58 protein-coding genes and 3 pseudogenes (1 of these 61 running past the window's edge) are annotated in these 52,560 nt (G+C 45.0%); 16 read left to right on the forward strand and 45 right to left on the reverse strand.

Going from position 1 to position 52,560, the window contains the following annotated elements:
- The 16 genes and pseudogenes from DXA13_RS05140 to DXA13_RS05215 all read right to left on the reverse strand — a co-directional run.
- Positions 1 to 816, reverse strand: the beginning of a protein-coding gene (locus DXA13_RS05140; RefSeq protein ID WP_118242223.1) for a diguanylate cyclase. Its footprint begins 1,257 nt before the window's first position; only the first 816 of its 2,073 coding nucleotides appear in the window; the start codon lies at positions 814 to 816; its stop codon lies off the left edge, out of view.
- Between the two features lie 27 nt (positions 817 to 843).
- Positions 844 to 1,197 carry an Hpt domain-containing protein gene (locus tag DXA13_RS05145; protein WP_181995539.1) on the reverse strand — a complete coding sequence of 118 codons (354 nt, stop codon included), beginning with the start codon at positions 1,195 to 1,197 and terminating at the stop codon, positions 844 to 846.
- Positions 1,198 to 1,376: 179 nt separating this feature from the next.
- Positions 1,377 to 3,440, reverse strand: coding sequence for an ATP-binding domain-containing protein (locus tag DXA13_RS05150; protein WP_347559710.1), 2,064 nt, complete (start codon positions 3,438 to 3,440; stop codon positions 1,377 to 1,379).
- Positions 3,409 to 4,278, reverse strand: coding sequence for an AraC family transcriptional regulator (locus DXA13_RS05155; protein ID WP_118242225.1), 870 nt, complete (start codon positions 4,276 to 4,278; stop codon positions 3,409 to 3,411). The genes DXA13_RS05150 and DXA13_RS05155 overlap by 32 nt, the downstream gene beginning before the upstream one ends.
- Positions 4,279 to 4,413: 135 nt before the next feature.
- Positions 4,414 to 5,775: a glycosyltransferase gene (locus tag DXA13_RS05160; RefSeq protein ID WP_118242226.1), complete on the reverse strand. Its 1,362-nt coding sequence runs from the start codon at positions 5,773 to 5,775 to the stop codon at positions 4,414 to 4,416.
- Positions 5,772 to 6,524, reverse strand: coding sequence for a glycerophosphodiester phosphodiesterase family protein (locus DXA13_RS05165; protein ID WP_118242227.1), 753 nt, complete (start codon positions 6,522 to 6,524; stop codon positions 5,772 to 5,774). Before DXA13_RS05165 ends, DXA13_RS05160 begins: the two co-directional genes overlap by 4 nt.
- Positions 6,525 to 6,624: 100 nt before the next feature.
- Complete coding sequence (locus DXA13_RS05170) at positions 6,625 to 7,587, reverse strand: glycerophosphoryl diester phosphodiesterase membrane domain-containing protein (RefSeq protein WP_118242228.1); 963 nt, start codon at positions 7,585 to 7,587, stop codon at positions 6,625 to 6,627.
- Positions 7,588 to 7,864: 277 nt separating this feature from the next.
- Positions 7,865 to 9,378: pseudogene (gene rny / locus DXA13_RS05175) on the reverse strand (ribonuclease Y).
- Positions 9,379 to 9,536: 158 nt separating this feature from the next.
- The gene (locus DXA13_RS05180; protein WP_243008986.1) at positions 9,537 to 10,127 is read right to left on the reverse strand and encodes a regulatory protein RecX; all 591 of its coding nucleotides are present in this window, start codon (positions 10,125 to 10,127) and stop codon (positions 9,537 to 9,539) included.
- A gap of 81 nt (positions 10,128 to 10,208) precedes the next feature.
- Entirely contained in the window at positions 10,209 to 11,282 is a 1,074-nt protein-coding gene (recA, locus tag DXA13_RS05185; protein ID WP_118242229.1) for a recombinase RecA, read from the reverse strand.
- Positions 11,283 to 11,478: 196 nt separating this feature from the next.
- Positions 11,479 to 12,408, reverse strand: coding sequence for a DMT family transporter (locus tag DXA13_RS05190; RefSeq protein WP_118242230.1), 930 nt, complete (start codon positions 12,406 to 12,408; stop codon positions 11,479 to 11,481).
- A gap of 198 nt (positions 12,409 to 12,606) precedes the next feature.
- A complete protein-coding gene (locus tag DXA13_RS05195; RefSeq protein ID WP_118242277.1) occupies positions 12,607 to 13,497 on the reverse strand; it encodes a S8 family peptidase in 891 nt (296 codons plus the stop codon).
- A gap of 74 nt (positions 13,498 to 13,571) precedes the next feature.
- Positions 13,572 to 14,791 (reverse strand): annotated as a pseudogene (gene hydF, locus DXA13_RS05200) ([FeFe] hydrogenase H-cluster maturation GTPase HydF).
- Between the two features lie 52 nt (positions 14,792 to 14,843).
- The gene (gene hydG, locus DXA13_RS05205) at positions 14,844 to 16,268 is read right to left on the reverse strand and encodes a [FeFe] hydrogenase H-cluster radical SAM maturase HydG (protein WP_118242231.1); all 1,425 of its coding nucleotides are present in this window, start codon (positions 16,266 to 16,268) and stop codon (positions 14,844 to 14,846) included.
- A 59-nt stretch (positions 16,269 to 16,327) separates the two neighbouring features.
- A pseudogene (hydE, locus tag DXA13_RS05210) lies at positions 16,328 to 17,424 on the reverse strand ([FeFe] hydrogenase H-cluster radical SAM maturase HydE).
- Positions 17,425 to 17,498: 74 nt separating this feature from the next.
- The gene (locus DXA13_RS05215) at positions 17,499 to 17,747 is read right to left on the reverse strand and encodes a TM1266 family iron-only hydrogenase system putative regulator (protein WP_118242232.1); all 249 of its coding nucleotides are present in this window, start codon (positions 17,745 to 17,747) and stop codon (positions 17,499 to 17,501) included.
- A gap of 594 nt (positions 17,748 to 18,341) precedes the next feature.
- Here DXA13_RS05215 and pdaA point away from each other — a divergent pair.
- On the forward strand, positions 18,342 to 19,235 hold the full coding sequence (gene pdaA / locus DXA13_RS05220; RefSeq protein ID WP_118242233.1) for a delta-lactam-biosynthetic de-N-acetylase: 894 nt from the start codon (positions 18,342 to 18,344) through the stop codon (positions 19,233 to 19,235).
- 86 nt (positions 19,236 to 19,321) lie between these two features.
- Here the strand turns inward: pdaA and DXA13_RS05225 are convergent, their stop codons facing one another.
- The 6 genes from DXA13_RS05225 to DXA13_RS05245 all read right to left on the reverse strand — a co-directional run bounded on the left by DXA13_RS05225 (position 19,322) and on the right by DXA13_RS05245 (position 24,477).
- Positions 19,322 to 20,254 carry a DUF1848 domain-containing protein gene (locus DXA13_RS05225; RefSeq protein WP_118242234.1) on the reverse strand — a complete coding sequence of 311 codons (933 nt, stop codon included), beginning with the start codon at positions 20,252 to 20,254 and terminating at the stop codon, positions 19,322 to 19,324.
- Positions 20,255 to 20,313: 59 nt separating this feature from the next.
- The gene (locus DXA13_RS05230) at positions 20,314 to 21,513 is read right to left on the reverse strand and encodes a Na/Pi symporter (RefSeq protein ID WP_347559711.1); all 1,200 of its coding nucleotides are present in this window, start codon (positions 21,511 to 21,513) and stop codon (positions 20,314 to 20,316) included.
- On the reverse strand, positions 21,510 to 21,968 hold the full coding sequence (locus DXA13_RS22815) for a Na/Pi symporter (RefSeq protein WP_347559712.1): 459 nt from the start codon (positions 21,966 to 21,968) through the stop codon (positions 21,510 to 21,512). Before DXA13_RS22815 ends, DXA13_RS05230 begins: the two co-directional genes overlap by 4 nt.
- Before the next feature lie 525 nt (positions 21,969 to 22,493).
- Positions 22,494 to 22,925, reverse strand: a complete 432-nt coding sequence (locus DXA13_RS05235; RefSeq protein ID WP_118242278.1) for a DUF3788 domain-containing protein — start codon at positions 22,923 to 22,925, stop codon at positions 22,494 to 22,496.
- Positions 22,926 to 23,084: 159 nt separating this feature from the next.
- Positions 23,085 to 23,585, reverse strand: coding sequence for an O-acetyl-ADP-ribose deacetylase (locus DXA13_RS05240; RefSeq protein ID WP_118242235.1), 501 nt, complete (start codon positions 23,583 to 23,585; stop codon positions 23,085 to 23,087).
- Between the two features lie 199 nt (positions 23,586 to 23,784).
- A complete protein-coding gene (locus DXA13_RS05245) occupies positions 23,785 to 24,477 on the reverse strand; it encodes an XRE family transcriptional regulator (protein WP_118242236.1) in 693 nt (230 codons plus the stop codon).
- A 242-nt stretch (positions 24,478 to 24,719) separates the two neighbouring features.
- On the opposite strand from DXA13_RS05245, the gene DXA13_RS05250 reads away from it, so the two are divergent.
- Entirely contained in the window at positions 24,720 to 25,184 is a 465-nt protein-coding gene (locus DXA13_RS05250) for a helix-turn-helix transcriptional regulator (protein ID WP_243008987.1), read from the forward strand.
- A gap of 70 nt (positions 25,185 to 25,254) precedes the next feature.
- Here the strand turns inward: DXA13_RS05250 and DXA13_RS05255 are convergent, their stop codons facing one another.
- The 10 genes from DXA13_RS05255 to DXA13_RS05300 all read right to left on the reverse strand — a co-directional run bounded on the left by DXA13_RS05255 (position 25,255) and on the right by DXA13_RS05300 (position 32,226).
- A complete protein-coding gene (locus tag DXA13_RS05255) occupies positions 25,255 to 25,701 on the reverse strand; it encodes a hypothetical protein (RefSeq protein WP_147347989.1) in 447 nt (148 codons plus the stop codon).
- Positions 25,682 to 25,897 carry a helix-turn-helix transcriptional regulator gene (locus DXA13_RS05260; protein ID WP_118242238.1) on the reverse strand — a complete coding sequence of 72 codons (216 nt, stop codon included), beginning with the start codon at positions 25,895 to 25,897 and terminating at the stop codon, positions 25,682 to 25,684. The genes DXA13_RS05255 and DXA13_RS05260 overlap by 20 nt, the downstream gene beginning before the upstream one ends.
- 210 nt (positions 25,898 to 26,107) lie before the next feature.
- Positions 26,108 to 27,400, reverse strand: a complete 1,293-nt coding sequence (gene guaA, locus DXA13_RS05265) for a glutamine-hydrolyzing GMP synthase (protein WP_118242239.1) — start codon at positions 27,398 to 27,400, stop codon at positions 26,108 to 26,110.
- 227 nt (positions 27,401 to 27,627) lie between these two features.
- A complete protein-coding gene (locus tag DXA13_RS05270; RefSeq protein ID WP_118242240.1) occupies positions 27,628 to 28,188 on the reverse strand; it encodes a DUF6323 family protein in 561 nt (186 codons plus the stop codon).
- A gap of 82 nt (positions 28,189 to 28,270) precedes the next feature.
- Positions 28,271 to 29,149 carry a DUF6179 domain-containing protein gene (locus tag DXA13_RS05275; protein ID WP_147347990.1) on the reverse strand — a complete coding sequence of 293 codons (879 nt, stop codon included), beginning with the start codon at positions 29,147 to 29,149 and terminating at the stop codon, positions 28,271 to 28,273.
- A gap of 266 nt (positions 29,150 to 29,415) precedes the next feature.
- Positions 29,416 to 29,997, reverse strand: coding sequence for a helix-turn-helix domain-containing protein (locus DXA13_RS05280; protein ID WP_118242242.1), 582 nt, complete (start codon positions 29,995 to 29,997; stop codon positions 29,416 to 29,418).
- Between the two features lie 110 nt (positions 29,998 to 30,107).
- Positions 30,108 to 30,674, reverse strand: coding sequence for a GrpB family protein (locus tag DXA13_RS05285; RefSeq protein ID WP_118242243.1), 567 nt, complete (start codon positions 30,672 to 30,674; stop codon positions 30,108 to 30,110).
- A gap of 52 nt (positions 30,675 to 30,726) precedes the next feature.
- Positions 30,727 to 31,374, reverse strand: a complete 648-nt coding sequence (locus DXA13_RS05290) for a flavin reductase (RefSeq protein WP_118242244.1) — start codon at positions 31,372 to 31,374, stop codon at positions 30,727 to 30,729.
- A gap of 57 nt (positions 31,375 to 31,431) precedes the next feature.
- Positions 31,432 to 31,812, reverse strand: a complete 381-nt coding sequence (locus DXA13_RS05295) for a hypothetical protein (protein ID WP_118242245.1) — start codon at positions 31,810 to 31,812, stop codon at positions 31,432 to 31,434.
- A gap of 165 nt (positions 31,813 to 31,977) precedes the next feature.
- Positions 31,978 to 32,226 (reverse strand): hypothetical protein, encoded by a 249-nt coding sequence (locus tag DXA13_RS05300; RefSeq protein WP_118242246.1) that lies wholly within the window; start codon positions 32,224 to 32,226, stop codon positions 31,978 to 31,980.
- 187 nt (positions 32,227 to 32,413) lie between these two features.
- Here DXA13_RS05300 and DXA13_RS05305 point away from each other — a divergent pair, with 187 nt between their 5' ends.
- Complete coding sequence (locus tag DXA13_RS05305) at positions 32,414 to 33,280, forward strand: MerR family transcriptional regulator (protein ID WP_118242247.1); 867 nt, start codon at positions 32,414 to 32,416, stop codon at positions 33,278 to 33,280.
- 132 nt (positions 33,281 to 33,412) lie between these two features.
- On the opposite strand, the gene DXA13_RS05310 is transcribed toward DXA13_RS05305, so the two are convergent.
- The gene (locus tag DXA13_RS05310; RefSeq protein ID WP_118242248.1) at positions 33,413 to 34,408 is read right to left on the reverse strand and encodes a spore photoproduct lyase family protein; all 996 of its coding nucleotides are present in this window, start codon (positions 34,406 to 34,408) and stop codon (positions 33,413 to 33,415) included.
- A gap of 102 nt (positions 34,409 to 34,510) precedes the next feature.
- Positions 34,511 to 35,215: a helix-turn-helix transcriptional regulator gene (locus DXA13_RS05315; RefSeq protein WP_118242249.1), complete on the reverse strand. Its 705-nt coding sequence runs from the start codon at positions 35,213 to 35,215 to the stop codon at positions 34,511 to 34,513.
- Between the two features lie 242 nt (positions 35,216 to 35,457).
- Between DXA13_RS05315 and DXA13_RS05320 the strand changes: the two genes are divergently transcribed.
- The 9 genes from DXA13_RS05320 to DXA13_RS05355 all read left to right on the forward strand — a co-directional run bounded on the left by DXA13_RS05320 (position 35,458) and on the right by DXA13_RS05355 (position 41,928).
- Positions 35,458 to 35,751: a hypothetical protein gene (locus tag DXA13_RS05320; protein ID WP_118242250.1), complete on the forward strand. Its 294-nt coding sequence runs from the start codon at positions 35,458 to 35,460 to the stop codon at positions 35,749 to 35,751.
- 102 nt (positions 35,752 to 35,853) lie between these two features.
- Positions 35,854 to 36,798 carry an L-serine ammonia-lyase, iron-sulfur-dependent, subunit alpha gene (locus DXA13_RS05325; RefSeq protein ID WP_118242251.1) on the forward strand — a complete coding sequence of 315 codons (945 nt, stop codon included), beginning with the start codon at positions 35,854 to 35,856 and terminating at the stop codon, positions 36,796 to 36,798.
- A gap of 17 nt (positions 36,799 to 36,815) precedes the next feature.
- On the forward strand, positions 36,816 to 37,199 hold the full coding sequence (locus DXA13_RS05330) for a RidA family protein (RefSeq protein WP_118242252.1): 384 nt from the start codon (positions 36,816 to 36,818) through the stop codon (positions 37,197 to 37,199).
- A gap of 30 nt (positions 37,200 to 37,229) precedes the next feature.
- Entirely contained in the window at positions 37,230 to 38,297 is a 1,068-nt protein-coding gene (gene dctP / locus DXA13_RS05335) for a TRAP transporter substrate-binding protein DctP (protein ID WP_118242253.1), read from the forward strand.
- Between the two features lie 111 nt (positions 38,298 to 38,408).
- A complete protein-coding gene (locus tag DXA13_RS05340; protein WP_118242254.1) occupies positions 38,409 to 38,930 on the forward strand; it encodes a TRAP transporter small permease subunit in 522 nt (173 codons plus the stop codon).
- Entirely contained in the window at positions 38,927 to 39,157 is a 231-nt protein-coding gene (locus DXA13_RS21245) for a hypothetical protein (protein ID WP_207662146.1), read from the forward strand. The genes DXA13_RS05340 and DXA13_RS21245 overlap by 4 nt, the downstream gene beginning before the upstream one ends.
- A complete protein-coding gene (locus DXA13_RS05345; protein WP_243008990.1) occupies positions 39,157 to 40,266 on the forward strand; it encodes a TRAP transporter large permease in 1,110 nt (369 codons plus the stop codon). The genes DXA13_RS21245 and DXA13_RS05345 overlap by 1 nt, the downstream gene beginning before the upstream one ends.
- A 10-nt stretch (positions 40,267 to 40,276) precedes the next feature.
- Positions 40,277 to 40,993: a hypothetical protein gene (locus tag DXA13_RS05350; protein ID WP_118242255.1), complete on the forward strand. Its 717-nt coding sequence runs from the start codon at positions 40,277 to 40,279 to the stop codon at positions 40,991 to 40,993.
- 11 nt (positions 40,994 to 41,004) lie between these two features.
- Positions 41,005 to 41,928, forward strand: a complete 924-nt coding sequence (locus tag DXA13_RS05355) for an L-serine ammonia-lyase, iron-sulfur-dependent, subunit alpha (RefSeq protein WP_118242256.1) — start codon at positions 41,005 to 41,007, stop codon at positions 41,926 to 41,928.
- Between the two features lie 195 nt (positions 41,929 to 42,123).
- Here DXA13_RS05355 and DXA13_RS05360 read toward each other — a convergent pair whose 3' ends face one another.
- Entirely contained in the window at positions 42,124 to 42,744 is a 621-nt protein-coding gene (locus tag DXA13_RS05360; RefSeq protein ID WP_118242257.1) for a hypothetical protein, read from the reverse strand.
- A gap of 511 nt (positions 42,745 to 43,255) precedes the next feature.
- Between DXA13_RS05360 and DXA13_RS05365 the strand changes: the two genes are divergently transcribed.
- Positions 43,256 to 43,441 (forward strand): hypothetical protein, encoded by a 186-nt coding sequence (locus tag DXA13_RS05365; RefSeq protein WP_118242258.1) that lies wholly within the window; start codon positions 43,256 to 43,258, stop codon positions 43,439 to 43,441.
- Positions 43,442 to 43,452: 11 nt separating this feature from the next.
- Complete coding sequence (locus DXA13_RS05370; RefSeq protein WP_118242259.1) at positions 43,453 to 44,217, forward strand: nucleoside phosphorylase; 765 nt, start codon at positions 43,453 to 43,455, stop codon at positions 44,215 to 44,217.
- Between the two features lie 336 nt (positions 44,218 to 44,553).
- Here DXA13_RS05370 and DXA13_RS05375 read toward each other — a convergent pair whose 3' ends face one another.
- From DXA13_RS05375 to DXA13_RS05385, 3 genes are all read right to left on the reverse strand, one after another.
- Entirely contained in the window at positions 44,554 to 45,024 is a 471-nt protein-coding gene (locus DXA13_RS05375) for a hypothetical protein (RefSeq protein WP_118242260.1), read from the reverse strand.
- Between the two features lie 262 nt (positions 45,025 to 45,286).
- Complete coding sequence (locus tag DXA13_RS05380; protein WP_118242261.1) at positions 45,287 to 45,517, reverse strand: helix-turn-helix transcriptional regulator; 231 nt, start codon at positions 45,515 to 45,517, stop codon at positions 45,287 to 45,289.
- Between the two features lie 111 nt (positions 45,518 to 45,628).
- Positions 45,629 to 45,859 (reverse strand): helix-turn-helix transcriptional regulator, encoded by a 231-nt coding sequence (locus DXA13_RS05385; protein WP_118242262.1) that lies wholly within the window; start codon positions 45,857 to 45,859, stop codon positions 45,629 to 45,631.
- Positions 45,860 to 45,972: 113 nt separating this feature from the next.
- Between DXA13_RS05385 and DXA13_RS05390 the strand changes: the two genes are divergently transcribed.
- Positions 45,973 to 46,263, forward strand: a complete 291-nt coding sequence (locus DXA13_RS05390) for a DUF6809 family protein (RefSeq protein ID WP_118242263.1) — start codon at positions 45,973 to 45,975, stop codon at positions 46,261 to 46,263.
- 45 nt (positions 46,264 to 46,308) lie between these two features.
- Here DXA13_RS05390 and DXA13_RS05395 read toward each other — a convergent pair whose 3' ends face one another.
- The 7 genes from DXA13_RS05395 to DXA13_RS05425 all read right to left on the reverse strand — a co-directional run bounded on the left by DXA13_RS05395 (position 46,309) and on the right by DXA13_RS05425 (position 51,263).
- Entirely contained in the window at positions 46,309 to 46,620 is a 312-nt protein-coding gene (locus DXA13_RS05395; protein ID WP_118242264.1) for a hypothetical protein, read from the reverse strand.
- 2 nt (positions 46,621 to 46,622) lie between these two features.
- Positions 46,623 to 47,912, reverse strand: a complete 1,290-nt coding sequence (locus DXA13_RS05400) for a MobA/MobL family protein (RefSeq protein ID WP_347559714.1) — start codon at positions 47,910 to 47,912, stop codon at positions 46,623 to 46,625.
- Positions 47,913 to 48,194: 282 nt separating this feature from the next.
- A complete protein-coding gene (locus DXA13_RS05405; protein ID WP_002590767.1) occupies positions 48,195 to 48,398 on the reverse strand; it encodes a hypothetical protein in 204 nt (67 codons plus the stop codon).
- Positions 48,399 to 48,518: 120 nt separating this feature from the next.
- Positions 48,519 to 49,493 carry an AAA family ATPase gene (locus DXA13_RS05410; protein WP_118242265.1) on the reverse strand — a complete coding sequence of 325 codons (975 nt, stop codon included), beginning with the start codon at positions 49,491 to 49,493 and terminating at the stop codon, positions 48,519 to 48,521.
- Between the two features lie 114 nt (positions 49,494 to 49,607).
- Complete coding sequence (locus DXA13_RS05415; protein ID WP_118242266.1) at positions 49,608 to 49,976, reverse strand: hypothetical protein; 369 nt, start codon at positions 49,974 to 49,976, stop codon at positions 49,608 to 49,610.
- Positions 49,973 to 51,058: a site-specific integrase gene (locus DXA13_RS05420; RefSeq protein WP_118242267.1), complete on the reverse strand. Its 1,086-nt coding sequence runs from the start codon at positions 51,056 to 51,058 to the stop codon at positions 49,973 to 49,975. The genes DXA13_RS05415 and DXA13_RS05420 overlap by 4 nt, the downstream gene beginning before the upstream one ends.
- 16 nt (positions 51,059 to 51,074) lie before the next feature.
- A complete protein-coding gene (locus DXA13_RS05425; protein WP_054353940.1) occupies positions 51,075 to 51,263 on the reverse strand; it encodes a hypothetical protein in 189 nt (62 codons plus the stop codon).
- 344 nt (positions 51,264 to 51,607) lie between these two features.
- Between DXA13_RS05425 and DXA13_RS05430 the strand changes: the two genes are divergently transcribed.
- Positions 51,608 to 52,162 carry a helix-turn-helix transcriptional regulator gene (locus DXA13_RS05430; RefSeq protein WP_118242268.1) on the forward strand — a complete coding sequence of 185 codons (555 nt, stop codon included), beginning with the start codon at positions 51,608 to 51,610 and terminating at the stop codon, positions 52,160 to 52,162.
- Positions 52,163 to 52,560 lie beyond the last annotated feature (398 nt).

A 52,560-nucleotide genomic window follows, 5' to 3' on the forward strand; every position in this document is an offset into this window, starting at 1 on the left:
TCCGTCATACCGCTCGTGATGCCAGCGGCATATGTCGTGAGCTATGTGCACGAGTTCTTCCTTCTGCCTGTATGGAGCATTCTCCAGAATCTGCGCCCCGATCGCGCTGTGTGTTTTCATTATTTCAAACTCTTCCGGAGTCAGCCTGCCCGGCTTATTCAGAATATTCTCCGGAATCGATATCTTTCCAATATCATGAAGAGCCGATGCGTTGACGATAAGAGCAATCTGCGAGGCCGTCAAAGGATACTTGTCAGTCATCCGAACGAGATGTCTGAGCAGCAGCTCCGTAATGGTGCGGATATGAAGCACGTGAAGGCCGCTTTCGCCATTACGGAACTCCACAATATTCGACAGAATCTCAACCATCAGGAAGTTATTCCGTTCTTTTTCCAATATCTGCTCCGTCACCATGCCTTCCAGCATCTTCTGTTTGGCGTAGAGCATAATCGTATTTTTTACACGGCGCTGCACTGTCTTTTCATCAAACGGCCTGCTGATAAAATCCGTGGCTCCCAGATCGTAGGCCCGGTCAATATAGGAAGACGACGTTTCGGCTGAGATCATAATTACGGGCACACTGCCCAACCACTCACTTTTGCCCATAATAGACAGCACTTCAAAACCATTCATCTCCGGCATCATGATATCCAGTAAGACGAGCGAAATTTTGGAGTGCTGCTTTTCTAAAATTGATATTGCCTCCACACCGTTGGATGCTTCCAGAATCGAATACTGATCCGTCAGCATATCCGCCAGCATGGAACGGTTTATTTCTGCATCATCCACGATGAGAATCTGATATTTCTGTTCCATTCCACACCTCCCATTCGGTTCCGGTCTTTACTTCAAGTGCTCCCGAATGGCCGCGGTCGTTTTCAGATAATTCCTTTTTGTCTCTTCATAAAGAAATTCTGTATTGTCATCTGGGGAACCGGATCGCAGGCTCTCTGTCAGCCTGGAACATGCATTCAGCAGGCCGTTAAGGCTGAAATTCATGCATATCCCCTTCATCGTATGAGCTGCACGGAATGCCTCTTCATAACTGCCTTCCGCCATGGCTCTGCAAAGCATGTCGTATGTGGGGTCGTTCAGAAACATCTTTAAAAATTTATCGACGCGCTCTTCTTTCCCAAACCGGCGGATCACGTCATCATAATCCGCTCCGGCAGCCTCATAACATTCTCTCAGATTCATATTTACCGCCTCCCTGATCACATCATATACTGGTTCTATTATATCTGAATACAGGAAATTAAACAACTTGTTTTTGGCAAAAAGCGACAGCGGTATCCTGAAGCTTACGCGAAAAAATAACCGTTCTTCCCCTTCCATATGGTATTCTCCATATGTCCGTTTCCGAACGGTTATTTTGATTACCGGCGTCTATCGATCAATGTTGTAAGTATACCGGAATATAAAATTGTTAATTTGTGCATGGCGCGCGTACATGCAATATAAAGCAGGCTTCGGTCGTATTCCGTCGCGTAAGTCAGGCTGTCTGCATGAGGAATCATCACTTCATCGAATTCCAGCCCCTTTGCCATTCGAATGGAGGTGACCGTCACTCCGTTTCTGAATTCCGTGCTTTTCGGCGTGATCAGATTTACGCTGTATTCTTTGGAGAGGATGGCGTACATCACCTTTGCCTCCCGATCGGTTTTCAAAATTATTCCAAGAGAAACATTTCCTCCTGTTTCAAATGTAGATATTGCCTCTTTCATTCGGTGTATTTCATCGGTTTCATCTGTGCAGGCTATGATTTGCGGCTTTTCTCCATGGCGTTTCACCGCCTCCAGCGTCACTGCATTCTGTATGCGGTCTGCAAACGTAATAATTTCAAATGTAGATCGGTAGCTTTTATTCAGTTGCACGAACTCTGCCCCCTGATAGATCCGTTTTATATCATCCAGCGTGCAGCGGTGATTTGGGCTGATGATCTGTCCGAAATCCCCCAGGATCGTCTTGGGACAGGGAAATATCAGATTGAACACCATATATTGCACAGGCGTATAGTCCTGCATTTCATCAATAACGAGCAGTTTTGTGATTTTACTCTGTTTGAGCCCCTCGTAAGCATGGAGAACATAAAGGAAGGGATAGACGTCTTCCCATTCCAGGGTTTTTCCGGCAGGCATACGGAACATTTCGATCACCCCGTTTTTTACATAAAAATCTTTATAAAGGGCCAGCGGCGTCTTCACCGTAAGCATTGCAGCCAGGCTTTTCCTTATAAAAGCCATGCCGGGCAGTTCCTCATCCATAATATTTTCAGCCTCAAAACGGTCATAGATATCGTCTGCAATCATTGCCAGCCTGCGCCTTACCGGGTATTTTTCGAGGGCCTGGTACCGCTGCCATATCCACTCTTTTCCGGCATTTAAACGGCCGCAAGAAATGTCTTCCGGCTGAAATATTTCATCTGGCATCCGTCTGATATATTCATTCAGAAGTGCTGCAAATTTCATAGAGGATTTAAAACAGACGCGTTTTGCCCATGTTTCATCGGCACTTTCCAGAGGATCCTTCTCTCTCTCAAACTCCGCCGTACCCTCCAGCTGGATCTTAGCAATGTCTGCTGCGCTCAGTTCATATATTGGCTCCTCACCCAGCTCGGGGATGACATTGGATATGTAGCTTCCGAACACTTTATTCGGAGACAGGATCGCTACATTTCCTGCGCTCAGCCTGTTTTTAAAGCGGTAGAGCAGGTAGGCGATTCTATGCAGCGCAACAGACGTTTTTCCTGATCCTGCAACTCCCTGAATAATCATGGTTTCCGCCTTTTCATTTCTGATAATCCGATTCTGCTCTTTCTGTATCGTAGAAATAATGGATTTCATCTTTTCATCTGACGTATGGCTCAGTTCCCTCTGCAGCACATCGTCCTGTATGTTAGAAGTGCTTTCCAGAGCATATTCCATCACCCCGTCTCTGATCTTAAACTGCCTCTTTTTCGTGAGTTCGCCATCGATTCTGCCGCAAGGAGCTTCAAAACCGGCTGGTCCCGGTTCAAAATCATAAAACATTCCTGCTACGGGGGCCCTCCAGTCGAAAATCAGCAGCTCATTTTTATGTCTGAATGAAAATGGGCCGATATAATAGGATTCCGCCTCCTCACTGTCATTTTCCCGGAAATCAATCCTGGCAAAGTAGGGAGATTCCTTCATCCTTGCAATCCTGTCTCTGATTTCTGTGGAGATCGCTCCTGTTCTGTCCGTCTGTTTCAGGAGAAGTTCATTCTGAAACATCTCATGGGGATCGATTTCACCGCGGTATTCCGCCATATATCTTTTCGAATCCATATATTCCTTATTGATCTTTTGGACGTCCTCTTTTGCTTTCTTCAGGGCCTCTTCCAGCAACATGCCGATAGCCGCCAGATGTTCGGCTTCCTCAGAAAACAGATTATCCCGGGTATTCTGATCTTCTTTCATCATCACATTCCTCCTGACGCAGAATAAATCTCTGGGTAGGATATCCATACTCTGTCAGCAGCTCTTCTTCGGCAAATCCCAGGCCTTTGATTTCTCTGCGCTGCCCGGTGTCTGCCTTATCGCCTTCCCTGTATGTAGTAATTGTAATATCCTTTCCCTTCAGCAGCTCTCTCATCACCTTGTTCAGAAAAGCTCTTGGAATCCCCATTTTTCTGTAAAGCGGATGGCAGCCCATAAAGTCAATACTTCCCTGGTCATATGAAAAGAGCAGAATTCCTACAGCCGTCTGACCATCTTTTAAAATTAATGCTTGTTTCGTGTTCATCTTCTGCTTCAGAACAGCGATATACTCTTCTTCATATAAATGAGGAAATCCGTCGATCACAAGCCGGACCAATTCCATCCAGCATGGAATGTCCTCTTCGTTCGCAAACCTGATCTCCCATAGAATCTCATCCTTACCATTCAGCATATCATAGCTCCCTTCCAGATTAAATTTCAGCTGAAGAGGGTAAAATTTTTCACTTTCTCTGTATTTGCTCGGCGACAGTTTATACATTGCAGTAAAAACATTCGTAAATGCCTGCTGACTTTCATAACCTGACAACAGGGCGATGTCGATAATCGGCCTGGAAGAAAAGACCAGCAGCTTTGCCGCTTCCGTCAGCTGCCTGCGCTGTATATATTCATGCATGGTCATCCCCACCGTACTGGAAAACACGCGGTGAAGATGATATTTGGAATAATGGACGGCTGTTGAAACCATATCCAGATCCAGTTTCTTCTCAAGATTCGCCTCTATAAATTCAATTGCCGAAGATACTTCATCAATATAGCGCATGCGAATACCACCTCCTTTTGCTAAGTCATTATTATATCTGTCAGGAAACCATTTGTTTTAATCAATCTTGCTGAACTGAGGAAGACGCCTCGTTTCCATACAGATTCATGGCTGCAGGAACGGGACGTCTCTTTCTCAGATGATATTATTCAGTTTTTCCCATATCCCATCTGCAAAACGGCCCAGATGGGATTTCTGCCACACATACATGGCATGCAGCTCCTCTTTCGATAATTCCCGTATTTCACGTAGGCGTTCCACTCCCTCTATCATATTTGAGGCAGTGTGAAGCAGGCTGTCAGACAGACGCCTCTGATGATCCAGTTCTCCCGAAGCCGCCCTTTCCAGGATGATCTCATACCGTTCTGCCGCTCGGGACACGCTTTCTTCCCATGACAGATAAAGCTGATTCATGGCATGGATTCCCGCCTGTTTCACAGCAGGCCGCCTTTCCCACAAACTGCTGATCAATGCTGCCAGAGCCTCGTCATGTTCTTCGCACAGAAAGCCATTGACACCGTCTTTCACGCCTTCCGCCGCGCAGCTGCCCGCTATCAGAACGCTGGCAAGTCCGCATGCTGCTGCTTCGCGGACCACCAGACCATTCGTATCATAGCTGGATGGAAATAAAAACAAATCAGCGCGGCAGTACCATGCACGAAGCAGTTCTCTGTCTCTGATCTCCCCCAGAAATAAGCATTTGGCTGACAGGCCGCATTCTGCCGCATATGCTTCCATATCAGGTCGGTCCGATCCGTCGCCGATCAAAACCATCCGAAAGTCTTTCCCTTCTTCGAGGACACGATGAAGACTGTCAAAAATAAGTTTCAGCCCTTTATACCACATCATGCGTCCTATAAAAAGATAAACGGGAAGTTGTTCCGGCAGGTCAAACTGATGCACGGCAGCCTGAACGGTCTCTTCCGGTACTCTCCCTCTTGGAAAATCCACCCCATTTTCCATAATGATATAATCTCCATCATATCCCATTGAACGCAGGTTTTCTCCCGCCCCTCTGCTGACCGCCCATACCTCGTCGCATGCTTTTATGTTATTTACCACCATCTTTACCGCCTGTTCCTGCAGCGTCCTGGAAGGAACCGTCTTGGCAATATCGATATCGAACTTCGTATGGTAGGTGAAAACGATAGGGGCTCCATTTAACTCCCGTAGTGTGCGCGCCAGGAATGTGGACATAAACGGGCAGTGGCTGTGTATCAAATCCGGATCTTTTGCCTTCAGCTGTTTTATCGCCTCTACAGAAAATGGATATCCGGCCCTGTACCTTACAAGGCGCGTCGTATCATAGCTCCTGTATCGGATAACAGGAAACGGAAATGCCTCATCCACGGCATCCGGATGATATGGAACAGCTGCAACTGCACTGCCAAAATTCTTCTGATAGTATATGCAATAGTTTACCACGGCATTTGCCACTCCGTCTATAATCGGCGGAAACGAATCGTTCATCAAACAAACAGTATTCTTTTCCTTCATCCCTGTCCAACTCCCATCTGCGAATTATATTTTCCATAGAACAGCTCTGTAATCTCCTCAATCAAAAGGCTTTTTCCATATTGATCTGCATAATAACGCGCCAGCAGCTGATTATCGGTGATAAGTCCATCCGCCCCGCAGCGTAAAATCTTTTTAATGGAATAACCGGAATTTGCGGTCCAGCCATATATTTTCTTTCCCTGAAAATGAGCCTGAAGAGCCATTCCTGCGGACAGGGATGTGGTCTCCACGCTGTATCCGTCCACAAAATCCAGGTCGTACCTGTCTGTGATCAGAAGCGCTGAAATATACACGGTTTCCATTTCAGGAGCGATCATTTTCACCCGCCTCAAAATATCCAGGTCCATGGAAGCAATCATACATTGTTTTTCCATGCCGTACCGGCGGATGGAATGGACGACTGCCTGTTCCAGTTCGCTTTCATGGTCATTCGCTTTCAGTTCTATCATCAGCCTGATTTTTCCGTCTGCTTCCTGCAACATATCTTCCAGAACAGGAACCGGTTCTTCCAGTATGCCCTGTTTGAAATAATAAGCTGCATTCATCCCCGTAATCGCTTGCTTATCTGCCTCCCAGACATCCATGTCCACACCGGCCGTCCGTTTAAAGTTTGTATCATGCATAACGACCAGCGTCCCGTCTCCCAGCTGCTGGACATCAATTTCCGCCGCATCTGCTCCGTCAGCCACAGCATTTACCAAAGCCATCCTTGTATTTTCGGGGGCCATGGCTGCTCCGCCCGATGAGCGATAATCATTGGGACAGTAATTTGCTCAGGGAAAATTCTTCCTCCCATCTCCGTCTCGCTGAAAATCCCCAACAGAATGATCAGGCAAATACGCTCATAAGCTGAAGGCATGCTCTGACCATGCCTCTTCTCTTTCTGTTTTTCTGCGTTTTTTCCCGGATATCCCCCCTGTAACAGTGGTAGATTACGACAATCAATGCGCATAAAAAAGCTGCCGTCATAGTACTGCCTATAACTTCCGCAATCCTCAGTCCGCCGGTAAGTTGCAGCTGGAACGCCCGAACACCCGCGATCCCGTCATAATGCAGTTTTATATAGATCCCCAGTCCCCAAACAGAAAGGGCGGTCACTAATAAATAGAGCAGAATAAACGCTGCAACCTGCAGCACCACACAAACGGCAGTCCGCAGCCTTCTTCCGTGAAGCAGGCTGACGCTGTCATGCCAGGAACGTTTAAAGGAGCGGCCGGAAAACAGCATGGCCGGAAGACCGAATATATACAGAAGCAGCAACATGTGAAATAACACAATGAGCAGAAGATATATGCCGTACAGAACGGTATTTTCCTTTATATACTCCAGTATAAACTCCGGAAAGCGTATGGTTCTTAAATACCTGCTGACAGGTGAAAACACGGAAAACATCAGAATCGGAATCATGAGGAAGACCCCAATTCCTGCTGGTCTGATAAGCTTTACCGTCATAAGGGCTGCCTGCCATCCCAGTTGAAACAGGGAAATCCGTTCATTGTGCCACCCTTTTGCGGCGAGCAGAAGAAATGCGGCAATTTCGTAGACCACATACAAAGCTGCCAGGATCAGAATTCCTGTTCCCAGCAGCACAGCCATCGGAGTTTTCAATACCGCGTCTATATTTTCCTGTCCAATATAATCTACACCTGCCAAGCCAGGCAAAAGGCTCAGCAAATATTGGGCACATGCAAATACAACCGTATATCCGAATATTTTATATATCATTTCAAAATATAGCAGAGTGACCCAATTTTTGCAGATCAGCATGAGACTCATCCAAAACTTTTTCATATTTCTTCATCCAACAGCGGTTATTTTTCTATAGAATGCCCTTATTATGTGCAGAGAAGAACGGTTTCATTCTATGTTCCAATATTCCAAATGCCAGAGCCGGCCAAGTTTTTTCTTCATGCGTTTTACGCACAAAAATCCCTATCGTAGTGGTCATGGAAACATGTTCAGATAATCTTCAATTTGTAAGAAGTCGCAAGAAATTAAAAAATGCCCCAAAACCGTAATAATTCAATATTCATACGGTTTTAGGGCATTTCGTTTTCACTTCGAACAATTATTTCGCGTAATCCGTCACTCTCGATTCGCGGATCACGTTGACCTTGATCTGGCCAGGGTACTCCAGCTCTGTTTCAATCTTCTTTGAAACATCTCTTGCCAGAAGCACCATACCATCGTCTGTTATCTGTTCCGGCACTACCATAATTCTAACTTCTCTGCCTGCCTGGATGGCAAAAGACTTGTCTACTCCCTTAAAGGAATTCGTAATATCTTCTAATTGTTTTAATCTGTTTGTATATGTTTCCAGAGTCTCTCTTCTTGCACCTGTCTTGCAGCTGAGATCGTATCGGCTGCCTGGACAATACATGCAATCAGGCTCTGTGGCTCAACATCGCCGTGATGGGATTCTACAGCGTTAATTACTGTTGCAGACTCTTTATACTTTCTACACAGTTCAACGCCCAGCTGAATATGAGAACCTTCCATCTCATGGTCGATGGACTTACCAATGTCATGTAATAAACCGGCACGTTTGGCCATACGGACGTCTACACCGATTTCAGCAGCCAGAAGACCTGACAGCTGAGCAACTTCGATGGAATGTTTCAATGCATTCTGCCCGTAGCTCGTTCTGAATTTCATCTTGCCTAGAAGTTTGACTAATTCCGGATGGATTCCATGGACTCCGACCTCCAAGGTCGCCGCCTCTCCTTCTTCCCTCATGTTCGTCTCAACTTCTTTTTGTGCTTTTTCTACCATCTCTTCGATTCTGGCCGGATGAATACGACCGTCCACAATCAAACGCTCTAATGCGATTCTTGCAACTTCTCTTCGAATCGGATCAAATCCTGACAGTACTACTGCTTCCGGAGTGTCGTCGATAATCAACTCAACGCCGGTCATTGTCTCCAATGTACGGATATTGCGTCCCTCTCTTCCAATGATTCGACCCTTCATCTCATCATTCGGGAGCTGGACAACGGAAACGGTTGTCTCCGCAACATGATCAGCGGCACATCTCTGAATCGCTGTCACCACATAATCTTTTGCTTTCTTGTCAGCTTCTTCTTTGGCTTTGCTTTCGAGTTCCTTAATTAACTTTGCGGTGTCATGTTTGACATCTTCTTCTACAGATTTTAAAAGATATTCTTTTGCCTGTTCGGAGGTAAGGCCGGAAATTTTCTCCAGTTCCTGTATCCCTTTCTCATACAGCGCTTCTACTTCTGCATTCTTCTTAGATAGGGTTTCCTCCCGGGCTGCCAGGCTGGCTTCCCGTTTTTCCATTGCTTCGGACTTCTTGTCCAAGTTTTCTTCCTTGCTCAATACACGTCGTTCATAACGCTGAAGTTCTGCTCTTCTTTCTTTCGTTTCCTTTTCAAGCTCATTCTTAGTCTTTAAAGACTCTTCCTTCGCTTCAAGGAGAGCTTCTCGCTTCTTCGTCTCTGCAGTTTTCAATGCTTCATCTATTATTTCCCTGGATTTTTCCTCCGCACTGCCGATTTTGCTTTCATACGTCTTCTTGCGGTAAGCAACTGCGAATGTCCAGGTAATAGGAGCTACGATAATCATTGTAATCAATGCAGTTATTATTATTGATGACACAGGAGCACCTCCTTATTTAGTTTTCATTGTACGGTAATACAACATTTTAATTTTAAACTTTTTTATGCATGCTGTCAAGTATATTGCCGGGATTCAATCGCTTCTTGGTTAAATTTTCTTAAATTTCAGTAAAATTCGCCTGAATCTTCACTTATTTCCCCCATCACCCTGCGGATTACCTCCCAGGAAAATCCTTTTCTGCAGAGATATGCCGCCGTCTTCTGAAATTCTTTTCTGGCTTCCAGTCCATTTTTACCGCCGTTTCTTCCGGTACTGTCTTTTCCTCCAAAGCCTCTCTTCTTCAATATTTCTGCAATCTGACTTTCTTCGTCAATTCCCGTACCCTCGAGCACCTGTGAAATCACTTCTCCGTCGATTCCCTTCTGGCGCAGGTCATAAGCGATCTGTTTCCGGCTCTTCCTTCCGGCAGCACACTCCGCATACCGTTTTGCATACTCCCTGTCATCTATATAGTGATGCTCTTTCACAAACGATACCGCGTATTCTACGGCCTCCTGGGGATACCCTCCGTCTTTCAGCTTTCTCCTGATCTGCTGCTCCGTCTTATCCGCATTCTTCAGCAGATTCAGCACACGTTCTCTGGCCCGTTTACAGAGCACGTCCCTGATGATCTCCTGAACACATTCTTCCGAAATATCTCCCTGTTCCTCGATCCCGTATTTTTTTAATCTCTCCCCTGTATAAAATAAGTGCAAAGCCCTCTTCCAGCAGGACTTTGCACCTTCTTTTATCGACGGGGGTTATTGAAACCACTGTCATATAATACCTCTCTCAATTCATTCTTTCTCTGCCTGCTGTTCATCTGAACCGGCGGCTTTCTTCTCAGGAGCAGCCGTCGTTCCCGCTGCTTCTGTACCAGGCAGACCGTATTTTGCTCTGACTTTCTGTTCTACCTCATCACAAATCTCCGGATGTTCTCTGAGATAGATCTTGGCATTCTCACGGCCCTGGCCGATCTTGGCTCCCTGGTATGCATACCATGCACCGCTTTTCTCGATGATATCTTCCTTAGCAGCCAGATCGAGGATATCCCCTTCTTTGGAAATCCCCTTTCCGAACATGATGTCGAATTCCGCTTCTTTAAATGGCGGTGCTATCTTGTTCTTAACAACCTTAACGCGCACATGGTTGCCGATCATCTCTCCGCCCTGCTTCAAAGTCTCTGTCCGGCGTACGTCCATACGGACAGAGGCATAAAACTTCAGAGCTCGTCCGCCTGTTGTCGTCTCCGGATTACCAAACATAACACCGACCTTCTCACGAAGCTGGTTGATAAAAATAACGATACAGTTGGACCTGCTGATCGCCGCAGTCAATTTTCTGAGTGCCTGTGACATCAGCCTAGCGTGAAGGCCAACGTGTGAATCTCCCATGTCGCCGTCGATTTCCGCTTTCGGAACCAGGGCTGCAACGGAGTCAACGATAATGATGTCCACCGCCCCGGAACGAACCATGGTCTCCGTAATCTCCAGAGCCTGTTCACCGTTATCCGGCTGTGATATATATAAGTTGTCGATGTCTACACCGATATTTCTTGCGTATACTGGGTCAAGGGCATGCTCTGCATCGATGAAGCCTGCAATGCCGCCTCTCTTCTGCGCTTCTGCCACCATATGGAGGGCAACCGTCGTCTTACCACTGGATTCCGGGCCGTAGACCTCAACAATCCTGCCCTTCGGAACGCCGCCAAGACCAAGAGCGATATCCAGGCTCAGGGAACCGGTAGGAATCGTCTCAATGTTCATATCCTTACTGGCATCGCCCAGTTTCATAACGGAGCCTTTGCCAAAATCCTTCTCAATCTTTGTAAGTGCGGCATCCAATGCCTTTAATTTATCATCCTTATTCATCTTATCCTCCACGCGAACAAATGTTCTTTATTTATAATAATATAGGCGCCGGAAAAAGTCAATAGATTAATCGAAAATCTGTTCTGTTTTTACCTTCCGGGACTGGGGCATAACTTCTGTCCGGCAGGTCATAGGGTAAGAGCCGGATACCTGTATTATATCAGCGCAGGAAATCGTTGTAAATCCATTTCTCCCGTTAAACTGTTTTCCTTTTATTTACAATAAATATGCCTGAGCATACGAGAATCAGGGCACAAATGGTTTTGATGCCGAACGCCTGGTCATTTTCTCCCAGCAGGAGGGCGGACAGGATGACACCGAAGACCGGATTCATAAATCCGAACACCGTCACTCGAGAAACCGTGTTGTGCTTGAGCAGAACGGCCCACAGGGAATAGGCCACAGCGGACACGACGCCCAGATAGAACAGCATAGCCATGCCAGAAGCCGTTACAACCGTAAGGCGGCCGCCCAGAGCAAATCCACAGACTGCCATGATCACGCCGCCGGCCATAAACTGATATCCACTGAGTACCATGGGATTTTCTTTCGCAGAATAATCCTTAATCAGAACAGATGACATTGCATAAGAAACGGCCGCCAGGAAAATAAAGCCTTCTCCGTTCCACCTCATTCCGCTCCCCATCGCTCCCGGATTCCAGTTCACCAGAACGACGCCGGAAAATCCCAGGATACAGCCGGCCAGCTTTTTCCCCGTCATCTTTTCCTGGCGGAATATAAAGCAGGCAATCAATATGGACAAGAAGACATTTGACCCTGTAATAATTGATGATTTTACACCGGAAGCATGAGCCAGTCCGATATAGAAAAACAGATATTGAATCACTGTCTGAAACGCACAGAGGGTAAAGACCATCCCCCATGAACTCTTTTTCGGAACGACGATCTTTTTGTTCATGGCACTTGCAATCAAAACGGTCAGCAGACCAGCCAGCGCAAATCTCAGCCCTGCAAAAAGGATCTGAGCCGCCACATCTTCTCCGGCAATCTCAAACAGCTGATATCCAATTTTTATACACGGAAATGCGCTTCCCCAAAAAGCACAGCAGATCATGGCAAGAAATGCCACCCGTGCCGTACTGTCCATCCCATTTTCTTTTCCCATATGCTTCTTCCGCCTTTCGTCCGTACCTGCTCATTTATTTCTGTTCTTTATCCACTTAAAAGAAAGGGGAGCGCCTCAAGCCAGATTGTCAGCAAAAGCTCCCCTCTCTTCCTTTCCGCCCAGCTGTTCCGTACGTTCGGAACAGCTGCGTTTCTGCAATATTTAATATATCTTTTATCGTTCTGGAAATCAACCTTTTTATTCCAGGAGACGGGCCGTATCGAGCAGGCCCCACCCCTGCTGTGTATGCGGAAGGCCCATATCTACGGCCCGCTCTCTGATCAGCAGTTTCACATCCTTATTCGTCATTTCCGGATATTTTTCCAGCAGCAGAGCCAGCGCGCCGGATACGAGAGGCGTAGACATCGAAGTTCCGCTCTTCATCTGATAACGCCCCGGCCTGTTGGAACAGCTTACAATAGCAGAACCGGGAGCCACAATGTCAGGCTTCAGGACGCAGGACCCTGTAGGCCCTCTCCCTGAATAATCCACCATGCGGCTCCCCATTACATTTACTTCTTTATAATCATCAGAGCATCCCACTGTAATGACCTTTCTGCTGATTCCCGGAGTCGTAATCGTCATGCTGCCAGGCCCGTTGTTCCCTGCTGCCACAACCACCACAAGCCCGTCGTCCCACGCTGCATTCACTCCCTTTACCAGGGCCGAATTTTCTCCCATCCACTTTCTCGTATAGGAACCAACAGAAATATTTACAATCCTGATTCCGTACATCTCTTTGTGGCTGCGGATCCACCGCAGTCCGGCCAGCACATCTGACGCGTAGCCGTTTCCTCTGGAATCAAGAACCTTTACGGAAATGATATTGCAGCCTGGCGCGACGCCGCAGTAGCGTCCTTCCGAGTCGCAGCCATTTCCTCCGATTATCGCCGATATATGTGTTCCATGTCCATTGTCATCATAAGGCATTGCCCGTTTCTGTACAAAATCTGCAAATGCAATAATTCTATTATCAAAATCTCTGTGAGAGAAAATACCGGTATCGAGGATGGCAACGCCCACATTCTTTCCGGTATACCCCATTTTCCAGGCTTCCTCACAACGAATAATCTTTCTTGCCTGATTCACGAAAATCCCTTTACCCTTTTTTATTAAGGTATTCACAGGACATTCGAAATGCTCAAATGATTTCCCGACCCTTTTCAACTGTTTTTTGAAAATGTCAGCGGCTTCAGGCTCCGTTCCAGAATTCCATTCATGTACGCAATGGCAATTCCATAATTCGTTATCGGAACTTTCTGGTCTGCGGCCATGCCAAGGCGGTACTTCATCTCCCTCTCTGTCAGCATACAGCCGCCGCAATGGATAATAAGAGAAAATCCCCTCACATCTTCCGGAAACTCTGTTCCGGAAGTAAAAGAGAACTCCGGTTCCTTTCCCGTATATCTCCTTATCAGGCAGGCAGTTTGTATGTACCGATATCTCCACACTGCCGATGATGGGTACAACCCTCCGAGATCAGTATTTGATCGCCGTCCTCTATGGCTTCCAGGGCTTTCGCTCCCTCTACAGTCTGCCACAAATCTCCTTTATATCTGGCAAACAGGACGGAAAACGATGTCATGAGGATATCCGGAGGCGTCATCCTGTCTACCTGCTGGAACACCTGGCTGTCCGTGATCACAAGCTTCGGCTTCTTTTTCATTAATTCCAGCGTGTTCCCCAATTCATCTTCCTTACAGACAATCGCTACCGCCTGACTGTCCAGAATATCGCGTATCGTCTGCTGCTGCGGAAGGATCAGACGGCCCTTCGGTGCCGCCTTATCCACTGGAACGACCAGAATCACCGTATCCGACGGCTGAAGCAGATCTGCCACAAGGTGGCGGTCATTCTCCCTTTCTCTCAGCCTTCCTATGGCCTCCTTCAGTTCCTGGATTCCTTCTCCTGTCGCCGCGCTCACCCAAAGGGCCTTATCGTCATCACGGCTGCACGGCCTGCCGTACTGACAGCCGCCAAAACCGCCGCATAGGTCTTTCTTATTGTACACGGTTAGAAAGGGGATTTTCTTTCTGCGGAATACTTCCATCAGTTTCTCTTCCTGACGTCCTTTCCCTTCTCTTCCGTCCGCAACAATAATCCCGATATCCGTTTTATTGATGACCTGCCGTGTCTTTCCGATTCTCAATTGTCCCAGTTCCCCTTCGTCATCCAGCCCCGGCGTATCGATGATCATAACCGGTCCCAGAGGAAGCAGTTCCATGGATTTGTATACGGGATCTGTCGTCGTTCCCTTTACCTCCGAAACAATCGCCAGATTCTGGCCTGTGACTGCATTTACAATGCTGGACTTGCCCGCATTTCTTTTGCCGAAAAATCCGATATGAAGCCGTTCTCCTGAAGGTGTCTGATTCATTCCCATTTCTGATACCTCCTTGTACTCTGTCTGTTTTGACTCCTCTGTTTATCATGAATCAGAATCGGAAATCCCTGTTGCCTTTTTCGATCTCTGTCAGATTTTTTAGGACAATCTCTCTCACCTTTTCCTTCGGTATATTTTCTATCTCCTTCATAATCATCTCTTCCCCCATCGCTCTCGTTTCCGGAGAGGCGTAATCCATCAGATATTCCTTCAGAGTCATCAGCGCATTCGGGTGGCAGCAGTTCTGAATCTGACCGCTCTTGCAAAGGCTCATGAACCGGTCTCCTGTCCTGCCTTCCCTGTAGCAGGCCGTGCAGAAGCTTGGAATATATCCAAGGTCCATCAGCCAGCGCACTACTTCATCAAGCGTCCTGTTGTCGCTGACGTCAAACTGTGCGGAATTGTCCTCTTCCGGCTCCTGTTCTGCATATCCGCCTACGCTTGTCCTAGAGGCGCCGCTGATCTGGGACACTCCCAGATGAAGGACCTTCTCCCTGCACTTCTGGCTCTCTCTTGTGGAAATAATCATTCCTGTGTATGGGACGGATACCCGGATACAGGCTACCAGTTTGGCAAATATGTCGTCGTCGATCCCATTGTCAAATGTGGATGGGTCGATATCGTCCGCCCGTTTGATTCTGGGTACGCTGATCGTATGGGGGCCGACTCCAAACACGGCCTCCAGGTGCTCTGCGTGCATAAGAAGACCCGCAAATTCGTACCGGTACATCTCCAGCCCGAACAGCACGCCGATTCCCACATCGTCGATTCCACCCATCTGAGCTCTGTCCATCGCTTCCGTATGATATGCATAATCATGTTTTGGCCCTGTCGGATGAAGTTTTTCATAGCTTTCTTTATGATACGTCTCCTGGAACAGGATATATGTACCGATGCCGGCATCCTTTAATTTTTTATAGTTTTCCACGGTTGTTGCTGCGATGTTCACATTTACCCGGCGGATTGCGCCGTTTTTATGCTTGATTCCATAGATGGTATTGATACATTCCAGGACATATTCAATCGGATTGTTGACCGGGTCTTCCCCTGTCTCCAGGGCCAGCCGTTTATGCCCCATATCCTGAAGGGCGATTACTTCTCTTCTGACCTCTTCCTGTGTGAGTTTCTTCCTGGCAATGTGCTTGTTTTTCAGATGATACGGACAGTATACGCAGCCGTTTATACAGTAATTGGACAGATACAGCGGTGCAAACATAACAATTCTGTTACCATAAAAATCTTTTTTGATCTGCTCTGCCAGGGAATAGATCTCCTCATTCTTTTCTTTGAGATCACAGGCCAGCAATACGGAGGCTTCTCTGTGGGTAAGCCCTTTCCTCAATCTTGCCTTTTCCAGTATTTCATCGATCAGTTCCTCATTATGCCTGTTCTCCTGGGCATATTCCAGAGTTTCGAGGATTTCCTCATGGTTGATAAATTCCTCCGCTTTTGATGATGATGGGTCGTACTTGTACATAATTTTCTCCTTTCTGCTTGGGGTCAGGCTTTCCCTTTCCCTTCAGATCTTTGTTTGTTTTATTTGATATATGGTGAATCTCCACGGCCGACTGCAATCTCATATCCGATCGCTCTCATACGTTTTCTGAGCGAGTCCAGCGCCTCGGCAGCTTCGTCTCCCGTGCAGATTTTGTTATCGTACAGCAGATATTTTTCCCTCACTCCCGCCGGTGACAGGTTGGGCATTACCACGTTTGCTCCACTTAAAATACCAAGTTCCCGGCCATCAGGATGGATTGTGCCCAAAGCCGTTGTGGACGGCAGGAGGACCTTGGGCAGCATGAGGCGAATCAGGGCCAGCAGAAACAGCGTATCCTCCAGTGTTCCCTGTTTTTCCTCTGCAAACGGCGTTGCATGCTGCGGAATAAACGGCCCGATACCCACCATTTCCGGATTCAGCCTCTTCATAAAAACCATATCTTCTGCGAGGCAGTCGGCTGTCTGCCCCGGTGATCCCACCATTATGCCGCAGCCTGTCTGATATCCGATCTTTTTAAGATTCTCCAGACATTCCCTGCGCTTGCTCAGGCTTAGCTGTTCCGGATGAAGAATCCTGTAATGATCTGCATCCGCCGTTTCGTGTCGCAGCAGATACCTGTCGGCTCCCGCTTCAAACCACGCCTGATACGTCTGAAAGTCACGCTCCCCAACCGACAGAGTAATGGCACAGTCCGGAAACTCTCTCCTGATTCTCCCGATCACATCGCTGAGCCTGGCCTTTGTAAAATAGGCGTCCTCTCCTCCCTGCAGGACAAAGGTACGGAATCCAAGGCGATACCCTATTCTGCAGCAGTCCAGAATCGTTTTCTGTCCAGCCTGTACCGCTCTGCCTCATGGTTGCTCTTTCTGAGCCCGCAGTAATAGCAGTCATTTCTGCAGTAGCTGGTGAATTCAATGAGTCCGCGGATATATACCTTCTTGCCGAAGACATCGTCACAAACCTTCCTGGCCCTGGACGAAGCAAAATCCAAAACCTTATGGCCCCGCTTCTCATTCCAATATTCAAACAGTTCTTTCCACTCCGTCTGTGTCAGCTCACCGCCCCCCTCCAGACGGCTGATCCTGTCTATTGCCTGTATTTCTGTCATGTGTTCAACCTTTCTAAATGTTTCCATGTCTTGAATTACTGTAGATGTTTCTTCCCCAATGCCGTTCGGTTATCCGGTCAGACTTATTTATGTAAATTCTGTCAGGTGAGCTTGGAATAAACGGCTTTCGAGCTCACCCCGTCCAACATCCCCAGTTTCCCCGAAAGGGCGCTGATTACATCGGAAGGTGCATCCACCGCTATGCTGATAATATTTATGTTTCTCTTCGGATACGGAATACCCATTCTGCCTATAATATATTTTCCATACTCATGAAGAATCTTATTCAAAGCTTCCACCGACCCTTCCTTTTCCACTACAATTCCAATCAAAGCAACTCTCGAATCCATAACGTACCTCCTCGTCTGTTAAATAAAGTTACGAATAAGTCCGCAGCACCGAGGCAAACTCCCGCGCCGAGCGCCGCCTCTGCACCAATAATAAATAAGTTGACTTGGCCACCGCCTCTAACCACACCTGGGCGTTTTATTAGTCATGTAAGAGTCATCTGGCAGCTGCACCGATAACAGATGGAGTGACTTGGCCACCGCCTGGAACGGAATCTGTTATCGGTGCAGCCGCCCTTTTGCAGACTCCAATAAAAAAGCACCCTGGAAAAGGGTGCACCAAATACATCCGGCCATGCCCCTTCCACTTCAGATCTTTCATCTTTGTGTCAGCGTCATATTTCCTGATCGTTAAACTGCCAAACCGTCCGGCTTCGGAAAACGGCAGAACTGCCGCGGGCCTGTACGGTACTGCTTATATATTTCCTTTGCTGAAAGATGTCGGTCTCGCAGCTGGGGAAAAGCGGGACATAGCTGTCCTCTGTCTTCTGTTATTACAGCATATCATACTATTTTAAAATCTTCCACTATTTCAATCATAAGTTTCATTTTCTCCTATATATTTCTAATAAACAGGATCAGAAACGGACTCTTTCTATGAAACTGAAATTAAAGAAGATTAAAATCAACACGCAGCTTTTGCAGCGGGCAGCTTCCTGTGCCAGACGCCTCCCATATAAAAGAATTCTGAGGACAGGCGCCGTTTTTGCACTTGCTTTCTGCTGTGGCAACGTTGCGGCCCGCTTCGTAGACAGCCGGACCGTAAACTCCCTTACCGTATCTGCCTCTGCGGACGGCAACTGGGGATTGAGTTTTCCCGTAGAAGGTCAGCCGCCTGTAGGCAACGCCACATCCGATTATCTGAAACAGTATAATGCCCATTATGTTCAAAACACTCAGGATAAGGTCATTTATCTCACCTTTGACGCAGGATATGAAAATGGAAATACGGCTGCAATTCTGGATGCCTTAAAAAAGCACAGCGTCCCGGCCACTTTTTTCCTGGTTGGCAATTATCTGGAAACCAGTCCGGACCTGGTAAAGCGTATGGCCGCAGAAGGGCACATCGTTGCCAATCATACATACCATCATCCCGATATGTCGAAAATATCAACTCGGGAAGCTTTTGAAAAAGAGCTGAACGACCTGGAAGCGCTCTATCAGCAGACGACGGGGCAAACGATGAAAAAATACTATCGTCCGCCGCAGGGCAAGTACAGCGAAGAAAACCTGAAAATGGCCAACGATATGGGGTATCATACGTTTTTCTGGAGCCTGGCATATGTAGACTGGTATAAAGACAAACAGCCCACGAAGGAAGAAGCATTTAAAAAGCTTCTGGGGCGAATCCATCCAGGCGCCGTCGTTCTCCTTCACAGCACGTCCTCTACCAATGCACAGATTCTCGATGAACTGCTGACGAAATGGGAAGAAATGGGCTATCATTTCGCCTCGCTGGATGATCTTGTAAATGCTTCCGCTCAGCAGTAATTCTATGCCTGAATCTCTCTTCTTTCTCCGCAGGGCTGCACTTCCAGCCCTGCCTCATTTTTCCAGGAAATCATCGTTTCCTAATGTCATAGCGGCAGAGACAGCTGCCCATCCAGCCATGATTCCTGTTTCGCCTCCCTGACCTCGTCCTCTATCCTCGCTCTGCCGATTAAAAAAGCAGAATTTTTATCATGAAGTTTTCTGTTCCTTTTTACCGTCTCCTGGTCGTAGTTGGCATAGCAGTAAATACAGCCGTTTGTGCACGTGTTATACGCCCCGATATCGCCTCCCAGAAGGCAGCTGCATCCTTCTCTGGCCGGTTTCCCTTTTTTCGGTACGGACAGCTGTTCTCCGATAGCCCTTTCTATCACCTCTTTTGTCATGCATCCGGTGCAGTTCACGCCAAATTGTTCCAGTTCCGTTCCCTCACAGCAGGAATAGATGGTCATTCCATGCTTTTTTCCAATACGGGCAAATGCTTCTCCCATCTTCATTCGGTCTTCTTTCCCAACCTCCCGCACTCCTGAAAAATTCTTTTTAGTCTTCTCATATAAATCGATAAAACTGATGACACAGCCATTCGTATATCCATGGAGACGTTCCGCCATTTTTTCAAATTGTTCCAGATGAAAGGCTGTAGAATATTGATCCGTAACAAAAACAGGGTCATACCTCCACCTGACGGCTTTCTTTCCCACCACTTCTGAAAGGCGGCAGAATGATTCCATCACCTGGTTCTTGTCCGGTACATTTGGTTCGATTTCCTTTCCATAGGGCGTAATTGTCACAAACCACAGCTGCCTGTAATGGTTCAGTTCTTCCAGTCTGGAGATCATCGGCTCCGGATTTTTCGTACAGAAAATGAGACAGTCTACCACGTCTGGAGACAGCCTGTATTTCGTTACCTGCTGAGGATAATATGGATTCCTCACCATCACCGTTCCTTCCCTGATTCTGTTATAAAACCACTCGCTGTAGCAGGCCGGTATATCCGTCCTGCTTCCTGTATTAATAATCATTTCATCACCTGCACTTCCGCCGCAGATCCAGAAAACAGAAGGCAGACGCTCACCGCCTGTCAGACTGCCGTCACTGCAGCTTTGTTTTCGCCTTCCATTCCGGCATATGCGGCCGCAATATTCAGAATATGGTCGCCGATTCTCTCATAATCCGTCAGGATTTCAGAGTAAAGAATGGAAGCTTCCACATCACAGTCACCGGCCCCCATCCTCCTGATCTGGTTCTGGCGGTACGCAACCGTCGTGTTGTCAATTTCCTGTTCGATTTCTCCTGCATACTCGATGAGAACAGCAGGAGCGATATGTTCTGCGTTATTCAGTAAGCGTATGGCTGTCATACAGCGTTTTCTCATCTGTCCCGTCTCCACCTTTGCTTTCTCTGAAAGTTCCAGACCCTTTTCCTTCAAAAGCTGGGCATAGTCGGACAGATTCATGGCATGGTCACTGATTCGTTCCACATTTCCCACGATCGAAAGCATATGGTACAGCGCATTTACCTCTGACGGAGAATTTTCCACTGCCAGAACCTTGGAAATCTTCCGCGAAATGCCGGCATTCATTAAGTCAATCTCATCTTCCTGTCTTCTCAGCCGCTCTATTTCTGAAAGATTTCCTGCTTCCAGGGCAAGAAATCCCTGTTCCACATTATCCGCTGCCAGCCTCGCCATCTGTGCGATTTCCTCTTTCAGCTGTTTTCTTGCAATAACTGAGATTCCAAGGACATGATCTGAAGACAGAAGTTCGTCAAACCACTTCTGTTCATCTGCTGCCTTAACCGGTCTGTCCGGAAGAATTTTCACAGCAGCCTCTGCCAGCTGTGTTCCGAACGGAAGCAGAAGCAACGTTGTTGTAATATTGAAAATTGTATGCACATTTGCAATCTGCGCCGCCGGATTATCAGGAATCCAGCTCACAATCCAATCTGTAAACGGAGTTACCAGGCAGACTGCAACAAAAACAGTCGTACCGATAATGTTAAACATCAAGTGAATTAGTGTGGCTCTTTTCGCACTTCTATTCGTTCCCACGGAAGCCAGTACGGCCGTTATGCACGTTCCGATATTCTGCCCGAACAACACGAAAACGGCACTGTCCAGACCGATCAGCCCGCTTACGGCCAGAGCCTGCAGAATGCCGACTGAGGCGGAGGAGGACTGGATAATTGCAGTAAAAACAGCGCCTGCTGCAATGCCAAGAAGCGGGTTCGTAAACCTGGTCATCAGATTGACAAATCCCTGAGAATACCGTAAAGGCATCATGCATCACTCATCATTCCCATACCGATAAATAAGATACCAAGACCGGCTATGATACCGCCGGCGAATTGAACGTTTTTCTTTTTGATAAAAGAAATCATGATCACGCCTATAAATGTGATCAGCGGCGCCAGCGTATCGATGTCCATGGCGATCAGCTGACCTGTCACCGTAGTTCCGATATTGGCGCCCATGATAATCCATACAGCCTGCTTTAATGCCATGAGGCCGGAATTTACAAATCCAACCACCATAACGGTCGTCGCAGATGACGACTGTATGACCGCAGTAATTCCCGCGCCTACCAAAATCCCAAGAAAACGGTTGGATGTGAGTTTTTCCAAAATCTGCTTCATCCTGTTTCCGGCTGCTGCTTCCAGATTACTGCTCATCATCTGCATCCCGTAAAGGAATAACGCCAGGCCTCCCATCAGCCTAAAAAATAATCCTACACTCATCGTTGTGCTCCTCTGTCATAGATTAGTACAATTTTTCAAACAGCTTACGCCGCACACTTCATCCGCACCATTTTGTCCTGCCGCAGCTCGGTGCCAGGCAAAGCATGCGCGTTGCAGTAGCATCATTCCTTACCGCCGAAGTGACTTCGCTGCGTGTAGGGCTGCAGTTTTCTCATTTCATAGGAGGCATTATCCTATGAAGTAAGAAAAAGACACAGCCTGCCCTCTCTATGCGAGCGCAGGTTATGTCTTCTTAAAAATTCCATCTTAAATTGCTCTGGTTCTTGTCAGCTTCATTGCCGGCGTCGTCCATGGCCTTAAGAGTTTCCCTTCTGTCTGAAATAATTGTACGATACGTAGGAATTATATTGGATGATGTCCGTAATTGTCAATCCGCTCTGTCAATTCTTAGCGGAATCTTTATTTCTCTGCCATACCGGCGCCTTACACACCGGGCATTCATTCCAGCCATAACATCCCCCTGTTCGATTTTGTTTTCCTGCTCTCATCTGCTGCAAACGGTTCTCACGAACCGGATGCGTAATTTTTTTTATTAGGCTTTCTCTTTACGGCAAGCAGGCTCATGAAAGATTCCATAAGATGCGTGTCTTCCACCTGAAACATCATCCACTTTCCATCGTGATACGTCTCCGACTGATCGTAAACATCCGTGATTTCCTCAGGAAAATTCATACGCTGTGCTTCGAATTTTTCCCGTTCCGCCCCTCCGAAAATAATCATGAAACCAAAGCATTCCTTTTTCGCATACAGGCAGCATAATGTTTTTCCGCCTCTTCTGTATTTATACTCATAATCCCACTTCTTTCCCGCCCTGTTCCAGATCTTGTCCATCTCATAGCGGCTTTCCACTGCGGCGCATACTGCCTTCCACACGTCATATTTTCCTTTTCCCAGCAATAATTCCATCTCTTCCTCTGTCGGAATATGTTCCAGCATCCCATACCTCCTTTTATTCTCCGGATCACCGTATCTGCCGCACAGATATGGTTCCTCTGCGTTTTCATTTTCTGTCGATATCAGTATAGGATACAGAACATGACATCTGCCTGTCATCATTGCAGAACGATCCATGGTTTCCCGGAACATCTATCTGGCTCAGGCCAGCAGGTCCTCATATATTTTCAGGCTGTCTCTGTCAAACAGTACGAAGATGATTTCATCAAATGCATCTGGATTTTGTTCCATAAATTCCCTCACCGTTCCTATTGCTGTCTGAGCCGCTTCTTTTTTAGGATAACCGTATATTCCCGTAGATATGGCAGGAAATGCAATGGTTCTGATTCCATTCTCCTTTGCCAGAAAAAGAGAATTTTCATAGCAGGATTTGAGCAGTTCCGGTTCCTTGCTCATACCGCCGTGCCACACCGGCCCGACTGTATGTATCACATATTTGCATGGCAGGCGGTATCCTTTTGTTATTTTCGCCTCTCCCGTTCTGCATCCGTTCAGCTTTCTGCATTCCTCCAGAAGCTCCCGCCCTGCCGCCCAGTGGATTGCGCCGTCAACGCCTCCGCCTCCCAGCAGCGAAGAATTTGCCGCATTTACAATCGCCTCAACATCCTTCAGTTTTGTAATATCACCCATAATCGCCTTCATACGTCTCTTCTCCTTTCTCTGTCCGGAAAGTCAATTCGAAATTTTTTCCTTTGGATGTTCCTTAAAATAAGGTCTTCATAGAGCTTCAGCGCCATGCGCAGGCCTTCCTCTGCTGGATGAGACCTATAAAATGTTTGGACCTCCTGCCGGATCAGCTTAAAGCTTTCCTTCCGTCAGTTTTGCAAGATGCCGGGCATGCTCATTGATTATGCGCCCTTTCCTCCTTCGTCTCTAAATCCGCTTTTTTATAAATCGCTCGGTAAGCTTTTGCCATCTGCTCATATTCCGTTCTGTCAAATATCCATCCCGATTCCAGAAACCAATCAATATTTTCATCCTTCTGCATGTATGGTTTCGTGTAATTTCTCCTTCTTCTGATCAATTCTTCATCCCAATGTTCCGACACCCATTCCCAGTATTCATTACTGTCAAATTTTACACAAGCGATATTGTCCCCGTATTTAGCCCAGTCTTCGTCTGTATACGCCTCCAGGCAAAGAATTCCTGATTTTTTCTCCAGATCAAAATTCTCGTTTTCTCTTTTCAGCAGCCCCAATTTATCCCAGTACACGAATCTGCCTGTTTTTCTTATTTTAGCCAGAATTACGATACAGCTTAAATCGCAGTCATCTTCACAGACCAATATGGGAATATTCAGCGTTTCCGGTGCATCGATCATTTCCCATACGAACTGGTTGTCCGCCTTCCACTCCAGTTCCCCGGTCCAGGCCGGCATGAGTCCGAGAAGCGAGCCAAAGGCCTTCAGTCCGGGACATCTGCCCTCCATTACGGCTTCATCTACATATTGGACGACAGGCCTGCCGTCAATCACCCAGTAGTGTTCCCCATAGGAATAGACCGTCTTTACTAATTCCATATTTATTCGATTCATCATTGCCCTCCTGAAGAAAACGACATGCGCATATATCATAAACGCTTTTCGTTCATTATACCATATTCTTTCATATATGGCACAGATTATACCATATCAGATCTTTGTTCATCACAAATAGATGACGTCTTTCACCCGTTCCAAACTGTGATTCGCGGTCTGTGGGGAATACAAATATAGGCTGTTATGGTATGATTGAAGCAGAAAATCAAATTCCCATGCAGCAAGAAGGAGGTAAAATCTTGAATCAGGAAAAAGTCGGGCAGTTTATAGCTGAGCTGCGCAAAGAAAAAGGGATGACACAAGTAGAGTTAGGCGAACGAATAGGAGTTACCAATAAAACCATCTCCCGTTGGGAAACCGGCAGCTATATGCCGGATCTTTCCACGCTGGAATGTCTGTGCAGAGAACTGGATATTAATATCAATGAATTGCTGATCGGAGAACGGCTGAACGATCAGGATTTCCGTCGGGAAGCAGATTTGAATATCGTTTCTTCCTTAAATCGTGAAAAATCAATATGGAAGAGGAAAAAAATGATCGATTTTCTGGAGGGAGGCGGAACCGGCATTCTTATTTCCGCCCTATATTCCCCCGATTCCGCCAGAAGAACGTTCGCTGTCATTATGGGAATTGTCATGATTTTTATCGGCTGGTACGGCAGAGAAAACTACGAAAAGTATATTATCAGTAAAATCGGACCATAACATCAATGTGCAAAAACGTAATACCCTTTCCCGCCTTCCTCTGCCGGATCATCCTGATCTCAAACGTATCTTAATATTTTTTATTTAACCTTTTGTAGATATAGCTGGACAGAACTAATTCTGAGAAAAACAAAAAGCCCAGATAAATAATAAAAATTTTGCTGTCCTCAATGGTGATCAGCTTATCCAGTATCTGAAAAACCATTATTGATATTCCAACAATTACCAATGTATATGCATACATATAGCGTGCGGTCTTTCCACGAAGGGCTTCCTTTCTCTCATCATGCATTTCAATCGCTTCCTCGTTTAGCTTTTCATCATACCTCTCTTTATTTTTCGGCTGGGACCAATAGATATATTTGGAAATCATCATAATACCAGGGCCCAGTCCAGCGCCACCAAATCCGCAGAGCAGGCTTTGGAAAGGCGTATCAAAACCAGCCATTATAAAAAAAGCAATGCCTGCTACTGCAAATATAATACCTGCTGCCAAATTACTTTTTTTCATGATCACTTCCCCTTTCATAAATGAATATTTCCTCTATCCGCTTTTGAAAAAAGTCTGCTATAGCAAAAGCCAGTTCCAATGACGGATTGTATTTTCCTGTTTCAATCGAACTGACGGTCTGTCTTGAAACCCGGATCGCCTTTGCGAATTCCTCCTGGTTTAATCCCATTTCTTTGCGAAATGCTTCAACATTGTTTTTCACTCATCCCACCTCTTTTTGACAAGTTTCCTTTACATATAAATCGTACCACTTTTTCAGCGTTCTGTCAAGGTTCCTTTACAATCCCCTTCCAGTCATGCTATCATATCTTTTCCCGACCATATGCAAAAAACCTTATCGGATCTCAGTTCATTTCTGAAAACCGATAAGGTTTTTTCTTTGCCTGGCACACGACCAGGCTTATTTTTTTGATTATTCGAATTCAATCGTAGCCGGAGGCTTCGGTGACATATCATAGCATACGCGGTTTACATTCTCCACCTCTGCCAGAATTCTGTCCGTAATAACCTGGAGAACATCCCAGTCTACCCGTTCAATCGTAGCGCTCATCGCATCAATTGTGTTAATCGCGCGGATAATTACCATATACTCAAAGCTTCTGGCATTATGTCTCACTCCTACCGATTTAAAATCAGGCACAACGGTAAAATACTGCCATACTTTTTTATCCAGACCTGCCTTTTCGAACTCTTCTCTTAGAATGGCGTCAGACTCGCGAACAGCTTCAAGACGATCCCGCGTGATTGCTCCGAGGCAGCGTACCCCTAATCCTGGGCCTGGGAACGGCTGACGGTATACCATAGAAGCCGGGAGTCCCAACTCCAGTCCACATGATCGTACTTCATCTTTAAACAGCTGTTTTAACGGCTCAACCAGCTCAAATTTCAGATCTTCCGGCAGACCGCCTACGTTATGGTGAGATTTTACCATTTTTGCAGTTTTCGTACCGCTCTCAATGATATCTGGATAAATCGTACCCTGACCGAGGAAATCGATTCCTTCCAATTTTCTGGCCTCTTCTTCAAATACTCTGATGAACTCGCCGCCGATAATCTTACGCTTCTGTTCCGGATCAGATACACCATCCAGTTTGCCCAGGAAGCGTTCCGTTGCATCTACATAAATAAGGTTGGCATGGAGCTGGTTACGGAATACCTCTACGACGCCTTCCGATTCATTCTTGCGCATAAGGCCGTGATTCACATGAACGCATACAAGCTGTTTTCCGATTGCCTTAATCAGCAGGGCCGCCACAACAGAAGAATCCACTCCGCCGGACAGTGCGAGCAGCACCTTTCTGTCACCGACCTGTTTACGGATCAGTTCTACCTGATCTTCTATGAAATTTTTCATATTCCAGTTGGGCTGTGCCTTGCATTCCTCAAAAATGAACGACTTCAGCACATCTTCGTTCGGAAGCTCCGTATATTTTTTATCACATCTGGAAGACGGATAATCGATTGAAATAATCGGATATCCGCAATCATACAGTTCTGAAAGCACCTCCACTTCCTTGCCGTTTACTACTCTGTTTTCCCCTCCATTGAGGATAATTCCCTTTACATTATCCAGCGCATTTAATTCGCCGACAGTAATATCGTGGGGATGAATCTCACTATAAACTCCCAAATCACGGATTTGTCTCGCCAAAACCGTATTTTCTGTACTGCCCAGATCCAGAATTACTATCATATCCTGCTTCATTGCCATCTTCTCCTTCTCTTTCGTTTCGTGCTATGGGATAAAATTCACTCTGCGGACATTATGTCATGGCTGCTGCGCAGCCGTGACAGCCTCCGGCGGATTTTTAGCGCACGGCTTTCTGCGGCAAGCGCAGAATCCGTTCATGCGCAGATATAATGTCCACTCTGCGGACATTATATCATAACTTCCCATTGCTTTGTTGTATTTTTTCTTATCTTATTTATCTCTTATTCATCGTCTGTAAAATATTTTCCGTACAGGTTATCATCCCATCCCGGCTCCTCGGAGAACTGGCTGTATTCGTTGTCCTGTTGCCTCAGAGAATACTCATCCCGCTCCTGCTTCCAGGTTCTGCCCCGCCACCCAAAACGCACTGCCCGAGTCAGGCGCTTCAGGCATGTGTTCCTGAGATGATCCAAATCGCCGGCACATACTTCTTCAAACTGCTGTCTCATAAAATCCAGCAGCTCCTGATCGGTCATCTCGTCTTCCGACTCATTTTTCGCTTCATAGAACATGTCCTGGAGTTCGTCTAGCGTTTCCACATAGTTGTCCTGGCTGATATACGAAGAATCACAGAATGTATCAATCAATGCCGGAAGAACTCCCCCGCTGAATTCTACGCGCCCTCGTTCCTTCAGGATTTCTTGCCGAGCCGCCATCAGCCCGCCTGCATCCTTATGTGATAAGGAAAGCCCGAACTGCTCTGTTTTCTGATTACACTCTATAACCTTTTGAATCTGCCTCTCCTGCTGGGCTGCCATCATCAATTCAAATATGCGATCCATCTGCGCCTCGTCCTTTCTTGCACTTTTATCTTTCTTCCCATAATGAAACAGATGTAAAAACCAATCATTTCCTCTTTTTTATCTACACCATATTCTGAAGACAGTTATGAGCAGCCCCATTTATCAGTTCTGCTGCGATGTTTGGAATCGCCTGTTCCAGATAGCGTTCCATTTTTTCGATTTCTGTGCATTCGAAATGTGTTGCTGCCGTTATCAGCCTGAGCTTTGTAATGAAAAGGCCCTCTAAAGAACTTTGATCTGTCTGCTGTATCATCTCTTCCAGCCGGAGATATTCTGCACGTTCAAAAGGCTCCGCTTTCGGCCTCACTTCCAACATAAAGGAACATAAGACTTTTTTTAACAGTTCCGCGCAAATGTTCACAAACAGTTCTTTATATTCCATATTATTTGTAACCAGTATTCTTCTGACCGTCTCTTCTGAAAAACAGTTCAGAAATTCCTGTTCCAGCCATATACATTCCAGATACCTGCATATCCGGTCGGCTCCTCTCAAATGTTCCAACCGCTCCAAAACGGGATAATCCAGAGTTAATATGGAATCCTGGGGACAAAAACGGGGATCGTATCTGAGAAAAAATTCGGGCATTCCCTTTACAACTGTATCGTAATATGCGCGGTTCCCATAGCTCTGAAACAGACCGATCTTCTCATTATACAGCCGCTTCGCGCCCTCTACCTTTTGAATCAGCTTATAATACCCGATTTCATAAACCTTTTCTGCACTGCTGAACGGATTTTTCTCCCTCAGCTCCCCCCTTTCAAATTCACTCCCTCTTGCTGCCTCCTGTCCATTCTCTTCCCAGGCCTCGTTTAGACAGTAGAGAACCGCTCCCATCAGCTGCTGTGCCCGTTCATACGTAATAGAAGAACTGGCCTTTGATGTATACCGTTCCGTCAGTTTCTGTACGACCGGCAGCAATTCTTCTAATCTGTAATTCATTCTCATCCGCACCTTCTCCTCTCCGGCCCCTTTGACTACCTTTTCCGTCTCAGGCCCTTTGTGTGAGTTTAGATTTTACTATGACATGAAACATATTACAAGTCTGGAAAAGTATCGTTTTTTGTGGTATAATGAATAGCAGAAAGAGATGGGAAAATACTTCATTCCCATCTCTTTCTGCCATTCATTATTCTCTCTTATTTCTTTTTTAACAGCTTCTTAATCACCGCTTCGTTCCTGAAATTCAACTTTATTTCCGATCTGTTTCAGACCTGGATTCTGTACAGGCCGTGCTTATTACAGTATATATAAATAAAACCATGGCCTTTTTTTGTAAAGCGCACCTGGGCTTCCTGTTCGGGATACAGCTTAGCAAATTCCGTATGGCCGGATGTGACGTATACCGCAAATGATATATAATGCTTTTTATTCATATCATGCTCTATTGAAATACAGTATTCATGGTCGATTACTTCCAGATTAATCTCATGTTCTTCATCCATTTCCTCAGGTTCCAGCTGTGGAAGCAGGATTCCGCAGCAGCTGTATGATCCCTTTCCCACCGCCTGTATAACATTCTGACAGACAGGGCATACATAAAATGAAACTTTTCTCATATTGGCGCAGCGGTTCTCATTTTCCGTATATTCCCCGGTCAGCAGCTCGGCTAATGAAACTTTTAAGGCTCCTGCCAGATCCGCTATGACCGCTCCGTCTGGAAGTCCTCTTCCGGTTTCCCATTTTGAAATCGTTTTATCACTGACACAGAGTCGTTCCGCCAGCTGCTTCTGAGTCATCTTGTTTTTCTCTCTCAGCTCTTTTATCACCTTTCCCGTTACATAATTCATGTTCTTACCTCTTTTCTTTTTACTAAGATAAGAATATCCCACTGATGTCTGAAATACAACCTACGCAGCGTAGAGTCTCCCCTTAGCCTTCTGACCTGCCCGTTCTATTTTTATTCATATCGTCCGCTATACATCTTCTTCGCCGATGTCGTATACCGTTTGACAAAATCTGTTTTTCCCTCTGTATAAGCATCCCGGTTATACATATACCGTTCTTTCAGCTCCATTTTCATTTTCTGATACTCTGCCGCCGTCTCCGGATGTTTTCTTAAATAATCGCGAAAATACAGTTCGTCATGATCTCCATCACGCCTTACATGCAGATGAAATACCCGATCGGCAAAGCCATCACACGTATATCCTTTATTAAATATCAGCCTGTTCTCCGTTTCCGCCATACATAGATAACCATTTTCTGTCAGGATTCTCCTGATTATGTTCCAGTCGCATTCGTTCATTTCCAGCAACATATCTACGATTGGCTTCGCCCATATTCCCTCAACCGATGTACTTCCCACATGGCTTAAACGCTTAATGCTTCCTTCCGGCAGAATTTTCTCCAGGGAGGATTTTTCTTCTTCATACCAGCTGTTCCAGCATTCCCTATGCTCGGTCAGGTTTATGGGAAACAGCTCCCACAGTTCCTCCAGGGTCATTTCCTCCAGTTTTTTTGTCACAATTTTCAATCCTCCTGCAAAATGATCTGACTTAGCGAATCCAGTTTATAGCTCAGTCCAGTCTTTTAATATCTAAAATACCGATTCCAGACTGGCCTGGTTCTCCCGTAATCAAATCTTGGGGAGCCGGAACGAGAAGCATGAAACCATCTTGCCCATACCTTTTCCCATAACCTTTGGCATATTCTTCTTCTACCGAGACATGACGAACCTGGCCCGTAACCATTGCCGTAATCCCCGCTCCGCTTAAATCCTGAATACTCTTTAATATACATTCCATGGATAAAAAGCTTTCTCTGATCACAGGAGCATGAATACTTCTCGCCTTTTCCACAGTAAATCCTCCTGCTTTAAATTCATCCGTGTCATCCTCATTCTCATGAATCGTATCGATCAGTCTGTCATAATACTTCAGCGGCAGAAAGTTGATACAGAAACATTTCTCCCGCTGAATGTTGGCATACGTATGTGTATTCTGGTAAAGACAGCCCATAACCGCAAAAAAGGCCGTCCTGTCGCCATGAAAACAGCTCCAGGAGTGAAAGCAGACATTTGGTTTACCATTTTCCTTCCATGTGGTAACGGAAAAAAGAACTTGGGGAATGGCAGAACTTGTCTCAAAATGAGAAAACAGTTCGAACTCTTCCGGGTAAGCTGCCTTAAAATGCTGCGGAAATTCCAATCCGATTTCTATTTTCATAAAATAACCACCTTTCAGTCCGAAGCTCGAACGCCACGAACGCCATAACGAACGCCCTTAACAGCCTCTTTTGCAGACGACCGTAATATCTCCGTCCACAAATCCTACGCCGACTCCCTGCAGGCCTTTCAAAGTATCCGCATGTCTGCCGTTTTCCAAATACTCTTTTACACTGTCACAAATCAGGTTCAATACGTCTTCCCACTCCATTGCGCAGTCAAAAACATATAGATGATCTCTGTTGGAATATACTTCGTCACACGCCCAGTCATCATCGTTTTCGTCAAAACTGCTCGTTCCCACCAGCTCCGACGACCACTGATCGTCCCCGTCATCATACAGATTAAAATTAACTGCCGCCATTTCAGTCGGGAATTCCTGTTCCAGGCTGCTGTCCAGCCAGCTCAGAAATCCTTCTTTAATCTCCTGTTTCTCCATAAGCAACACCTTCTTTTTCATTTGTAAATACTACTGATTTCAGTATATCACAAGCTCGCTTACCTGTCATTTCACATTGGCCGCTTTATAGATATTTCATATTCCAAATTGACGTCGGCCAAGGCTGCTATTAAAATAGGGCTGATCAAAACCGGACAGCGGTCATCAAGACTCACATATTTCCAGTGCCCGTTCTACATGCGGTTCCATCTTTTCACTGATCATCGTAATCAGACAGCTCTGTGTCTGACCCACCAGGACAAACAGCCTGTACTGAACAGTTTTTAATGCCTTGACCCTTTCCCCGCGCTTTAAGTATAACTGTGCCCAGAACATGGCCGGGTCCGTATTGTATTCCGGCAGCTCCTTTAACAGCTGTTCCGCCCGATCCGGCTCATCATCAGCAACTGCCATCGCCGCCAGTTGGGAAACGGCCTGCTGCCGGAGTCTGACCGATCTTTTTTTCTGCCAATCTTGTATTTTTTTAAAATGCTTGACTCTCACGCAACGTAATAGTATACGATATAGTTACAGGAACAAAGGAAACAAATGCCGGCATATTTCTTTCCTGTTTCTAATTGATTCAAAGGAGACAAACAAGATGAAATCCATAAGCCAGGTAGCTGAACTGACAGGTATCAGTGTTCGCACGCTGCAGTATTATGATGAAATCGGGCTTCTAAAGCCAACCGAGCTGACCTCATCCGGTTATCGCTTATACAGCGATGAAGCGCTCCAGAAACTGCAGCAGATTCTATTTTTCAGAGAACTGGATTTTAAGTTAAAGGAGATTAAAGAGATTCTGGAAAAGCCGGACTTTAACAAAACGGAAGCTTTCCGGAAACAAAAAAGTCTCCTCTGCATAAAGCGGGACCGGATCGACAGGCTGATTGCGCTTCTGAACCGCTTGGAGAAAGGAGAGTCATGCATGAGTTTTAAAGAATTTGATCTGAGCGAATATATTGAAGCTCTGGAACAGTTTAAAAGTCAAAAGGCAGACGACGTTATCAAATACTGGGGCAGCATCGATCATTTTAATGAAATGATTCAGAACGTAAGAAACGACGAATCCCGTTTAGCCAGGATCGCAATAAAGCAGTTTGGAAGCGTAGAGAAATATACGGAAGCGATGAAATATAACCTGGAGCATTTTTCAGAACTGATGGAACGCTCCGAAGCGCTTGTCCAAAAGAAAGATGAGCTCCTGCAAAAAAGCGATGATCTGTACAGGAAACTGACATCTGACCTGTCAAAGGATGCTGCATCCGAAGAGATACAGGCTGCAGTCCGCGAATTAATTGAATTTTCTCAGGAGAACAGTATGGGAATCGACATGGGAGACGGTTACTGGGATATGATGATCGAAGGCTGCTCCCATGAACCGGTGAAAGCGGTAACCGATAAGAAATACGGAGAAGGTGCTTCTGAATTTATCGCCAGAGCGCTGAGTTATTATTTTCATCACTAAGTATCATCGAAATCATTTCAACCACATAGTTTTATCCCATCCGGCGCAGGTCTGCACACCTTGCGCCGAATTTTAATTTTTTCTCAATAACTAGCTTATTACCTGCGCAGATGAGAACGAAGGGGCCGATACTTAACTGATATAGAGAATCGGTACATTTCCCAAAATTCTTTGTATTTCCCCCCGCAGATACACTTCCGCTTCCTCTCTTGCCTCTGCCCGGTAGCAATACCGCCCTCTTCCCCTCCCTGTCATCAGATCCCTGTCATAAAGATCGGGAGCGTTAGGAAACGCTTCTCCATTTATAGCCCGGTGAACAAAGGAATACGTCATAAGAATGATTTCCAGAAACATCTGTTTTTTCATCTGTTCTGTCAGGCCTGCTTTCAAATCTTCCAAGAGCCCCGTATATGCTTCCCTCCATCCTTCCGTCAATATGACAGGTGCGATCAGCAGTCCACAACGGTATCCGGCGGCACACATTTGATTAACGGCGTCTATTCTTTGCTTTAAACCAGACGTCCCCAGTTCAATCTTGCTGATTACCGGCTGAGGATTCACACTCATTCGGAAAATCACCTTTCCCTTATGATCCAGGTTCAGAAGCGGTTCCACCATATCAAATTTCGTCGGAAACGTAAGATAGCCGTCGCCTTCCTGGGCAAACCGAGATATTGTATAAGTCAGGTTGTCTGTTATCGTATTTTCCAGCACCAGATCGCTGTTGCTGCCGATCTCAAACGTAAGCGGACGGTCACTTTTAGCTGCCCTGCGTATGAGCCGGTCCAGCATCTGTTCCCGATTGACGAAAAGGCGGAGGTAGGCGCATTTATTATAGTTGCATACAAGGTAGCAGTACAGGCACATGGCCGTACACCCGGAAGATGTATAGGGAACCAGGTAATCCGATACCTTATGATTTTCTACATACTTGTGGGTCTTACGGATCCCGATAATCAGATTCCGCTTCATACGTCCAAATTCGGAGTTCGGCTTTTCCTGCATTTCCTTTATTGAATTGTGGCTGTCGATAGGAATCCATGGCAAATCGCCGAATTTCTCCTTCAGCATTTTTCCAAGCGGATATGACAGGCTCTCTTGTTCATAATAAACTTCGTTAAATTTCATGGTTTTTCCTTTCCCATGCAGCACACTGGATTTTGATATTTTCTTTTGTCTAGTATGCGCCGTTCTTTTTAAAACCATGAGATAAACTTGAAATCTTAAACTCTACTCTCTAATAGAAAGCAGAATGGCGTTCTTATTCTTTATACTTTTCATCTCTTCTTTAGTAAATGCAAGCGGATAGTCAGAAAGTTCCTGAGCCGAAAGCGGCTCTTTGGAAAAAAGCATTTTCGTGGACATCGGCGCCAGGGGCTGATCGGAAAGTCCCATGAAAATCCCCCATGTCGTCTGACTTGTCTGGAATGGATGGATCATCTGTATGGTCAGGCTCTCAATTGGAAGCGTAATATTCTCCATTACAAAATAGGAAACCGTTTCATGAGAAATCATCCTTCCGGAATAGAGATAGCGTGATTGCTCCGGCCTGGAAAAATCTGCAAGATTCATGTAAAAAGAGCAGGCGAAACGATCCCCGTTCATATCCGGGTAAAAGGTCAGCAGCGATTTCACCTGCTTTTTTATACGGCCGTCAAAATAATATGTGTAGAGCCGGTTTGTATCAAAAAAAGGAATCAGCGGATGGGCCTTGGTATGTGTTTCAGGCGTTCCGAAAAAGAATGCAGGCGATATCTTCAGCACCTTTGCAATCGCCTCTATAGTGTCTACATCAAGTGAAATCTGGCCGCTCTCGTATTTGTATACCGTCGGATTGCTACGGTCTATCTTCTTAGCCAGCTGTTCTACTGTCATGCCCCGCATTTTCCGATATGCGCGTAATCTTTCCCCTACTTCTTTTGTTAATTCACTCATAATCTCCCTCTTTTATCTCACCAAAATATAAAAGCTACTATTTTTACAACTATTTCGATCTGGTTTTTCGTTATCCTGATTATATCACATTTATTTTATATTTTAAAGATAATTTATACTTATAATTATATTTTTAATATTGATTTTACCGATTTGACTTGATATTTTTTTACTGATATTATGATAATAACTATTCGAGAATAGGTAAAACGATAATCAATCTGGGAAGGAGTAATGGTGTCGTGACAAATTCAAAATTGACAGCCTTATTAAAAAAAGAGATGATTCCGGCTCTGGGCTGTACCGGCCCTACTGCCTACGCTTTAGCCACCGCCTGCTGCAAACCGTTTTTGACCGCCGTACCTGAAAAAGTGAACATTTATGTAAGCCCTGCTTTCCTGAAAATCGGATTCGGTGTTGCCACTCCCGGCACTACCGAGCCGGGAATCCCCATTGCTGCAGCACTGGGGCTGGTTGGGGGGGGATTATACCCTGGGACTGCAGGTGCTGAAGCCATGTACGGAAGAAGATGTTAGAAAAGCGGAAAAACTGGAAAAACCGGTTTAATTCAGGTCCTGTGTTCCTGGGATAAAACAGGCGTCTATGTTCGCGCTGAAGTCATTACTGAAAACGAAAAAGTGGCAGCAGTAGTGGAGCATACCCATGACGGAGTTTCTCTTATCGAAGTTAATGGTAAGAAAATACTGGAAAAAAATATTTCATTCGAAGAAAATCAGGATTTAGAGCTGGAAAGTCTGCGGCTTGAGGAAATTTTCTCATATGTGAACACCGCAGACACCAGAGAACTCCATTTTCTCCTCGACGGCTACAAAATGAGCCTGGAACTTGCAGAAGACGGTATCGTCCAGGGATTTGGTCTAAAGAGCGGGAGAGCGTATCTCAGCGAGGTATATGGAGACCACGTCCCCGCCGATCTGTATGAACATCCAATGAACTATCTGCCCGATGATCTTCCAACCAGAGCGCGGATATTGGTGGCTGCCGCTTCTGACGCCCGAATGGGCGGAAGCCGGCTGCCGGCTATGGCGGCAATGGGGGATGGAAACCAGGGCTTGACAGCTATGATTCCCGTAGGCACAGCGGCTGAATTTCTCGGAAAAAATGAAGATGAAACGATAAGAGCCCTGGCACTGAGCTGTCTCATGCTCTTCTATGTGAAAATCCATATAGGACGGGCGGCCGCCTTCTGCCTCTGTGCAATCGCGGCCTCTGCAGGAGCTGCCGCCGGGCTCGCATACCTGATGGGCGCAAGTGAAAAACAGCTGAAGGCCGCAGTTAAGAATTCCATCTCTCCTCTTTGCGGAATGCTTTGTGACGGCGCCAAAAACGCCTGTGCTCTCAAGATGGCGATTGCCTCTTCCACTGCGATCTCAGCTGTAACCCTTGCCTTTAAGGATGTGGAATGCGGCTTCTATGACGGGGTGGCCGATGATACCCTTGAACAGACAGTTAGCTGTATTACAGATATCGCGGCAGGCAGCATGGATATGTTGGACAAAGCTATGGTAGACGAAATACTGAAAAAGTCGGAACGAAGGCGCATGGAAATGCAAAAAAACTGAGGAAGGAAGGCGATCCCATGAAAATTCAGCATGTCTTTTTCAATGCTGACCCTGCGGCGCCATATTGTGATCTTACGATCTGCGAGGATAAATATCTGTTTCTTTCAGGCCTTGTATCACAGGATCTGGGCAGCGGGAATATGCTCTATGGCGACATTACTTTTGAAACGAAAAATATTCTGAATAACCTGGCTGCTATCCTTGAAAAATACGGTTCTGATTTGGACCATGTAATCCGCTGCCAGGTCCTTTTAAAGACATTTGCGGAAAAAACCATGATGAATGTGGAGTATGTAAAACATTTTAATCCGGAACGAATGCCCGCGCGCCTTTGCTTTGGTGACGTCGGCCTTGCGGATGAGTGTAAAATTGAAATTATGGCAACAGCGATAAGGAAATAATACGAACATTTATTTCAGAAAGGAGACAGTATGAAACAGCATTCAAAAAAATTGGCAGCTCTCGTAACTATTTTTTCAATGACATTTTCTCTTACTGCGTGCGGTGGAAAACCTGCTTCTGATCAGAGCAGTACTGCTGACGCAGGCGCTGAAAAAAGTGAAGAAGCCATAAGTGTGGAATGGAGAATGGCAAACCAGCATCCAGACGACAGTATCGCAACAATCGCCGATCAGGAGATCATTGATGCGATCGAAAAGGCCACGGATGGCCGTGTAAAAATTACGCTTTACACTAACAATTCACTGGGCGATTATCTGAGTGTATTCAATGAAGTAATGATCGGATCGATTGAGATGGCACATATTTCTACTGACGAGTCTTATGATGCGAGGCTGCTTGGCGGTTTCCTGCCATATCTCTCCACCGGATATGAGCAGCTTCCCAAAGTATATGGACCGGACAGTTACCTTTTCAAGACTATGAAAAATGATATTTACAAGAATCTGGGCGTCGAATTCATGGGGTTTTTCTGCGAAGGTTTTGACGGCGTAGGGACCCAGAAAGCCATCAACAGCCCGGCTGATATCGGCGTTGATAAGGGGGTAGTGATCCGTGTGCCCGGCATGCAGACATTTATTGAAGCAAATCTCATGCTTGGTTTCCGCGAGTCTACCATCCCTTACAGCGACACTTATACTGCTCTTCAAACCGGTCTGGTCGAAGGAGCTTCCGGCGTGCCCGCCAATTTATTCTACCTGAATTTCCGGGATGTAATCACTCATTTCTATGATTATCAGCAGGTTCAGGAGGCGACCCATATCCTTATCAATAAAGATGCCTTCTCAAAACTGTCCGAAGCCGACCAGAAGGCGATCAGTGAGATCATCCAGGATAAGTGTGCCTCCAGTTATGATCTGGCCAAAGCGGATGAAGACAAATACAAGGATCTTCTGAAAAAGGAAGGAATCGAAGTCGTTGAGTTTACCGCCGAAGAGCGCAAGGCATTTGCAGGTGCCTGCCATGAACAGGTATGGCCCAAACTCGCCGAGACATTTACCCAGGAATTCCTGGATGGCTGTCTGGCTGACATAAAGTAACCGCGCAGTTTTAGTTTTGCGTCATGATCTCTGCCAGGTTCAAAATCATGGAAACCAGACCGCCGGCAGCCGGCATCTGGTTTCCGTACAAAAGGCATAGGAGGCATTACAGTGAAAGTGATTTCTAAAATAGACACATTTTTACAGGAGATTTACGATTACCTGATGATGATTTCCGGTGTAGCAGTTGCCTTGATCATTATCATAGGAGGATTTCTCCGGTACATTTTTAAAGTTGAGTTTTACGGCTCTGAGGAATACACACTTTTAGTCGGTTTCTGGCTGTACTTTATCGGCAGCATATCAGCCGCTCGTGACAAAAGCCACCTCAATGCCGATATGATAACTGTTTTTACGACCAATCAAAGGATGATCCGTCTTTTCGCAATCATCAGAGACGTCCTCAGTCTGGCTATCTGCTGTCTGGCTATTAAATGGTGCTGGGACTATTTTTCCTGGCAGTGGGGACTGCATCCGGTTACCAGCGTGCATCGGATTCCCAGGACATTACAGCAGTTTCCAATGTGTTTTTCTTTTCTGATGTGGGGTTTCTATCTGATCAGGGATTGTGTAAAAGCATTTGCCGAATTTAAGAATACAAAAGCCGAGGAAAGAGGGGGGAGCGTGGCATGACACCGGTAATCGCATTATTGATCTTAATCATTACGATGGCAATCGGGGTACCGATTCCCTTTGCGTTTATATTGTCATCTGCATACATCTGCATGGTCGGCAATTATAATCCCCTTATGCTGTTCAGCTACGGTTTCCAGAACCAGAACAGTATCATACTTCTGACAATCCCGCTTTTCATATTGGCCGGCGCGATCATTGATAAGGAGGAATCGGAGAAAAACTGATTTCCGGACTTCAGAAATATGGGAAAGGTTCCAAGGCCGGCCTTGGAACTACTACGATCATCGCATGCGCGATCTTTGGCGCAGTATCCGGAAGCGCCGCTGCAACGTGCAGTTGTATCGGCTCAATCATGACTCCCCGCCTGAAAGAGAGCGGTTACAAAGCCGGCCATATCGGAGCTCTCATCTCCAGTTCCGGTGTTTTGGGCATTATGATTCCTCCCAGCATCCTGATGATTCTTTATGCATGGGGCACCAATACGTCTGTTCTGGCTTGTTTTCTGGCAACGATCGTCCCCGGAATCCTGCTGGTCGTCTTATTCAGTATTATCAACGTGTGGATACTGAATCACGATACGAAGCCGGATACGCCGGAGGCAGAAAAGGCCCTTGACGACATGCTGCAGAATGCGGAAAAGAAGGCTGCTGCACAACAGCTCCGCTCGGAGGAAAAGGCGAAAGGCAAGAGCGCAATTCCGGCAATTCTCATGCCTATCCTGCTTTTAGGCAGCATCTACGGAGGAATCCTGACCACTACGGAGGGGGCCGCATTTACAGTGGTCTATTCTCTTGTTATCGGTATTTTATATTACCGCACCATTGACTTTAAAACATTTAAGATTTCCATGAGGCAAGCCGGAGAATCGGCTGGCACCATTATGGTCATGCTCTTTACCGTCAGTATTATCAGCCGCCTCTATGTGACGGAGAATTTGCCAGACCTGATCCTGGGCTTTTTAACATCCATCTCAGACAACCGCATAATTATCCTGATCATGATCAATATTTTTATGATTATTATGGGCATGCTTATGGATGACTGCAGCGGCACGGTGCTGTGCGGTCCCATCCTGCTTCCTGTCGTTCAGGCCCTTGGAATCACTCCCGTTCAGTTTGCCGCCGTTCTCAGCGTAAATCTTGGTATGGGCAATATTACTCCCCCTACCGCTCCCCTGCTTTATTTAGGAGGCCGCGTTGCCGGCGCAGAAGTCAAGGATATGCTGAAACCATTGATGCAGTTCATACTGTTCGGCTGGATTCCAGTATTAATCATCACTACTTATTGGCAGGGATTTTCTTTATTTATCCCCAGACTGTTAGGTTATTCATGATGAAAAAAAGATGAAAATAATTAGTATATTGAATGATGTGCTGGGCCCCGTTATGGCAGGGCCCAGCAGTTCTCATACGGCGGTCCCTGGTAAAATAGGACTTGCCGTAAGAAAATTATGGGGCAGGGATATCACTCATGCCCTGGTTATCTATGATTCTTCTGGCTCTTATCCGAACACGCATATCGGACAGGGTTCTGACTTCGGTTTTACAGGCGGCCTTTTAGGCATGGCTGCGGATCATCCTGACTTTTGGAACGCAATCTGCCTGGCAAAAGAAAAAGGTGTTGATATCGAATTCGAAATCCGCACTTTAACATCCGGCCACCCAAACGAAGCGAGAATTGACATTTATGATAGGAATCCTTCATCTACCGGCTCCGCTCCTGCCATGTCGGTACTCAGCTATTCTACCGGAGGCGGTACGTTTCTGCTGGTGGAAATGGATGGATTTCTCATCGAAAACGACGGGCATAGGGGGCGGTGTTATGTCTGCGTAAAGGAAAACGACCTTTCAACTTTAAAACAAAAACTAGATACGATAAAGGCCCGGTACAGCCTGCTCCGCCGTACAATGCCCACAACGGGAAATGATATCCGCCTGCCTGAAAACGCCGTTCTTGCGGATATTGAGCTGCAGTCATTGACGAACGCTCAGACAGTCAGCGAACTTTCCGGAATGAACGGGGTAATCTATCTGCGTGCCTCCCTGCGATCGGAGCCGTAGAGCAAAAGCAAATGACCGATCCTCCATTTACAACCGCTGCAGAAGCTGCCACATTTGCAGGTGGAAAAGAAGCCTTAACAATGGCAGATCTGGCAATAGAATATGAAACCGGATTATGTATGGGAACACGGGCCGCTCTGCGGGAACGGATGAATTTGGTTCTTTCCGTAATGCGCCGATCCATGGTTCCGCCTCCAGAAAACTGGCCGGTTCGTACCTTTATCATTCCCCAACTGGCCCGATTCCTAAAGGTTCAGGAAGACCTTCAGGAATCGGAAAACACAACACCTACCTTTCATTCACTGAATCTTGGCCTGTTGAACGGCGCGATGTCTTCCGCTACCGCAGTTATGGAAAACAGCTGTGTCCACAGGACGATCGTGGCCGCTCCAACGGCAGGTTCCTGTGGAGTAATCCCGGCCGCAGTAATAAATCTTGGTGATAGACTGGGCTGTAATGACAAAATAATACTTAACGGCCTCTGGGCCAGCGGTCTGGTTGGCGCATTTATCGCAAATCAAGCCACCTTTGGGGCCGAGGTCGCAGGCTGCCAGGCAGAAATCGGGTCCGCAGCCGCTATGGCGGCAGCCGGAGTTGTAGAACTTAGAGGCGGCTCTGTGCTCCAGGGATTCCATACCGCGGCAATCGCTATGCAGAGTTTCATGGGACTGATCTGTGATCCTGTGGCGGGTCTGACAGAATTCCCGTGCATAGAAAGAAATGTAACCGGAGCCAGCGTGGCAGTCACCTCAGCCAATATGGCTTTATGCGGAATGACTTCCCCCGTATCCCTGGATGAAACGATCCGGACGATGCTGGAAGTAGGAAAGCTGCTTCCCAAAGAACTGCGCTGCACCTGCGAGGGCGGTCTGTGCACGACGGAAACCGGCCGGATCTTAGCCCAAGTGTTGGCAAAAGAACTCAGTCGTTATTAGCCGTATGGAATGCCGCGTTATATTTATTAAGCTATATTTAATAAAAGGAGGATTTTGCTAAAGGGAATATCGCATTGCCACCGATACCAGATACAGTAACTTGACCACTGCTTGGAACGAAATCTGGTTTCTATGGTAATGCCGGTCCGACTTTTGCAAAACCCTCTTTTTTCATTATTTCAATTTCTAAAATCATCAGCGTTTTTTATAAATATAAGTGAAGAGTCCGTCCGATTCCGTAACGGTTACCGTCTGAGAATCTACAATTGTAAGAATAACCGGCCGGCCTATGCTGTCGGTTCTCTGATAAGTATTATCGCCGGTTTTTGTAAATATGTAGGATGGCATTCCGTCAACCTCATTATTCGGATAAGTCGCCTTCATATTGCCGTCCGCCTGTGGTTCCAGATTAAAATTGCCGACCATATAGTCGCTGTATTCAAACTGTTCTGTTTCTCCCGTCGTATTCACCCGTAAGCTGGACGGCCAGTAATATCCGGCAATGTCCCCTGTATTCTGTGCCTGGCCATCTGCTTCTGCTTTTTGCGTCTGCACAACGCCGTCTACGATCCAGGCCCCTGTTCCATCCACCATACATCCGTCGGGCGTAGCAGTATCGGAAAGCATGTAACCATTCGCATCAAAATAATAACATTTACCGTCTATCCAATTCCAGCCATTATTATAAGAGATGCCGTCATCATTCTGATACCTCCAGCCGGCTGCCTCCTGCTGCCACTGGCCTGCAAAAGCAGGGATGCTCATGGATAAAGCAAATACCGCTGTCAATACGGTTGTTGTCATTCTTCTTTTCATATTATTTTCTCCTTCTATTGTTTTATTTACTATAAATAATACCGTACGAATTATTAGCCTCATTACGCTGCACGGCAAAATATAAAAATTTCCTAACTTTATTTTACCGCTGATGAAATGAAGCGTCAAACATATATATGATTTAAAAGAACAAGGGTTTACACCTGTTTTATACTATGCCGTTTTATACTATGCTGCTTTATACTATGCTGCTTTATAGTGTGCTGTTTTACCTTTCTTGCAATCAAAAAACCTTTTGATTCTAATTGCTCATTCATCTGTTTGGAAATGTATGAGACTATAAAGAAATTCCACCCAATGATGAACGGAAATTCAGGCGAACGTACGATTACACTATACAGGAGCAAGGAAGACCTGTTGGACGGGGATATGCTGATAGCACGGACACTTAATAATGAATAATTTGCATTTTTTGTAATCACGGTATATAATAACCGAATAAAAAATCAACCGCAAATGCCGTTATATTTGCTGCCTGTGGGGGTTTTTAATGTCTATTGTCCAAGTGCTTGAAACTCGCCCTTTTGTCCAGATTAAAATAGACTTTTTATTTCATTTGCAGATGAACGAGACTTGCGAACAGATGAAACAGCATTTCAATGATACCAACAAAGTTGTCAAAAAAGGTACAACTGGTATCCCTGTTAAAAAATATCCAGAAAATAAGCAAAAATGAGGTGTAAAAACTTGAAAACAATCTTTCAGAAAACAGAGCTTTCAGAACCGGCTTTATTCAGCCCGTCCGACACAACGAAAAAGATTGAAAATTTTCCGAAGATATGTGTTTCCACGTTTTCAGAAAATATCATTCAAAAGTTTTCTTCGTTAAGTAATACAGAGAAGATAGCGGAGTTGTATACTGCAAATGGTATCATGCCTATTTATAAAATTCACTATAAAGACACCGATATTGCATTTTATCTGTCCAGAGTAGGTGCGCCTGCCTGCGTTGTAGGATTTGAGGAAGTTGTTGCTATGGGTGCAGAAAAATTTGTTCTGTTCGGCTCCTGTGGTGTATTAGATGATGATAAGGTAAAAGACAATATTATTATCCCTGTTTCTGCCGTCCGTGATGAGGGTACAAGCTATCATTATCTGCCGCCTTCGCCGGAAATCGAAACAGACCCCCACTCTGTTCAAATACTAGAAAGCGTCTTGACAAACTGCGGTTATTCGTATGTAAAAGGAAAAACATGGACTTCCGACGGTATATACAGAGAAACTATTCCCACCATTCAAGAACGCAGACAAGAGGGCTGTCTTGTAGTCGAAATGGAGTGTGCTTCCATGTTGGCAGTAGCAAAATACAGACAAATTCCCTTTATCCAATTTCTGTATGGGGCAGATCATCTTAATTCCGACACATGGGAAATCAGAGATCTAGCGTTATATGGACTTACCAATGCTGAAAAATATATGGTACTTGCATTTGAATGTGGACTTGCCATGTAAAACAGGTAAGGCAGGTATCATGATACCCGCCCCAAATCCAGTATTCATCAAATAAATAGAGCCAAAGTAGAGCCAAATGACATAAAACAACCCCGGAAACGCCCATTTTATCAGCATTTCCGGGGTTCTGTCCGTTACTCAAACTCCCCAATGTATTAACTTATTTGTTAATTATATGGTGTTTTTTCAAGGCTTTTCGTGCCTGTTTTATTCAAATTATACCGCTTATATATCGTTTTGGGAGAAACAGGTATCATACGGGTATCACGGAGTATCATGACTTGAGTGCTATATTTAACATGGCGCTAGCGCCATGTAATCCTATATCCAAGCAAATTATATTCTCTGCTGTAATTTCTCCAATATGGCCATAACATCCGGCTGTGTCGGCGTAAATTTAACTCCGCGTTTTAACATCCCCATTACTTTCCTTGCTTTTTGCTCAATCGTTCTGGCAGTATGCTCACTGGTCAACATCAAATGATTTCCTGCAATCGTGTATTCTCGTTCTATATATTCGTCTATAACCGGAAACATATCTTGTATCAGAAATGCACTTTCATGACTGTCATCCAGTTTCACAATATGAAGAATATCACAAGGCTTACCTGCTTTCTCTTTCTTCTTCATAATTTTTTTGTATTTGTCAATACGACTGGACAACGGTATAACCCAATATATTGCCGTATTCATGTCTTCAAAGCAGTAATAGTGTGGTCTATTCCCCTCTTTATTACCTTTAAGATACGGGTCTGACATATCCTCAAAAAAGCTATCCTTTATTATATAAAATCCCGTTTTCTTCATATGTTTTCCTCTGCATTGAAAAAGTCCCCCGCCTTACGGCGAAGGACTATACTTTCGACCCAACCACTTATATTCCGCATATTGGTCAGCGGTAAACTTTCAACCCGACCATTTATATACCACATATCGGTCAGTGGTAAACTTTCTTTGTACTTACATTCTAGCAAGTACAAAGTAGAAAGTCAATAGTGCTTTCCATTAAAATTATATGCTGGCAATCAAAAAAGTATTCAAATATAGTCTTTAAAAAGAGAGATTTTTCTCAATCCTTAAAAAATTCGCCATATTCCACGTTAAACAATACTTGTAATGCTTTCAAGTCACTGGCCTTGATATTCCTTCTCCCAGCTTCAATATTTGCCAATGTGCTTCGTGACATCATGCTGCCCATTAGTTGTAATTGCTCCACCACTTCTATTTGTGTCATATTCTTTGACATTCGCACAGTCTGAATGTTTCTACCTAGTGGGATGTCCTGCAATATCCACTGCATACTATACCTCCAACCTTGTGACCAATTAGTAACTTGGTTTGAGTATAGTCAATAAATATTGTAATCATGTCACCAGATAGAAACAATCATGTGTCACTTAAAATCCGATATTCAATCTTTGAAAAATTCCACATAATCCACATCAAATAATATCTTCAACGCCTTTAAATCACTTGCTTTAATATTCCTCCGGCCTGCTTCTATATTTGCCAGCGTACTTCTTGACATAAGCCCTCCCATTAATTCCAGCTTTTCAATTACCTCTTTTTGCGTCATATCCTTTTCCATTCGCACCGTCTGAATATTTCTTCCCAGCGGAATATCCCGTAAAATCCACTGCATGACTATATCCTCCCAAACTTTTGTGACTAATTAGAAACTTTTATATTGAGTATAGTCAAAAACTGTGCTAAACTTGTCACTAGATAGAAACAATCGTACAAGGAGGTTCCAAAATGGAAAAAATGTTAGAGCAACTTTATAAGGGTGAATTATATCCCTATTCAAAATTTCAGACCACAATCGAAGATTTTAAGACAAATCGGGATAAAGCCTTTAAATCCTATTCCGTATTTATCGAAAAACTGCCAGATGAATTAAAGGACGAATTTGACGAATTAATAGATTCCCACCTTGACCTGTTACCGCTTGAATTAGAACAGAATTTCATTGACGGCTTTCGTATTGGCGTCCGAATGATGACAGAAGTTTACTCCGCTCCTTTGGATGAAGAAGAACACTCATAAGTTGTTATAAGGCAACCGCCAACGCTCCGGGGCTGCCCTTATTTCCTACCGGCTCAATTCTTGTTCCAGTTTGTATACGGTTCCCTTTAAATCGTTCTGCTGATGATATAACTCATCTCTACGTCTGCAAATTTCTTGATTACGTTTTAACGCTTCCTTCACGCCTTCTCTGGCTGGAAGTTCCGTTTCCTTATAGTTTTTCATCAGTTCCCGGATTTCAGCATTATTTTCTTTTATCCGGCTGCTTAACAGAAACCACTGCACCAGATTTTCAGCTTCTTTGTCCTGTTCAATAATTCCATATTCCACTAACTTAACCGCCATTCGGAACATGACTTGCTTTTCCATTTCTGTCATAGTCACCTTGCTCCCTTCTCTTTTTTAAATGTAGTTTTTCTGCTAATCTCATTTCTTTTTGCTTCCTCTGCCAATCGCCTTAACTGTTCCCGAATACTTTCTTCCTCCGGCGGTTTCTGGCCGCCACGGGTGCGGTACTGCTCCATAGCTTTTTGATAGGCTAATACTTCTTCCTCTGCCTTTTTATATACCCGCATGAATCCCTGTACGGACTTATATCCGCTGTTGTTTATGATAGTATTCAGATATGTTTTCATAGAATATAATTGTTCCTGTGCATTAGCAATTCTACTCTCTAAAGATTTCCGTTCCTTTCCTTTGAACAAACCTTTGACTTCTTCCAGTTCTTCTTTTAACTGTGGGATTTCATATTGTTCCAGATTACGGATTGCAACAATTTGTTTTTCCAGCTTTTCCTTTGTGTCCTGCATTTTACGAAATTCAATCAAATCAACTTTTAAAACCGGCTTCGGCGGCAATCTCCATTTTTCTATAACTGTTTTTAAATGCTTTGTTGCCTGTTCTACGAGAATATGGAACAGCCCCGGCTTTCTGCCATTATCAGCGATAGATTTAGAAACCCGTGTAGTAATTTCCTGCTTCTTGACCTTCCGTATTTCTTTTTCCTCCACTCCCGCTATAAACGCTTCATCCACCACATAATTCCATTCCTGCCTTGTCTGATTATCCTTCTCAATTTCTGCCGCTTTGGGATTATGTTTACCAATTTTTTTAGTGGGAAGATAAACACTGTTCCGGTCAAATACCTGTAAACGCTCCTTCGGATTATCTATGTATTGGTTTATCAATTCCGTAAAGTTTTTCTTTTCCTCCGCCAGAAATTCATCGCTTTTAAAATACTGATTTTTATTCGTAAACATCCGGCTTTCATAAACAGAACCCTTTGGAACAATTTTACAACCCTTTCGTACTTTTTCTTCTGTATCTAAAATCTCTTTTTTTGTTCTCACGTGTTTGCCCTGTTCATCATAAAACATATTGCGGGAAGCAATTTTAATGTCCGGTTCCGGCAATAGCTGCCGCTCACTGAAAATTAAGTGAATGTGATAATTGGTCTTTCGCTTATTGTGATGTAAGGCAGATACACATTCAATATGGTATCTGTACTTAAACGCTTCCGTAAATGTTTCAAGTACCTGCTGTGGATCATATTTAGTGTAATTTTCGGGTAGGGCAATAATCAATTCTCTTGCCTCAATACATTTTCCCTCTGTTCCGCTTTTTATAAACTCCTGCTGATTTTCTTTTGCAAGATTCTTCCAAAATTCCATGTCTGCTGTCTGATAGGTAGCGTACAAATTTTCCTGTCTGGCATGGCTGGATATGTAATCTATCCTTCCCCGTACATCATGCAGCTTGGATATTTGAATAAATGAATTTCTTGCGATAGATGACGCTCCTTTCCGTGAGTGGACACCATAAGGTGTCCGTTTACGAACCCAGCCCGTAACCGGGCAAAAGCCCCCTGCAAGGGCGAAATATACCCAGAGCATAAACCGTAGGTTTGTGCGACGGGTGTATTTCGCTCTCAAACGCCGAGGGCTTCTAAAAGACTATCGTTTTGCTTTCTCGAATGCTGATATGATATGTCTAACCGTACTATCCTCCCACCCGGCAAGCCATATTAACGTATTTTCTTCCTGTGCGGTTAGTTCCGCTTCCCCTAGCACTTGGTTAAGCAAATCTATTTTTCTTTTCTCTGCCGCATAAAATATATCATTTACATTTCTGCTTCCTTTTTCCGGCTGTCTAATCACCTCGTTACCCTCCTTCCGAAAGTAAGAACGCAACATTGTATTTCTTTATAAATTGCACTGTTATGTTTGCAGACCTAACCTTGCAATTACGAAAGACTTACATTGTTGCGTTCTTGAATTTTATGATTTATCTAAATCCCAGTACCAGCCACTTCCCTGTCGTTTTGATTTGATATTCAGTTCCTTTTTAGCCATGTCCAGTGTTCTTTTAGAAACGCCGATTGCTTCCGCTTTCTGCTCCATATCCGCACTGGAAATCAACACATTTTTTCCATACAATCCCTTAATAAGCTGCTTCGCCTGTTGTATTTTATTTATCTTACAATAGCCACCCAATAATTCATCTATTGTAATATCATAGGCTCCCATATAACGAAATTCATCTTTACGCCGTTCAAATGCTATGGGCTGTCCTTCTTCGGCCAGATTACTTTTTATCTGCGCCAATACCCGGATATTTTCCTGCCCCGCCACTCGCGCCACCAGTAACACGCTCCTTGCCACCGCAAAAAAATCTATGGAGCCGATTCCACGGTAAGCGGCTTTGACACCGCTTGCCTTATTCATGTGACCGATAAGAAGTACGGCGCACCCTGTACGCTCTGCAAGCTGGCTTAATTTCTTTGTCATATCTCTTGCTTCATTGGCCCGGTTCATATCTACACCGCCGCCTAAATAGGCTTGAATAGGGTCTAAGATAAGCAGCCTTGCCCCAGTAGCATTGATAGCTTTTTCCAGCCGGTCATCATCCATAGTTAAAGATTTTTCTCGGTCATCAATGACAAGAATCCGGCTGCAATCTGCCTTCGCTTCTTCAAGCCGGGGCTTAACCGTATCAGATAAGCCGTCCTCTGCGGTCTGATAAATGACAGATAAAGGAACGCCTGTTGTGTTCTCCTGTCCGAACCGTTCGCCTTTAGAAATACGTGCCGCCAGATTTAAAGCGAATGTCGTTTTTCCTTCACCCGGATCACCCTGTACGATTGTTATTTTTCCAAAAGGAATGTACGGATACCAGAGCCACTCCACCTGCTGGCTCTGAATCATATCCATACTGATAAGTTTTACTTCCTGCTGCTCCTGCACCTGTTCCATTTCCTGCTCCTTCCTGTGCGATTTTCGTTGAAATTCGCCGGAGCCTTTGGTACACTATATTTGCGAGATATGGTACAAAGGCTTCGGCTTTTGTCATCACGAAAATGCTCCGGTTTAATCCTCCGGGGTATTTTCTTTACCCTGCCAGAGATATTTCGCCCCGTCTAACATCCATAAAATTGCTTTTAATAAATCAAGATAACTTTCTTTTGTTTCCTCTAATTCCTGCACCGTAAGTTCTGCCTTATTCTCTGTAAAATCTTCTGCCAATTCAGTCAAATGTTTTTCCATGTCCTGTAACTTCTCAACAATCTGGTACACCGTTTCTTTTTTGCCTACTACGCAAACCCTGTTGTAAATGCAGGAGCGGATAAAATAATCTTTCTTTTTCATACCGCTGGCGAATATCTTGGCTTCTATTTCCTGTCGCGCTCTGGGCGAAATGCGGAAGCTGATAGTAGGATATTTATGTGTTCCACTCATTTTTCTGTTCCCTCCTTAAATTCTTCGTCAAGTTTCATAGCCATTTGGCTTTGCTCGGTCGGAAACATATGTGCATATCGGTAAGTTATATCCACGCTTTCATGGCCTACCCTGTTCCCGATTGATACCGCCGAAAAGCCCATACTGATAAGTAGCGATACATGGGAATGACGTAAATCATGCACTCTTATCCGTTTTACACCCGCTAGGCTGGCTCCCCGGCTCATTTCATGGTGCAGGAAACTTTTTGTCATATGAAAGATTCTGTCTGTGGGGAGGACACCGTATAATCTGCTGATATAATCCTGCAATTCCTCACATAAGAAATCCGGCATACTGATTACCCGTTTACTTTTTGGTGTTTTGGGGTCTGTTATAATGTCCTCTCCCTGTAACCGCTGATAAGATTTTGTGATTCTGATAACCTTGTTATCAAAATCAATATCCTGCGGCGTTAAAGCCAGCAGTTCGCCCAATCTCAATCCGCACCAGTACAATATCTGGAACGCATAATAAGAATAAGGTTTCTCTTTGACAGCTTCGGCAAATTTTAAGTATTCTTCTTTTGTCCAGAATAACATTTCTTCTGCCCTGCCTTTACCCAGCGGGCCGGCCTTTGTCACTGGATTACTTTTCAGTTCATAAAACCGTACCGCATGGTTGAATAGGGCGCTTAACTCTGATTGCAGCGTTTTTAAATATGTAGGTGCATAAGGCTTCCCTTTTTCATCACGATAGGAAATCTGCTTATTCTGCCACTGGATAATATCTTTTGGCTTAATATCCCGCATTTTCTTATCCTTAAAATAGGGAAGTAATTTGGTACGAACGATATGTTCTTTCGTGAGCCATGTGTTGTGTTTTAACTTCGGCTGCATATCTCTGGTGTAAGCGGCCACAAATTCAGAAAACGTCATATCTAAATCAGAACCTTCTTTCATCAGAAAGTGCTGCTCCCATTCCACCGCCTCACGCCTTGTTTTAAAGCCTCTCTTGACCTTCCTGCAATTCTTTCCAGTCCAGTCATTATAATGGAACGACACGAACCACGTTCCCCGCTTCTCGTCTTTATAGGCTGCCATGTTGCCACTTCCTTTCTTAATCCGCTTTTGTTATTCCATAAAACTTTTCTTCGTAATACTTCCGGCTTACCCTTCCTGCGATAGTAAGAAAACCTTTTGCTTCTAATTCTTCATTCATCTGTCGTACCAGTTTGTAGGCAAATGGTTTTGAAATGCCTAATTCTTCTGCAATTTCCCCGGCTGTTACAAATAAAGTGTTGTTCAATAATAAATCTCCTTCCTTTTGATTTGCGGCTTCCGTTTGTATCGCCTGTTGCCAGTGTTTCAACTGACCTCAACCGCTCATGCGGCTATGGGATTGCTCCTTTTCGAGAATCCCACCATTTACAGGAGTGTCTTTCTTCGCTCGCCCTTACGGGGTCTTGGCGGAAGTCTGTTGGCAGATGATACAGCTCATTTATTTTCATTAACATTGTTGTTAATGTTATATCTGTATTATACATTCGCTTATATGTTAATGTCAAGTATTTATTTCGCAAAAATGTTAATATTTCTATTTACTATTTTCAGATTATCCATTATAATAAGGGAAAAGGCGGTGAATAGAAGATGACAGTAGGCGAAAAAATCAAGTTTATCCGTAACTTCCGAGGCATGACACAAAAAGAGTTAGGTGTTGGAATAGGCTTTGATGAAAAAGGAGCCGATAACCGGATAGCCCAATATGAAACAAATTATCGAGTGCCTAAGAAAGATACATTGTTGCAGATAGCGAAAGTTTTAGACGTAAATCCGTTGAATTTCATTAGTGAGGTTTCCGGCTCTGCGAAAGATATTATGCAGACCTTCTTCTGGCTGGATGAAGATAATCCGGGCGCAATCAACCTTTTTCAGCTTGTAAGGAACCCGGGGAAGTGTAACGCTTCGGATGATACCTCTGTGCGCTATAATGACAGTGATGACTGGCCCGCTCACCCGCCTGTGGGATTGTGGTTTAAATATGGCATTGTGGACGATTTTATGCGGGAATGGTTGGTTAGGAAAAATGAGTTGAAAGCTGGGGAGATTACCAGAAAGGAATATTTAGAGTGGAAATTGAACTGGCCAAATACTTGTGATGATTGTGGGAAGTTTGAGCCAAAGAAAAAATGGCACAATTCCTAAAAATATTTTAGAAAGTACCCTGTACAAAAAATGAAAATCAAAATTATAAAACACTTACTTTTGGGATTACGCATATTTGGGTCTGACTTTAAATACTGTATATGGATTTGGTCTACCTATATTGGGTGTATTCTAATCCAAAAAAAATACGAACCTAAAGTACCTTTCTTTAAAAGTTTTAAGGATAATAAAGACTACACTCAAATTTGTTTTAACTCTGAACTAAAATTATCCGATGAATCCAATGATTTACTATTCTTTGATTGGGCAAAAAAAAATAACACATATCCCATTGTTGTTTTTTCAGCGATTTCCCGATAAAGATGACAATTGTTGTTTTTTCAGCGATTTCCCGATAAAGATGACAATTATAATTTTAGTGGACAAGATTCATATTT

It is taken from the genome of Clostridium sp. AM58-1XD, from assembly GCF_003464085.1.
Classification (GTDB): Bacteria; Bacillota; Clostridia; order Lachnospirales; family Lachnospiraceae; genus Lachnoclostridium_A.

Bases quoted from the DNA above. Each gene is read 5' to 3' on its own strand.
- DXA13_RS05380 (WP_118242261.1), bottom strand. From the start codon at position 45,517: ATGCAGTGGATATTGCAGGACATCCCACTAGGTAGAAACATTCAGACT.
- DXA13_RS05365 (WP_118242258.1), top strand. From the start codon at position 43,256: ATGTCTATTGTCCAAGTGCTTGAAACTCGCCCTTTTGTCCAGATTAAA.
- recA (WP_118242229.1), bottom strand. From the start codon at position 11,282: ATGAATAAGGATGATAAATTAAAGGCATTGGATGCCGCACTTACAAAG.
- DXA13_RS05420 (WP_118242267.1), bottom strand. From the start codon at position 51,058: ATGGCAGCCTATAAAGACGAGAAGCGGGGAACGTGGTTCGTGTCGTTC.
- DXA13_RS05225 (WP_118242234.1), bottom strand. From the start codon at position 20,254: ATGATTATTAATACAGGAAGCAGGACGGATATACCGGCCTGCTACAGC.
- DXA13_RS05310 (WP_118242248.1), bottom strand. From the start codon at position 34,408: ATGAAATTTAACGAAGTTTATTATGAACAAGAGAGCCTGTCATATCCG.
- DXA13_RS05430 (WP_118242268.1), top strand. From the start codon at position 51,608: ATGACAGTAGGCGAAAAAATCAAGTTTATCCGTAACTTCCGAGGCATG.
- hydG (WP_118242231.1), bottom strand. From the start codon at position 16,268: ATGTACAAGTACGACCCATCATCATCAAAAGCGGAGGAATTTATCAAC.
- DXA13_RS05385 (WP_118242262.1), bottom strand. From the start codon at position 45,859: ATGCAGTGGATTTTACGGGATATTCCGCTGGGAAGAAATATTCAGACG.
- DXA13_RS05295 (WP_118242245.1), bottom strand. From the start codon at position 31,812: ATGGAGAAACAGGAGATTAAAGAAGGATTTCTGAGCTGGCTGGACAGC.
- DXA13_RS05170 (WP_118242228.1), bottom strand. From the start codon at position 7,587: ATGAAAAAGTTTTGGATGAGTCTCATGCTGATCTGCAAAAATTGGGTC.
- pdaA (WP_118242233.1), top strand. From the start codon at position 18,342: ATGAAACTGAAATTAAAGAAGATTAAAATCAACACGCAGCTTTTGCAG.
- dctP (WP_118242253.1), top strand. From the start codon at position 37,230: ATGAAACAGCATTCAAAAAAATTGGCAGCTCTCGTAACTATTTTTTCA.
- DXA13_RS05360 (WP_118242257.1), bottom strand. From the start codon at position 42,744: ATGAAAAGAAGAATGACAACAACCGTATTGACAGCGGTATTTGCTTTA.
- DXA13_RS05355 (WP_118242256.1), top strand. From the start codon at position 41,005: ATGACCGATCCTCCATTTACAACCGCTGCAGAAGCTGCCACATTTGCA.
- DXA13_RS05395 (WP_118242264.1), bottom strand. From the start codon at position 46,620: ATGACAGAAATGGAAAAGCAAGTCATGTTCCGAATGGCGGTTAAGTTA.
- DXA13_RS05165 (WP_118242227.1), bottom strand. From the start codon at position 6,524: ATGGCCCCCGAAAATACAAGGATGGCTTTGGTAAATGCTGTGGCTGAC.
- DXA13_RS05230 (WP_347559711.1), bottom strand. From the start codon at position 21,513: ATGATGCCTTTACGGTATTCTCAGGGATTTGTCAATCTGATGACCAGG.
- DXA13_RS05315 (WP_118242249.1), bottom strand. From the start codon at position 35,215: ATGAGTGAATTAACAAAAGAAGTAGGGGAAAGATTACGCGCATATCGG.
- DXA13_RS05145 (WP_181995539.1), bottom strand. From the start codon at position 1,197: ATGAATCTGAGAGAATGTTATGAGGCTGCCGGAGCGGATTATGATGAC.
- DXA13_RS05160 (WP_118242226.1), bottom strand. From the start codon at position 5,775: ATGAAGGAAAAGAATACTGTTTGTTTGATGAACGATTCGTTTCCGCCG.
- DXA13_RS05410 (WP_118242265.1), bottom strand. From the start codon at position 49,493: ATGGAACAGGTGCAGGAGCAGCAGGAAGTAAAACTTATCAGTATGGAT.
- DXA13_RS05415 (WP_118242266.1), bottom strand. From the start codon at position 49,976: ATGAGTGGAACACATAAATATCCTACTATCAGCTTCCGCATTTCGCCC.
- DXA13_RS22815 (WP_347559712.1), bottom strand. From the start codon at position 21,968: ATGAGTGTAGGATTATTTTTTAGGCTGATGGGAGGCCTGGCGTTATTC.
- DXA13_RS05155 (WP_118242225.1), bottom strand. From the start codon at position 4,278: ATGCGCTATATTGATGAAGTATCTTCGGCAATTGAATTTATAGAGGCG.
- DXA13_RS05280 (WP_118242242.1), bottom strand. From the start codon at position 29,997: ATGAATTATGTAACGGGAAAGGTGATAAAAGAGCTGAGAGAGAAAAAC.
- DXA13_RS05300 (WP_118242246.1), bottom strand. From the start codon at position 32,226: ATGGCAGTTGCTGATGATGAGCCGGATCGGGCGGAACAGCTGTTAAAG.
- DXA13_RS05290 (WP_118242244.1), bottom strand. From the start codon at position 31,374: ATGAAAATAGAAATCGGATTGGAATTTCCGCAGCATTTTAAGGCAGCT.
- DXA13_RS05215 (WP_118242232.1), bottom strand. From the start codon at position 17,747: ATGGATTCGAGAGTTGCTTTGATTGGAATTGTAGTGGAAAAGGAAGGG.
- guaA (WP_118242239.1), bottom strand. From the start codon at position 27,400: ATGAAGCAGGATATGATAGTAATTCTGGATCTGGGCAGTACAGAAAAT.
- DXA13_RS05375 (WP_118242260.1), bottom strand. From the start codon at position 45,024: ATGAAGAAAACGGGATTTTATATAATAAAGGATAGCTTTTTTGAGGAT.
- DXA13_RS05350 (WP_118242255.1), top strand. From the start codon at position 40,277: ATGAAAATAATTAGTATATTGAATGATGTGCTGGGCCCCGTTATGGCA.
- DXA13_RS05305 (WP_118242247.1), top strand. From the start codon at position 32,414: ATGAAATCCATAAGCCAGGTAGCTGAACTGACAGGTATCAGTGTTCGC.
- DXA13_RS05245 (WP_118242236.1), bottom strand. From the start codon at position 24,477: ATGAATCGAATAAATATGGAATTAGTAAAGACGGTCTATTCCTATGGG.
- DXA13_RS05275 (WP_147347990.1), bottom strand. From the start codon at position 29,149: ATGAATTACAGATTAGAAGAATTGCTGCCGGTCGTACAGAAACTGACG.
- DXA13_RS05270 (WP_118242240.1), bottom strand. From the start codon at position 28,188: ATGGATCGCATATTTGAATTGATGATGGCAGCCCAGCAGGAGAGGCAG.
- DXA13_RS05150 (WP_347559710.1), bottom strand. From the start codon at position 3,440: ATGATGAAAGAAGATCAGAATACCCGGGATAATCTGTTTTCTGAGGAA.
- DXA13_RS05190 (WP_118242230.1), bottom strand. From the start codon at position 12,408: ATGGGAAAAGAAAATGGGATGGACAGTACGGCACGGGTGGCATTTCTT.
- DXA13_RS21245 (WP_207662146.1), top strand. From the start codon at position 38,927: ATGACACCGGTAATCGCATTATTGATCTTAATCATTACGATGGCAATC.
- DXA13_RS05390 (WP_118242263.1), top strand. From the start codon at position 45,973: ATGGAAAAAATGTTAGAGCAACTTTATAAGGGTGAATTATATCCCTAT.
- DXA13_RS05235 (WP_118242278.1), bottom strand. From the start codon at position 22,925: ATGCTGGAACATATTCCGACAGAGGAAGAGATGGAATTATTGCTGGGA.
- DXA13_RS05330 (WP_118242252.1), top strand. From the start codon at position 36,816: ATGAAAATTCAGCATGTCTTTTTCAATGCTGACCCTGCGGCGCCATAT.
- DXA13_RS05400 (WP_347559714.1), bottom strand. From the start codon at position 47,912: ATGGAATTTTGGAAGAATCTTGCAAAAGAAAATCAGCAGGAGTTTATA.
- DXA13_RS05240 (WP_118242235.1), bottom strand. From the start codon at position 23,585: ATGAAGGCGATTATGGGTGATATTACAAAACTGAAGGATGTTGAGGCG.